This window comes from Micromonospora sp. A200 (assembly GCF_029893845.1).
Taxonomy (GTDB): domain Bacteria; phylum Actinomycetota; class Actinomycetes; order Mycobacteriales; family Micromonosporaceae; genus Micromonospora; species Micromonospora purpureochromogenes.
In genome coordinates, this window is record NZ_JARXXY010000009.1 from 1 (window position 1) to 55,768 (window position 55,768).

Consider the following 55,768-nt stretch of genomic DNA (forward strand, 5'->3'; position numbering starts at 1 on the left):
CCAGTTCTGACCTTCGACAAGCCAGAACCTAGGCAGGACAACGGCATGCGCCATAAACGACGCACCGAACCACCCACACATGCGTCACAAGACCCATAAATATGCCTGACAGGCATGTCGCTCAATCAGGTCCATGCTCCCTGTCGCCGTCCGTCCGCTCGCCGCTCGGCCGCCGCGTTCGCCGCCCGCCCGCTGCCCGCCGCCCGCCGGCCGCCCGCCGTCGGCACGACGGCCGGCAGAGCGCGGAGGTGGGGGCGCGGAGGTGGAGGCGCGACCCTGGGGCCGGGGCCAGCAGGCTGCCGTAGGGTTGCTGCCGTGACGACGCGTGTGGCCGCCATCGACTGTGGCACCAACTCCATCCGCCTGCTGGTCGCCGACCTGCCCGACCCGTCCGCCGGGGCGCAGGCGCCGCTGGTCGACCTGACCCGCCGGATGGAGATCGTCCGGCTCGGCCAGGGCGTCGACCGGACGGGGCGGCTCGCCCCGGAGGCGATCGAGCGGACCCGGGTGGCGCTGGCCGAATACGCCGCCGAGATCGAGAAGCTGGGCGCGGAGCGGGTGCGGATGTGCGCCACCTCCGCCTCCCGGGACGCCGCCAACGCCGGGGACTTCCGGGCCATGGTCGAGCAGACCCTCGGTGTCGCGCCCGAGGTGGTCACCGGCGACGAGGAGGCCCGGCTCTCCTTCACCGGCGCGGTCCGGGGGCTGCCCGCCGACGCGGAGCCGCCGTACCTGGTGGTCGACATCGGCGGCGGCTCGACGGAGTTCGTCGTCGGCACCCGCGAGGGCGGGGTGCAGGCGGCGATCTCGATGGACATCGGCTGCGTCCGGATGACCGAGCGGCACCTGCACGGCGACCCGCCCACGCTGGACGAGATCGCCGCCGCGCAGGCCGACATCGCGGTCGCGGTGGACCGCGCGCTCGAGGCCGTCCCCGGCCGCCAGGCCGCCACCCTGGTCGGCCTCGCCGGGTCGGTCACGACCGTGGTCGCCATCGCCCAGGGCCTCACCGAGTACGACCCGGAGCGCATCCACCACGCCCGGGTGTCGTACGAACGGGTGGCCGACGTGACCGCCGACCTGCTGGCGAAGACTCGCGAGCAGCGGTTGGCCGTCCCGGTCATGCACCCCGGGCGGGCCGACGTGATCGGCGCCGGTGCGCTGGTGCTCCGCGTGATCATGGAGCGGGCCGGCATGCCGTCGGTGGTCGCCTCCGAACACGACATCCTCGACGGCATCGCCTGGAGCCTCGCCCTGCGGGACCAGCGTCAGTAGTTCACCGCGACGGCTGGCGCCTCCAGTCCGACCACTGCCCGCGCCCGTCCCCGGAGCCGCCCGCCAGCGAGCCGGCCCGGTCCGAACGATCGGGTCGGTCCGCACCGCTGGTCCCCACCAGCTCCGGCTCCGGCGTCGTGGGTGGCGTGCCCAGGCCGAGACCGTCCACGCCCAGTGGGCGGTCCCGGCCCGCCGCGGGCGGGATGATCTCGTCCGGTACCAGCGCATCGGGTGCGTCGGCGGCGGGCTCCGGCCAGCGCTGCCAGCGGCGGATGCTCACGACCCCGACGAGCAACAGCGAGCCCACCAGCAGTGTCGTCCCGGTCCGTACCGGGGCCGCCAGGTCGACCTGGTAGCCGCCCAAGGTCAGTTTGTGGTCGAGCAGGCTCATCAGCGCGGCGGGGCGGATCAGTAGGCCCAGGTAACTGGCCGAGTAGACCAACCCGGTCAGCGCCGCGCCCAGCGGGGAGATCCGGAGCGTGGCGATGAGCCCGAGCAGGATCCCGGCAGCCGCCAGCACCAGGGCGGGTCGCACGAAATCACTGCTGTCCAGCGCCCCGCCATCCTGTGCATCGGCGAACGCCTGTGCTGACCGATCCTGGCCGAGGGCGAACAGGATCCAGGCCAGCGGACCCACGACGGCTGCGGTGATCACGGTTCGGATGTGTCGCATCCGGGCAAGGTACCGATCTTGCTCGTGGATCAGCAGGCCAGCTAAGCGAAACTTAATTCGACGGATTGAACTGGGGCGAGGGCGTTGACGGTACTACGCAATCCACACTACTCTCGAATCCGTGGATACCACACAGCTCCTGAAGGGTGTGCTCGACCTCGCCGTGCTCGCCGTGCTCAGGGATGAGGACGGCTACGGTTACGACATCCTGCGCCGGCTCCGCGAGGCCGGTCTCGACGAGGTCGGCGACGCCTCGGTCTACGGCACGCTGCGCCGGCTCTTCGGCGCCGGCCTGCTCACCACGTACGTGGTGCCCAGCGAGTCCGGGCCGCACCGCAAGTACTACGCGCTGAACGCCGCCGGCCGGGACCAGCTCACCCGCTCCGGCAAGACCTGGCGCTCGTTCGCCACCACCATGGACACGCTGCTCGACGATCGGGGGATGGCGGCATGACCGTCACTGGGCAGGAGATCACGGACTATGTGGAACGGGTGCGGGCCGCGCTGGCCGACCTGCCGCCGGCGGTCCGCGAGGAACTGACCGAGGACCTGCCGGAGCATCTCGCCGAGGTCGCCGCCGAGGACGGCGGCTCGCTGGTCGAGCGGCTGGGCGAGCCGGAGGCGTACGCGGCCGAGTTGCGCGCCGCGGCTGGCGCGGGCGAGCGGTCCGCCGGCCGGCTCGGCCTGGAACAGCGATTCGGCGCCGTCGCGGGCCGGGTCCGCAGCCGGCTCTCCGGCCTGGACACCCGGCTGGGCCCCCCGCTCGGGTACGCCTCGGCGAGCGAGTTCCTCCGCCTGCTCCGCCCGGCATGGTGGGTGCTGCGCGGCTACCTGGCGGCGTCGCTGCTGGGCGCGATGACCGGCGCGCCGCTGGCCGTGGTGCCCCGGGTGGGCAGCAGCGCGATGGCCGGGCTGGTGCTGCTGGTCGGCTGCGTGCTGGCCTCGATCTGGCTGGGCCGCCGAGCCGGCGAACTGCGCCGCTGGCCGCGCCTCCTGCTGCGCGCCGGCACCCTGGTGCTCATCGTGTTCGCCCTGGCCGCCCTGGTGCAGGTGGACGAGCGGGCCCGCTGGCACGGCGACTACGGCTACGACCCGATCTCGGTGCGCAACCCGTACGACGAGGTGCAGGACGTCTACGTCTACGACAGCGAGGGGCGGCTGGTGGAGAACGCCCGGCTCTTCGACCAGAACGGCACCCCGATCCGGCTCGGCTGGCCCTCCTGCGCCGACCCGGCCCTGCCCGACGTCAACCCGGTGCAGCGCGGCTACCCGTACTGCCCGGAGCAGGCGCCGTTCCGGCCCCGCCCGCCGGCGCAGGTGCCGGTCCCGCCGGGCACCGCCCCGACGACCGCCGCACCCTCGGCCACCGCGACGCCGACCGGTGCCGCGCCGACGCCGACCGTCAGCGCACCGACGCCGACCGTCAGCGCACCGGCGCCGACCGGGGGCGCACCGGGCCCGACGGTGACCGCGCCGGCCGGGCCGACCGCTCCGGCGCCCGTCCCGACGAGCTGAGGATCGATCCTGGGAAATAGCTGAACGGGTGAGGGGAACGGGACACCGCATCTCGATCTTGGTGGCTACGGTGTCGTCTGCTCGTCCACCCCTCGGAAGGATCCTCAGTGTCAGAGCAGGTAGCACCGCCCCCCGCGCCGCAGGCCGCGCAGCCCGAGCAGCTCGCGCAGCCCGACCCGGCCCCGCAGGCCGACGCGGCTCCGCAGGCGGACGGGGCCGCGCCGGCGGCGTCCCCGGTCGAGGCGGCGGCGACGGGATCCGGCGGCCGCAAGGCGCTGGTCATCATCGGCGCGGTGGTCGTGTTCCTGGTCGTCGCCGGCCTCAAGTTCGGCCTCGGCACGGCCATCGGGAGCTTCCTGAACTCCGACGAGACCGCCGAGGCCAAGGCCGGTGACTGCATCGCCGAACTGCCCACGGTCACCGGTACCGAGGAGCGCTCGGTCAGCAGCGCCGAGGTCGTGAAGTGCACCTCGACCGAGGCCGTCTACACCGTGGTCGGCCGGGTGGAGGACCAGACCGAGGCGCAGGCCAGGAGCGGCCAGGCGTGCGAGCAGTACATCAAGCCCAGCGAGGACGGCTACGTCTTCTACAACATCGCCCCGGGCGGCAAGGGCTACCTGCTCTGCCTGACCAGGAAGGCCTGACCGGCCGGGACCACGAGGGCCGGATCGGCCTCGGCACGACCGTCGGACTGCGGCGCGGGAAGCCCCCGCGCCGCCGTCGTCGTACGCCGGTTCACCATGCGGTGAACGGGAGGTATATGCCACTGTTCTCGCGTCTTCCCGGCGCGCTCACGGCGTGGCAGGCTACCGGCACGTAGGACCACTGGGCGACCAGCCAACGATGACTGACCGCTAGGAGGACGGCCGATGGGCGAGATGGTGAGCTACGCCAGCAACGGTGGGACGAGCGAGGGGTATCTCGCGATACCCTCCAGCGGTGCGGCCAGCCCCGCGGTCATCGTCATCCAGGACTGGTGGGGTCTGGTGCCCCACATCCGGTCGGTTGCGGACCGCTTCGCCGAGGCCGGCTTCGTCGCCCTCGCCCCGGACTTCCGGCACGGTCAGCCGGCCAGCAAGCCGAGTGAGCCCCGCCAGATGCTGAACAGCGTGCAGATGGACGAGGCGGCGGCCGACATCGCCGTCGCGGCGGACTACCTGGCCGGCCGTCCCGAGGTCACCGGCAAGGTCGGCTGCGCCGGGTTCTGCGCCGGCGCCAGCCTGGCCCTCTGGGCGGCCACCCGCTCCGAGCGGATCGTCGCCACCGCCGCCTTCTACCCGCGGCTGCCGTGGGAGGCGATGCGTTCCGAGTGGACCGACTACGCGGGCAAGGCGGCCGTCATCCACTGCTCCGAGGCCGACGGCCTCTCCGCTGCGGACGGCGTACAGACCGTCCGCCGGGCCATCGAGACGGCCGGCGGCACCTGCCAGACCTACGACTACCCGGGCACCGCGCACGCGTTCTTCAACGAGGACCGGCCGGAGAACTTCGACCAGCGGGCCGCCGCCACCGCCTGGGCGCGCACCCTGGAACTCTTCCGGGCCAAGCTTGGCTGAGCCCCGTACCCCCGCCGAGGTGGTCGCCCGCGCCGCGCGGGCGACCGACCTGGCCGACCTCGACGGTGCGGTCAGCAACTGCTTCGCCTGCCCGCGCCTGGTCTCCTGGCGGGAGGAGGTCGCCCGGACGAAGCGGGCGGCCTTCCGCGAGCAGCACTACTGGGGTCGCCCGGTGCCCGGCTTCGGCACGGCGGACGCCCGGATCGGCATCCTCGGGCTGGCCCCGGCCGCGCACGGCGGCAACCGCACCGGTCGGATCTTCACCGGCGACCGGTCGGGCGACGTGCTCTTCGCCGCCCTGCACCGCGCCGGCCTGGCCAACCAGCCGACCAGCGTGGCCGCCGACGACGGGCTCACGCTGCGGGACACCCGGATCTTCGCCGCGGTGCGGTGCGCGCCGCCGGACAACAAGCCCACCCCGGCCGAGCGGGACACCTGCGCGCCGTGGCTGCACCGCGAGGTCGGGCTGATCCGGCCCACCCTGCGCGTCGTGGTCGCGCTGGGCGCCTTCGCCTGGGCAGCGTGGTGGCCGGTGCTGCGCGACGTGTACGGCGTCCGCCCGCCCAGCCCGCGACCGGTCTTCGGTCATGGGGCACACTGGTCCGGGACGGCCGCCCCCGAGCTGCTCGGTTGCTACCACGTCAGCCAGCAGAACACCTTCACGGGACGGCTGACACCATTGATGCTGGACGACGTGTTCGCCCGGGCGAAGCAACTCGCCGGGGTGGACTGAGGCTGCGTGGGGCGGTGGCGATGGACCTCGGCGTGCTGCGCAGGTGGTGGCCCGTCCTCGCGGTGACCCTCCTGCTGGCCGCCGCGGCGCTCGCCGCCGGTCACTCCTCGATCGGCGCGAGCCGCATCCCGCCCGCCGCCAAGCAACTCCCGTACGTCCCGGACTACCCCTCCGCCGCGCCGGCCCCCTCCATCCCGATCGAGCCGCGCGCCGGTGCCGAACGCACCCAGGCCGACATCCCGCAGTGGATCGCGACCGCGGCGATCGTCCTGCTGGGCCTGGCCATCCTGCTCGCCCTCGGCTACCTGGCCTGGACGCTGATCCGGGGCGCCCTGCGCCGCACCACCCGGGCCGTCCCGGCCGCCCGCGCCCGGCGCACCGCCGAGGGCACCGCCCGCGAGGTGGTCGCCGCCCTCGACGCGGGCCTGGTCGAGTTGGACGACGCCGACACCGACCCGCGTACCGCCGTGATCGCCTGCTGGGTACGCCTGGAGGAGGCCGCCACCGAGGCCGGCGTGCCGCGGCGTACCGGGGACACCCCGACCGACCTGGTCACCCGGCTGCTGCGGGGCGACCCGGCCGCCGGGGTGCCCGCCATCGCCAGCGCCGACGTGCTGGACTCATTCGCCCACGTCTACCGCGAGGCCCGGTACGCCACCCACACCGTGGACGCCCGGATGCGCGACCAGGCCCGGGCGGCGCTGCGCCGGCTGCGCGGCGAACTGACCGCCCTCGCCACCGCCGCCGAGGAGGTGCCGGCGTGAACGCGCGACCCGTCGAGCCCCGGGCGGTGCGGTCGTGACCGAGCGCACCGGCCTCGACGACCTGCTCACCTTCGAGGAGGAGCCGCCGCCACGCGCCGGCCGGCAGCGCGGCGGCCGGGGCCGGGCGGTGCTGCGTACCCTCGCGGTCGCCGCCGCCGTCACCGCGGTGGTCCTCGCCGTCCTGCGCGCGGTCGGCCTCCAGGTCTCGATCTGGATCGTGGTGGCCGGCGTGCTGGCGGTGCTCGCCGTCCGCCGGGTCACCGCCGGCCTCGCCCCGCCACCCCCGCCCCGCGCCGGCGGCCGGGCTCCGGCCGGCGAGGAACCCGGCTCGTACGACTGGGGCGCCCGGGACGCCCTGCGGACCGCCATCAACGGGTGGGAACGACCGCTGGACTGGTCCTCGGGCAATCGGAAGCGGTTCACCGAGCGGATCCTGCCGCGGCTGGGCGAGCTGGCCGACGAGCGGCTGCGCCAGCGCCACGGCCTGACCCGCGAGTCCGACCCGGCCCGCGCCCGCACCCTGCTCGGGGAGCCGCTGTGGACGTTCCTCGACACCCCCTCCCGCCGCCCCCCGTCGCCGCGCGACCTCGCGGCGATCGTCGCCGAACTGGAGAAGATCTGATGAACGACGTGGATCGCAAAAGCATCCCCGCATCGGAGGTAGGCCACCTGGCCCGGGCGGTGCTGGACGCGGTCGGTCAGGTCGTGGTCGGCAAGCGGGAGTCCCTGGAGCTGGTCCTCGCCGGCATCCTGGCCGGTGGGCACGTGCTGCTGGAGGACCTGCCGGGGCTGGGCAAGACGCTGACGGCGCGGTCCTTCGCGCAGGCCCTCGGCCTGGACTTCCGCCGCCTCCAGTTCACCCCCGACCTGCTGCCGGCCGACGTCACCGGCTCTTTCCTCTACGACCAGCGCAGCGGTGACTTCTCCTTCCGGGCCGGCCCGCTCTTCACCAACCTGCTGCTGGCCGACGAGATCAACCGGACGCCGCCGAAGACCCAGTCGGCGCTGCTGGAGGCGATGCAGGAGAAGCAGGTCTCCGTCGAGGGCGTCACCTACCGGCTGGACGAGCCGTTCCACGTGCTCGCCACCGCCAACCCGATCGAGTACGAGGGGACGTACCCGCTGCCCGAGGCGCAGCTCGACCGGTTCCTGCTGCGGGTGTCGTTCGGCTACCCGCAGCGCGAGGAGGAGTGGGACGTGCTGCGCCGGCGGATGGCCCGCCGCCGCGAGGAGGCCGAGATCAAGCCGGTGGTGGACGCCGCCACGCTGCGCGCCATGCAGGCCGCGCTGGAGGACGTGGTGGTGGAGGACTCCGTCGGCCGGTACATCGTCGACCTGACCGCGGCCACCCGCGAGCACCCGTCGGTGCTGGTCGGCGCCTCCCCGCGCGGCTCGCTGGCGCTGCTGCTGCTGGCCCGCGTCCGGGCGGTCTTCGCCGGCCGCGACTACGTGGTGCCGGAGGACGTCAAGGAGGTGGCCGCCCCGGCGCTCGCGCACCGGATCACGCTGCGGCCGGAGATGTGGCTGCGGCGGGTCGATCCGTCCTTCGTGGTCGGTGAGGTGCTGGAGCAGACTCCCGCCCCGGCCAGCGGCGCGCTGCCCAGCTACGCGGCCGGCCGGCCGGGGCGCTGACGACCGTGCCCACCGACGAAGCGGCGGAGCCGACGGCGGGCTGGGCGCCCACCTGGGCGCTGGGCCGGGCGGTGCTGCTCACCGGGGTGCTGCTGATCGCCGCCGTGCTGCTCGGCCGGGTCGACCTGGTCGTGCTCGCCGCGCCGTTCGCGCTCGGCACCGCGTACGCGCTGCGCCGCCGGCCCACCGCCGCGCCGCAGCTGGAGATCCTCGCCGACGACGCGCACCTGGTCGAGGGCGGCGCGATGGCCGGCACGGTCAGCGTCGGCAACCCGGACACCGTGGCGTACGACGTCGCGGTGGTACGGGCCCGCGTCTCGCCGTGGCTGCGCGTCGAGCGGGTCGGCTTCGGCGGTGCCGGCGTGGACGTGCGCCGCTCCGGCGGCGCGGACCGCCCCTTTGTCACCTCGATCCCCACCGGCCGGGCGGTCGACCTGGAGCTGTCCGGCACCGCGCTGCGCTGGGGGCGGCACCCGATCGGCCCGGCCGGCGCGCGGGTCGCCGCCGCCGACGGGCTGCTCGTCTCCCGCGCGGTGATCACCGACCCGGTGCGGATGCGGGTCTACCCGGAAACCGAGCAGTTCGAGGCGGTGGAGGCGATGCCCCGGGCGGCCGGGCTGGTCGGCGCGCACCACTCGCGCCGCCCGGGCGAGGGCGGCGAGCTGGCCGGCGTCCGGGTCTTCGGGCCCGGCGACCGGCTGCGCCGCATCGACTGGCGGGTCTCCCTGCGGGCCCGTCAGCTGCACGTGGCGGCCACCCTGTCGGACCGGGACGCCGAGGTGGTGGTCCTGCTCGACGTGCTCGCCGAGGCGGGCCGCTCGGGCGGGGTGAAGGGCGCCGCGTCCGTGTTGGACACCACCGTCCGGGCCGCCGCTGCGATCGCCGAGCACTACCTGCACCGGGGTGACCGGGTGGCGATGCTGGAGTACGGGCCGGCGGCCCGCCGGCTGCGCCCGGCCACCGGCCGCCGGCAGTACCTGACGGTGCTGGAGTGGCTGCTCGACGTGCGGGCCGAGGCCTCCCCGCATGAGCCGTACGACCAGGTCTTCGGGCCGCAGGTGCTCTCCGCCGACGCGCTGGTGGTGGTGCTCACCCCGCTGCTGGACGAGCGGTCCGCGCAGATGCTGGCCCGGCTGGCGCGGGGCGGCCGGTTCGTGGTCGCGGTGGACACGCTGCCCACCGACCTCGCCCCGCCCGGCGAGCGGGGCTGGGCGCCGGTGGCGTTCCGGCTGTGGCGGCTGGACCGGGACACGATGATCGCCCAGCTGCGCGAGCACGGCGTGCCGGTGGTGCGCTGGGCCGGCGCGGGCAGCCTGGACCAGGTGCTGCGCGACGTGGCCCGGCTGGCGACCGCCCCAAGGGTGGGGGCCCGGTGAGCGCGAGGAACGCAGCGCAGCGGAGTCCCGCAGTCGCGAACGAAGGCGAGCACCGGTGAGCGCGAGGAACGCAGCGCAGCGGAGTCCCGCAGTCGCGAACGAAAGCTGGCACAGATGAAGGCGGTCACGGAACGGGTGCGGGCGTTGCGGGCGGCGGCGAACCGGGTGAGCCTGGCGCCGCTGCTGGTGCGCGCCGGCATCTTCCTCACCGTGCTGGTCGGTCTGCTGCTGGCGTACCCGGTCGAGATGTTCTCCGCGCGGGCGCTGCTCGCCCTCACGCTGGTGGCGGTGTTGCCGGGGGTGGCCCCGCGCCGGGGGTGGCCGACCTTCGCCGCCCTGGTCACCGTGGGCGGCTGGGTGCTCGCCTCCGCCGGGTACGACCGGCCGATCGCGCTCTGGCGGCTGCTCGCCGTGGCCGCCGCCGTCTACCTGGCGCACACCCTCTGCGCGCTCGCCGCGGTGCTGCCCTACGACGCCGTGGTCGACCCGGATCTGGTGCTGCGCTGGCTGAGCCGGGCCGGCGTGGTGATCCTCGCCACGGCCGTGGTCGGGGTGATCCTGGCCTGGCTGGGCGAGATCGGCGGGGGTGCCGGGTTTCAGGCGGCGACGGTGGCCGGACTGCTGGTGGCGGTGGGGTTGAGCGGGCTGCTGGGCTGGCTGCTGCGTCGCGGGTAGCGGGACGGCTCCGGGACGTTGCGCAGGTCACAGGGGTTGTGCTCCGTCACAGAAGGGGGTCTCGGACGGGATTACCCGAGCCCCCCGGGGAAAGATAGATGACGTGAATCCGAAGCGGATCCTTGTCGTGGGTGCCGGGCACGTCGGCCTGTACGCCGCTCTGCGCCTGTCCAAGAAGCTGAGCTCCCGTGAGGCCGAGGTCGTCGTCGTCGACCCGCAGCCGCACATGACCTACCAGCCGTTCCTCCCGGAGGCGGCGGCCGGCAACATCTCGCCCCGGCACTCCGTGGTGCCGCTGCGGCGGGAGTTGCGCCGGTGCAAGGTCGTGGCGGGTGCGGTGACCCGGATCGACCACGACCGGAAGACCGCGGTGGTGCAGCCCATCAGCGGCCCGCCCCGGGAGATTCCGTACGACCACATCGTGGTCGCCCCCGGCTCGGTCTCCCGGACCCTGCCGATTCCCGGCCTGCACGAGCACGGCATCGGTTTCAAGACCATCGGCGAGGCCATCTACCTGCGCAACCACGTGCTGGACCGGCTCGACGTGGCGGCCGCCACGCCGGACCCGGCGGTCCGTCGCTCGGCGCTGACCTTCACTTTCGTCGGCGGTGGTTACGCCGGCATCGAGGCGCTCGCCGAGATGGAGGACATGGCCCGGGACGCGCTGCGGTACTACCCGGAGCTCAAGCCCGAGGACATGCGCTGGGTGCTGGTCGAGGCGACCCAGCGGGTGCTGCCCGAGGTCGATCGGGACATGGGCGCCTACACCGTCCAGCAGCTGCTCAAGCGCAACATGGACATCCGCCTGGACACCCGGCTGGAGTCCTGCGTCGACGGCGTGGTGAAGCTCTCCGACGGCGACACCTTCCGTTCCGACACCATCGTGTGGACGGCCGGCGTGAAGCCGTCGCCGATGCTGGACGCGACCGACTTCCCGCGTGACGAGCGCAAGCGGGTCACCTGCCTGCCGACGCTGCAGATCGTCGACGGCGACCGGGTCGTCGAGGGCGCCTGGAGCGCCGGCGACTGCGCCGCCGTGCCGGACCTGACCAAGGAGCCGGGCAACTACTGCTCGCCGAGCGCCCAGCACGCGGTGCGTCAGGCGGCCCGGATGGCCGACAACATCGCGAACGTGATCCGCGGTCGCGAGCCGGTCAACTACAAGCACAAGCACGCGGGCAGCGTGGCCAGCCTCGGCCTGCACAAGGGCGTCGCCCAGGTGTACGGCGTGAAGATGACCGGCTGGCCGGCCTGGTTCATGCACCGGACGTACCACATGAGCCGGATTCCGTCCTTCAACCGCAAGGTCCGGGTCGTGGTCGACTGGTCGCTGGCGTTCTTCCTCAAGCGTGAGGTGGTCGCCCTCGGCCAGCTGCACGACCCGCGCGAGGAGTTCGCCGAGGCGTCCCAGCCGGTCGGCGCCGGCCGCCCGGTCTGATCCCGTTCACGACGAAGGCCCCCTCCCGGCACGGGAGAGGGCCTTCGTCGTATCGGGGGTCAGACCCGCCAGGTCCAGGCGTCGGCGATCCGGGTGCCCGGGCCGTAGAGCTGCACCAGGGTGCGGCGCAGGCTCTCCGCGTGCGGGGCGTCGTCGGTGACCGCGACGCAGGAAGCGCCCCAGAAGTCGGCGTCCGCCCGGGCCTGCCGGCGCTGCTCGTCGCCGATCACCGGCTCGTCGCCCCGCCGGGCCACGTCGGCCAGCAGCGCCGAGGTGGGCTGCTTGTAGGTGCCCATCGCGGCGGTCCCGTCCCGGCCGTACGGGCCGATGAAGAAGCCCTCCGGGATGCCGAACGCCCCGTCGGCCGCCGCCGCCCAGCGCATCGGCCAGGGCTCCTTGGGGGTGGCGGCCGGCACCGGCACCAGCACCCCGCCGGGGCGTACGCACTCGCGCCAGTGGCCGCCGGTGATGAACTCGGGCAGCGCCGGGCGGTCGGTCGTCGGCAGGGGAGCGGGGAAGACGGTGAGCAGGGCCGCCCCCACCGCGGCGGGGACCAGCCGCCGGCCCCGGCCGGGCCGCCGCAGCGCGCGGTCCACCGCGAGCACCAGCAGCGTCGCGGCCAGCGGCAGCAGGGGCAGCCCGAACCGCATCGGCAGCGCGCCGTCGATCACCGGCAGGCCGGCGAGCAGCGCGTACGGCCCGGGCACCGCGGTGCGGGTGCCGTCGTGCACCACCTCGGGGCCGAGCGACAGCGCGCCCATCGCCAGCGCGCCGGCGACGCACGCGACCACCACCGGCCGGCGCCCCAGCCAGAGCGCGCAGCCGGCGGTGACCAGCAGCAACGGCAGGCCGAGGAAGGTGTTGTACTCGGCCGGGCCGGTGGTCAGCCGGGCCGACGAGTCGCTGCCAACCACCGACAGCGGGGAGATGGTCCACCAGCTGCGCAGGTCGGCCGAGAAGTAGTGCGGGCTGAACATGCCGTCGGCCACGCCCTGCGGCCCGGCGAACTGGAACCACAGCGGGTAGCCGAGGACGAGCAGGGACAGCCCGGTGGCGAGCATCAGGCCGCCGGCGAAGCCGGGCAGCGCCCGGCGCAGCAGCTCGCGGTCGGTCATCGCGTACGCCACCGTCATCACCAGCAGGGTGACCGCGGTGAGGAAGAGCACCTCCTCGCCGATGAAGACCTGCGCGGTGACCGCGGCGGCCAGGCCCAGCGCCGAGGTGACCAGCCGCCGGCGGTCCGGCCCGCCCAGCGACGCCGGGCCGGGGTCGGCCGCACGGAGCATCCGCACGACCAGCCAGACGATCACCGGCACCAGCCACTGGGCGGTCATGTGCAGGTGGCTGTTGGACTGGGACACCATGCCCGGGCCGAAGCCGCACAGCCCGGCGCCGAGCGCCGCGGCGAGCCGGTGGGCGCGCAGCGTACGGGTGTAGAGCAGGTACCAGGCGACGGCGGTGCCGGCGAGGTTCACCCCGGCCAGCAGGGCGAAGGTGACCGGTGCGCCGAAGAGCAGGGTGACCGGGGCGAGGAGCACGCCGAGCGCGATGACCGTGGTGTTGGTCATCAGGTTCACCCCGTCGGGGCTGTTGAGCCGGTCGGTGAGCAGGCCGAAGTCGCCGAGCACTGCCCGCGAGTCGACCGCCAGGAACCACTCGTAGAGGGTCTGGTCCTCCGGGTTGAGCGCCAGCACCCGGCCGGTCGGGTCCGGCCACAGGCCCTGGGTGAGCCAGCCGGCGAGCAGCGTGAACGCGAGGCCGACGAGCAGGCCGGTGCGGTGCCGGGCGACGGACGCCCGCCAGCGGGTGGCGCGGGAGCCGGCCGTGGCCGGCTCGGCGAGGCCGACAGCCAGGTCGGGGTCGGCGTCGGACGCCGTACGGGCTGCGCTGGTCACGGGCTCGACCCTAGTGCGGCACCCGTGACGGGGTACGCCGGGTCGCCGGTGAACGGTTACGGTGACACTGCACCGCGCGTGTCGGCGTGCCGGTGCCGCCCGCCCGGGTGGTGGAACGGCAGACACGGCCGCCTTAAAAGCGGCTGCCGAAAGGCGTGCGGGTTCGACCCCCGCCCCGGGCACCCTCAGCTTTCCCTCAGCCCGCGCACGGGCGCGCAGGTCGCTGGATGCGTTTACTCTTGTAGGGCACGTCGTGCGTGCGACGACCCCCTGAGGGAGGCCTGAGAAGTGAAGACCTCGAACCCGGTGCTGGCCCGGCTCGGCCAGGCGGCCGAGCGGGAGCGTTCCGCCGGGTACGCCCCGCCCGGGCAGTACGGCCACGGCCAGCCCGGTATTCCCCAGCAGTACCCGGGCCAGCCCGGTTACCCGGTGGCCCCGGCCGCCGGCACCATGTCCATCGACGACGTGGTCGTCAAGACCGTCGCGCTCCTGGGCATCCTCGGCGTCTCTGCCGCGGCCGCCTGGGTGCTGGTCCCGGACGCGCTCCTCGGCCCGGCGTGGCTCGGCGCCGCGATGGTCGGCCTGGTGCTCGGCCTGATCATCTCGTTCTCCCGGATGGCGAACCCGGCGCTGGTCGTCGCGTACGCCGTCGTCGAGGGTGCCTTCGTCGGCCTGGTCAGCAAGGCGTACGAGACCGCCTTCGAGGGCATCGTGCTCCAGGCCGTGGTGGCCACCTTCGGTGTCTTCTTCGTGATGGCCATGCTGTACAAGGCGAAGGTCATCCGGGCGACCCCGAAGTTCGTCAAGGGCATGATCGCCGTGATGGCCGGCCTCTTCGCCGTCATGCTGATCAACTTCGCGCTGGCGGTCTTCTTCGACGTCAACACCGGCCTGCGCGACGGCAGCCCGCTGGCCATCGGCTTCAGCCTGGTCTGCATCGTGGTCGCGTCGCTGAGCTTCGTGCTCAGCTTCAAGGAGGTCGAGGACGGCGTCCGGATGGGGCTGCCCCAGCGCTACTCCTGGACGGCCGCGTTCGGCATCGTGGTCAGCCTGGTCTGGCTCTACCTGGAGCTGCTCCGCCTGCTCAGCTACTTCCAGGGCGACGACTGACCGTCGGAGCTCCTCGGCGCCCGCCACCGCGACCCGCGGCGGCGGGCGCCGTCGTCTGCGCAGCCGGTCGCGGCCGCATCTCGGCCCGCCCGTTTCCCCGCCGCCGCCGGCCCGTCCGGGGGAGAGTGACACCAGGGGTACTGCCCGGCGAGGAGGTGGAGGGTGCGCAGCGCCAACCCGGTCCTGGACCGGCTGGACGACAGCAGCCGGGAGCACCGGCTGCCCGGTGCGGGCGGCGCGGAGGCGGTGACCGTCGACGACGTGGTGGTCCGTACCGTCGGGCTGCTGCTGCTCACCGGCGCCACCGCGGCGGTGGCCTGGGTGGTCGTGCCGCAGGCGGTGTGGGTCCCGGCGGCGCTGGCCGGCACCGCCCTGGCCGGCATCGCGCTGCTCCTGGTCATCTCGCTGCGCGGCATCACCCACCCGGTCCCGATCATCGGGTACGCCCTGCTCCAGGGGGTGCTGCTCGGGGTGGCCAGCCGGGCGTTCGAGCTGGTCTACCCGGGCATCGTCGCGCAGGCGGTGGTGGGCACCTTCGGGGTGTTCCTCGGGATGGCGGCGCTCTACCGGGCCCGGCTGGTCCGGGCCACGCCCCGGCTGGCCCGCCTGGTGATCGGCACGCTGATCGGGCTGCTCGCCGTCAGCCTGGTCAACCTGGTCTTCCGGGTGTTCACCGGCCGGCAGGGCGTGGAGATCTACAGCATCTCCGGCCAGGTCGGCTGGCTGCCGTACGCCTTCTCGGCGGTGGCGATCATCGCCGGGGCGCTCAGCTTCATCCTCGACTTCGACCAGGTGGAGCGGTCGGTCCGCACCGGCCTGCCCCGCCGGTACGCCTGGCTCTGCGCGTTCGGGCTGCTGGTCGGGCTGATCTTCCTCTACTGGCAGATCCTGCGGCTGCTCAGCTACCTGCGCCGCTGAGCGGGCGCGGGGCGGGGCCGGCCGTAGACTCGGCGGCGATGAGCGCAGCGGAGTTGGACCGGGCGGTGGAGCTGCTGGTCCGTCAGGTGGGGCACTGGCAGCAGCCGCGGTGGGCGGCGATCGCCGCGGGGGGCAACGTGTCCCGTGCCGACCTGGTGCACCGGCTGGTGCAGGAGCTGGCCAACCTCGGCGCGGACGCCGAGGGAGAGCCGCGTCGGGGCGTACCCCGGTTGGACAACGACCTGGCGCTCGTCGACCAGCTCCGGGTGGTGGCGGCCGACCTGGTCGCGGCCGGGGCGCCGGACGCGACGCTGGCCCGGGCCGCCGCCGAGGTGGCGGCGACCCGCTCGGCGCTCTGATTCCTCACTTCCTCAGCCAGCGGCGTACCTTCCGCCGGCGGGCCCGGTCCCGGGCGGCGGGGATCGCCCGCAGGTCCCGATCGGCCGCCGTGGCCTGCCGGGCGTGCAGCAGCCCGTAGGTGAAGGTGTTCTCCCGGTCGGCGTACGCGCGCAGCGCCTGGCGTCGCAGCACCTCCCGGGTGACCACCGAGTCGTGCTGCGTGCCGAGCAGGTCCTGGAGGTCCTTGAGCCGTTCCACCAGGGCGGCGGCGCGCTGCCCGGCGTCCGGCTCGCGCACCTCGACGGCGTACCGGGCGGCCTTGTACGCCTTGCGCGCCTCGTGCAGCGCGACGTCCGCCTCCTGCGTCCGTTGCCCGTCGAGAGCCCGGTCCAGCCGGTCGTCGGCGCGGGTGACCGCCCGGCGGACCCGGCGGGCGACCCAGCGCGCGTCGACGGCACGGGCGGGCGGAGCCTCCAGCAGCCGGTCCAGTCCGGCCAGCAGCTCGGTGTAGCGGTCGGAGTCCAGCGTCCGGACCAGCTCGTCGAGGGCGGTGGCGAGGTCGGCGGCGAACCGCTCCGAGATGCGCGCCGCGACGGGACCGAGGACCAGGTCGGCGGGTTCGGCGCGGACGGCGTCGGTGAGCCGGGCGGGCCATCACCTGCGCGTCGCGGACCGGCCCGAGCTGGCCGCCCAGCCAGCGGAGCTCGGCGCGCAGGGCCTCGCTGCGCGGACGGTCCCAGCGGCCGCGGAAGGTGCGCAGCGTGGCCCGCAGCCGGCGGACGGCGACCCGCGTGTCGTGCACCGCGTCCTCGTCACCGTGCCGGGCCCCGGGATGGTTCGCGATCAGCACGTCGCGCTGGGTGAGGGCGTAGCGGGCGACCGGGTCCGTCGGAGCCGCGTCGGTGGCGGCGGCGAGCCGGCCGGCGAGGGCCCGATGGGACTTGGAGACGGGAACCGGGCGGGCGCCCGCCTCGCGCAGCCGCGACTGCACCGCGTCGAGCAGCCGGTCGTCGCCGTTGACCAGCTCGACCTCGATCTCCCGCCACGCCTGCCGCTCGCCGGTGACCAGGTCCCGCCCGTCGACGGTGTCCTCGGCGACCTCGGCCAGCACCCGGCCCGCAGCGTCCAGCAGCCGTCGTTCCACCCGGTGGGTGGTGATCCGGGCCGCCGGTTGGACCGCCTGCCCGCGGGAGGCGGCCCGGAACAGCCCGACCAGCTCCGCCGGCGGGTCGAGGTCGTCCGCGCCGGCCGGGAACTGGTACTCGGTCCGGGCGCCCCCGGCCGCGCCGACCTTCAGGTGCCAGCCGGCGTCGTGACCGCCGGTCCGCCGGCGCAACGCGAAGCCGCTGCGCCCCAGCCGCAGGTCCGGGGTGTCCACGTAGACCGCGTCCAGGTCGAAGGCGGTGGCGTCCGACATCGTCGCGACGCCACCGCACCCCGTCAGGTCCGGCAGCCGGAAGCCCTCGTCGGCGGAGTACTTGCGTTCCCGCTCCACCACCGTCGCCATGCGGATCCGATACCCGCGCGGACGACCGGCGAACCGGGGATCAGCTGAGCCGCTCCAGCACCATCGCCATGCCCTGGCCGCCACCGACGCACATGGTCTCCAGGCCGATGGTCTTGTCGTGCCACTCCAGGGAGTTGAGCAGCGTGCCGGTGATCCGGGCGCCGGTCATGCCGAACGGGTGGCCGACGGCGATCGCGCCGCCCATCACGTTGACCTTCTCCTCAGGGATGCCGAGCTGCCGGTAGGAGGGGATCACCTGCGCGGCGAACGCCTCGTTGATCTCGACCAGGTCGACGTCGTCGACGGTCATGCCGGCCCGCTTGAGGGCCTGGCGGGACGCCTCGACCGGGCCGAGGCCCATGATCTCCGGCGACAGGGCGGTCACGCCGGTGGAGACGATCCGGGCCAGCGGGGTGAGCCCGAGGTCCTTCGCGCGCTGGGCGCTCATCACCACCACCGCGGCGGCGCCGTCGTTGAGCGGGCAGCAGTTGCCGGCGGTGATCCGGCCGTCGGGGCGGAAGACCGGCTTGAGCCCGGCGACGGCCTCCAGGGTGACCCCGGCGCGCGGGCCGTCGTCGGTGCTGACCACGGTGCCGTCCGGCGTAGTGACCGGGGTGATCTCGCGGGCCCAGAAGCCGTCGGCGATCGCCTTGTCGGCGAGGTTCTGGCTGCGGACACCGAAGGCGTCCATGTCCTCGCGGGTGACGTCGTACACCTGGGCGAGGTTCTCGGCGGTCTGCCCCATCGTCAGGTAGATGTCGGGAAGCTGGCCGGCCTCGCGCGGGTCGGCCCACACCTCGGCGCCACCGGCCGCGCGGGCCTTGGAGCGCTCCTGCGCCTCGGCGAAGCGGGGGTTCTCCCAGCCGCCGCCGACCAGCGCCTGCGCCTCCGGCGGGAGGGTGTCGGAGTTGCCCCGGGCGTACCGGGAGACCGTCTCCACGCCGGCGGAGATGAAGACGTCGCCCTCACCGGCGCGGATCGCGTGCATCGCCATCCGGGTGGTCTGCAGGGACGAGGCGCAGTAGCGGGTGAGGGTGGCGCCGGGCAGGCCGTCCAGGCCCATCAGCGTGGCGACCACCCGGGCCATGTTGAAGCCCTGCTCGCCGCCGGGCAGGCCGCACCCGAGGTAGAGGTCCTCGACCTCGGTCGGGTCGAGCCCGGGGATCTTGTCCAGCGCGGCCTGGACGATGGTCGCGGCGAGGTCGTCGGGGCGGACCTCGCGCAGCGAGCCCTTGAAGGCGCGACCGATGGGGGAGCGGGCGGTGGCGACGATGACGGCGTCGCGGGACGACTCAATCGGCATGAGCCCACGTTAACTCGCCGGTAACTTGGCGCGGAAGCTGCCGGGGCGACGGGAAATGTCACCCTGGGCTCCCGCCCGCCCGCCGCCCGATCAGTGGCGGGAGGCGCTGGTGGCCGCGGCGGCCACCGCCGGCAGCAGGGCGTGCGCCCAGACCCGGTAACCGTCGGCGGAGGGGTGGAAGCCGTCGGGGCAGAAGGTCCCGGCGTCGGCGCGGAACACCGGCCCGGTCTCGGCGCCCAGGTCGACCACACTGCCGCCGGCGTCGAGCACGGCCGTCGTCTGCGCCCGGGCGGTCCGCCGCCCCGACCAGCCGAGCACCTGCCGCAGCGGCTGCGCGACGGCGCGGACCGCGCCCAGGTCCGGACAGGTGCCGACCACCACCTCCACCCGCGCGTCGCGCAGCCGGCGCACCGCCGCGCCGAGGTACGCCGCGGCCTCGCCCGGCCGGCGCATCGCGGTGGCGTCGTTGGCGCCGATCAGGATCACCGCAACGTCGGGGCGCTCGCCGAGCAGCGCCCGGGCCACCTGGGTGGCCAGGTCGGTGGAGCGGGAGCCGGAGACCCCCACGCTGGACAGGTGCACCTGCCGCCCGGTCGGCCCCTCGGCCAGCAGGTGGGCCAGTTGCCCGCCCACGGTCTCGTCGAAGCGTTCGACCCCCACGCCGAGCGCCGAGGAGTCGCCCAGCAGCACCAGTCGCAGCGGCGGGGCGCCGGCCCGGCCGACCGTGGCGCGCAGCGCCAGGCCCAGCTCCGGCTGGGCGTAGCTGCGGTTGCGGGCGGCGACGGCCTGCCCGGCGAGCACCGCCGCGCCGCCGATGGTGCCCGCGACCAGGGAGAAGGCCGCCGCCTTGCCGAGCCGGAGCGCCAGCTCCGCACCGATGCCGCGTTCGGTCATGACGACACCTCCCCGTGCGGGACGTCGCGCCGGCAGGCGCGCTCCTGGCGGCGGTCGGCACGGGGCTCCGCCGCGCGGGGCCCGGTGGTTCGCTCGCTCATGCCGATCCCTCCAGTGTGGGTGAGTCGGTGGCGGGACCGGGTTGCGGCACCGCGCCGACGCCGAAGAAGGCCCGCCGGCGCAGGTGGGCCCAGCGGCCGGCCGGCCCGCGGTCGCGACCCCGGACCTGGGCGCCGCTGACCTCCGTCCCGGCGTGCCGGGCCGCCTCCTGGGCGGCCTCCGGCAGCGACCGTACCCCCTCGGCCCGGACCGGCACCGGCCTGCGTTCCGCGCCGGCGCCCAGCGCCGAGATGACGGTGGGCAGCAGCGCGGCGGCGGCCACCGCGTACCCCTCCGCGGACGGGTGGAACCGGTCCCAGGCGAACATCCGGGTGGGTTCGGCGACGAACCGGGGACCGAGCATGTCGCCGAGGGAGACCGTCCAGCCGCCCGCCTCGACCACCGCCACCGTCTGGGCGGCGGCCAGCTGCCGGCTCCACCGCCGGGCCAGCCAGCGCAGCGGCGGCTGGATCGGCTGGATCGCGCCGAGGTCGGGGCAGGTGCCGACGACCACCTCGCAACCGGCGGCCCGCAGCGCGCGGACCGCCTCGACCAGATAGCGCACCGCCAGCCCGAGCGGGGTGCGGTTGGTGACGTCGTTGCCGCCGATCAGGATCACCGCGACGTCCGGGTCGCACTCCAGCGCCGACTCGACCTGCGGCCTGAGCCCGGCGGAGAGCGATCCCACCACGGCGAAGCGGTGCACCCGGACCGGCCGGTGCAGCCGTCGGGACAGCCCGGTGGCGAGCAGCGCCCCCAGGGTCTCCCGGCGCCGGTGCACGCCGTAGCTGGCCGCCGACGAGTCGCCGAGCACCACCATGGTCAGCGGGCGGCCGGGGCACTTCGCGCCGTAGACGCCGTCGCAGCGGGGTGGGGGCGCCTCGGCCATCGGGATGGTGCGCCGGGCCTGGCGGGCCTGACCGAGCAGCACGCCGCCGGTCGCGACGAACGCCGCCGCGGTGGCGCCCGTGCCGATCGCCGCCATCCGGGCGATCTGGCGGGCGCGGTGCCAGCGCGGACCCGGTACGACGGAACCAGCCACCCCCATACCGCCACGTTATCGCGCCAGCCCGACACGCCGCTCTCCTCGGGCTGGCCGGTTCGTGCCTGGGAAGCGCCGCTTCTGGGTACCTGTCCGGTGACGGCGACGGGCGACGGGCGCCGGCGGAGCAGGTCGCGGCGGGCTTGCGCACCCGCGTCACGCTGGTCGGGCGGAAAGGGGTCGGACGAGATGAGCAAAACGTTGAAGCGGAGCGCGGCGTTCACCGCGCTGTTCCGGGCACTGGCGGCGGGCGCCCGGGGCGGGCCCTCGCTGGGCGCCCGGCTGGCCGCGCTGCCCCGGATGATCAGGGCGACCGCCCGGGGCGAGTACGACGGCGGCCTCCGGCTGGCCATGATGACGGCGGCGACGGCGTACGTGCTCTCGCCGGTGGACGTGGTGCCGGAGCTGTTCCTGACCATCTTCGGCCTGGTGGACGACGCGGTCATGGTCACCTGGCTGGCCGGCAGCGTGCTGGCGGAGACCGAGCGCTTCCTGGAGTGGGAGGCGCGTCGCAGCTCCGTCATCCCCGGGCAGATGATCCCCTGACGGCACGTACCCTGGGCGACGAACGAAACGTCTGCCCGGCCGCCGACGCCGGCGCCGCAACGAAGGGCACAACGAGGTGCAGTACTACGACAACGTCGTCGAGTTGATCGGCAACACCCCGCTGGTACGGCTGCGCAACGTCACCGAGGGCATTCAGGCCACCGTGCTGGCGAAGGTGGAGTACCTCAACCCGGGCGGATCGGTGAAGGACCGGATCGCGCTGCGGATGGTGGAGGACGCCGAGGCCGCGGGGATCCTCAAGCCGGGCGGCACCATCGTCGAGCCGACCAGCGGCAACACCGGCGTCGGGCTGGCCCTGGTGGCGCAGCTCAAGGGCTACAAGTGCGTCTTCGTCTGCCCGGACAAGGTCAGCCAGGACAAGCAGGACGTGCTGCGCGCGTACGGCGCCGAGGTGGTGGTCTGCCCGACCGCCGTCGCGCCGGAGGACCCGCGCTCCTACTACAACGTCTCCGACCGGCTGGCCCGGGAGATCCCCGGCGCCTGGAAGCCCAACCAGTACAGCAACCCGGCCAACCCGCGCTCGCACTACGAGACGACCGGCCCGGAGCTGTGGAAGCAGACCGAGGGCGGGCTCACCCACTTCGTGGCCGGCGTCGGCACCGGCGGCACCATCTCCGGCATCGGGCGCTACCTGAAGGAGGCCTCCGAGGGTCGGGTCAAGGTCATCGGGGCGGACCCGGAGGGTTCGGTCTACTCCGGCGGCACCGGCCGGCCGTACCTGGTCGAGGGCGTCGGTGAGGACTTCTGGCCGGAGACGTACGACCGGGGCGTCGCCGACGAGATCATCGAGGTGTCGGACAAGGCCTCGTTCGAGATGACCCGGCGGCTGGCCCGCGAGGAGGGGATGCTGGTCGGCGGCTCCTGCGGGATGGCCGTGGTGGCCGCCCTGGAGGTGGCCCGCAAGGCCGGTCCGGACGACGTCATCGTCGTGCTGCTGCCGGACAGCGGCAGGGGCTACCTGTCGAAGATCTTCAACGACAACTGGATGGCCCGGTACGGCTTCCTGGACAACTCGGGCACCGAGCCGACCGTCGCCGACGCGCTCGCCAGCAAGCCGGGCGGCCTGCCCGAGCTGGTGCACGTGCACCCCACCGAGACGGTCCGCGACGCGATCGACTACATGCGCGAGTACGGCGTCTCGCAGCTGCCGGTCCTCAAGGCCGAGCCGCCGGTGGTGACCGGCGAGGTGGCCGGCTCGATCGCCGAGAAGGACCTGCTCGACGCGCTCTTCACCGGGCAGGCGCACCTGCACGACACCATCGAGCGGCACATGGCCGAGCCGCTGCCGATGATCGGCGGCGGGCAGCCGGTGAGCGAGGCGGTCGGCCTGCTGGAGAAGTCCGACGCGGCGCTGGTGCTGGTCGACGGCAAGCCCAAGGGCGTGCTCACCCGGCAGGACCTGCTCGCCCACCTCGGCGCGCGCTGACCCGACGACGTACCGCGGGGCCTCCTCCTGTCGGGGGGAGGCCCCGCGTCGTCGTACCGGGCGTCGGCCACCTCGGCGTGATCGTCTGCTCGGCGGACTCCGACCGGGGCGGGACGGCTCAGCGGTCCAGCTCGGTCGGCACGGCGACCACGTCGACGAGGGCGCCCCGGCGCAGCACGGTCACCGGCAGCCGGGTGCCGATCGCCGGGCCGAGCATGAGCCGTTGCAGGCCCTGGCCGTCCCGGACCGGTCGCCCGCCGGCGGAGAGGATCACGTCACCGAGGTAGATCCCGGCCTGTCCGGCCGGGCTGCCCGGCACCACCTCGACCACCCGCAGGCCACGGCGCTGGCCGGTGCGCTCGGCCACCTCCGGCGGCAGCGGCACCGGGACGCCGGCCACCCCCAGCCAGGCCCGGCGCACCCGCCCGTCGGCGATGAGGTCGTCGACGATCTGCCGGGTGGTGGCGTTGATCGGCACGGCCAGCCCGAGGCCGTAGCCGGCGACGGCGGTGTTCACCCCGATCACCCGGCCGGCCGAGTCGGCCAGCGCGCCGCCGGAGTTGCCGGGGTTGAGCGCGGCGTCGGTCTGGATGACGTCCTCGATGAGTCGGGTGACCCGGCCGTCCCGGGCCGGCAGCGACCGGCCCAGGCCGGACACCACCCCGGCGGTGACCGAGCCGGCCAGCCCCATCGGGTTGCCGACCGCGACCACCAGCTGGCCGATCCGCAGGGTGTCCGCGTCGCCAGCTCCACCGGCGGCACGGTCGCCTCGTCCACCCGCAGCACCGCCAGGTCGGAGAGCGGATCCGCCCCGACCACCCGGAAGCGCGCCTCGGTGCCGTCGCCGAAGGCGGCCGAGCCGTCCCGGGCGCCCTGCACCACGTGGGCGCTGGTCAGCAGCAGGCCGTCGGTGCCCACGGTGATCGCGGAACCGGCGCCGGCCCCGCGCGCGGTCCGCACCGACAGGGCGGCCACGCTGGGCAGCACCCGGGCCGCCACGCCGGTGACCACCCGGGAGTACGCGTCGAGCGCGGCGTCCTCCGCCCGCTCGGTGTGATCGGTGTCCATGAACCCGGCAACGCCCTCGCATCGACGGGCATGCCCCGATCAGCTCAGAGCGAACGGGGCGGGTCAGAGCGGTCGGGCGTACCGGACCTGCGGGACGACGATCGGGCCGAAGTGCTCGTCGCGCCGGGTGCCCTCCGGCGTCCAGCCGCCGCGCTCGTAGAAGCGACGCGCGTCGAGGTTCTGCGCCAGCACCCAGAGCACCGCCCGGGACCAGCCGCGCGACCGCATGGCGTCCAGCGCGTCGACCATCAGTTCGCGGCCGGTGCCCCGGCCCCGCTCGTCGGGGTCGAGGTGGATGGCGTTGAGCAGGCCGGTGGCCGGATCGCCCTCGTCGTCCGGGCCCAGGTAGCTGAAGCCGACCAGCCGGCCGTCCCGCTCGGCCAGGGTCATCCGGTGGTCGTCACGCTCCCAGCCGAACCGCTCGACCCAGTACCGGCCCATCGCCTCGGCCGACGGGTCGGCCAGCGCCTCCGCCGGCAGGAACGAGGAGTACGCGGCCACCCGCGACCGCCGGTGCAGGGCCCCGACCGCCATCAGGTCGTCGACGGTGGCGGGGCGCAGCGTGAGGGTCATCCGGCCGAGGCTACCCGGCGGGGCGGGACCGGCACGGTGGTCAGGTCCTCGGCGATGACAAGGTCACCGGCGAAGTGCCTGCGGGCCTCGTCGGTGAAGCGGCGCAGGTCGCTGTACCGCTGGGAGAAGTGGGTGAGCACGAGCGTGCGTACCCCCGACTCGGTCGCCACCCGCGCGGCCTGAGCCGCGGTCAGGTGGCCGGCCTCGGCGGCCAGGGCGGTCTCCGACTCCAGGAAGGTCGACTCGATGACCAACAGGTCGGCGTCTTCGGCGAGGGCGTACACCGCGTCGCAGAGCGCGGTGTCCATCACGAAGGCGAACCGCTGGCCCGGTCGGGTCACGCTCACCTCGTCCCGGGTGACGCGCCGCCCGTCCAGGTCGAGGTGGCCGACGCGGAGCAGCTCCCCGACCGCCGGCCCGGCGATCCCGTACGCGGACAGCCGCTCCGGCAGCATCCGGCAGCCGTCCGGCTCCACCAGCCGGTAGCCGTACGTCTCGATGGAGTGCCGCAGCCGGCGGGCCTCCAGCGTGCCCCCGCGCACGCTTATCCGCTGCCCGTCCGCCTCGATCGGCTCGACGACCAGCTCGGCGGTCTCGTGGAAGGAGGTGGCGTGCCGCAGCCGGGCGAAGTACTCGGCGCCGCCGGCCGGGAAGTGCACCGCCACCGGGTGCGGCACCCGGTCCAGGGAGAGCCGCTGGACGATGCCGGGCAGACCGAGGCAGTGGTCGCCGTGGAAGTGGGTGACGCAGATCCGGGTCAGGTCGGTGGCGGTGACCCCGGTGTGCAGCAGCTGCCGCTGGGTGCCCTCGCCCGGGTCGAAGAGGATCACCTCGTCGTCCCAGCGCAGCACGTACCCGTTGTGGTTGCGCTGCCGGGTGGGGGCCTGGCTGGCCGTCCCGAGCACCACCAGCTCGCGCATGGACAAGGCGGCCTCCTCGCTGAGCTGACCGGTCCGGCCGGGCCGGACATGAAGCGACCCCCGGGGCTTCCGCGCTCGCGCGCGGGCCGGCTGGACTGGGCCGGCACCCCGGGGGTCGGGTGGCTGTCGTGGTTTCGCCGCACCGCTGCCACACGGTCTCGACGATGGTGCAGATGCCCGCCTCGCGGCGGACGGGGTTTTCACTGTCGAGGACAGCGGCTAGCGGACAGCCACCTCACGAGTCCGATTGCTATACAAGTCTGGACCACCTCCTTTCCCGTGTACGGCCACGCTATCCAGTCCCGCGGGGCACCGGCAACGGATTTCGATCACAGCCCGGACGGAAATACGTCGGCCCGCCCCACCCGCCGGCGGGCAACGGTCGCCGGCGGGATCAGGAGGCGTCGGCGATGCCGATCGGGCCCTCCCGGGGGCCCTCCTCGCTGGCCGGCTGCACCGCCAGCGACGGGAAGTCGGCCAGGTCGCCCTCGGGCTCGGCGTCCCACTCCGGGAAGACCAGGTCGCTCTGCAGGTAGAGGCAGAGCAGCTGGGTGAGGTGGCGCAGCCCGTCCAGGTGGGTGCGCTCGTGGCCGTGGGTGGCGTCCACGCCGAAGCCGAGCAGGGCCACCCGGGCGTGCGCGCCGGCCTCGACCGCCGCCGCCACGTCCGAGCGGTAGTAGTCGAAGACGTCCCGGACCAGGTCGACGCCGTGCTCGCGGGCGATCGAGGCGAGGTTGCGGGTCAGGTGGTAGTCGAACGGGCCCACCCCGTCGCCCATCGCCAGGGTGGCCGCATCCTCCCGGGACTGCTGGCCGGGGGCGACCACCGCCGCGTCCACCGAGACGATCTCGGCGACGTCCGGGTCGAGGCCGTGGCTGGCGCCGTGGCCGATCTCCTCGGTGACGGTGACCAGCAGGTGCGCGGTGACCGCCGGGGTGATCCCGGCGTCGACCATCGCCTTGAACGCGGTGAGCACGGCGGCCACGCCGGCCTTGTCGTCCAGGTGCCGCGACTTGACGTACCCGCTCGGGGTGATCGTCGGGTTGGGCAGGAACGCCACGAAGTCGCCCGCGTCGATGCCGAGCGCGCGCAGGCCGGTGATGTCGTCGACCCGCTCGTCGAGCCGTACCTCGACGTGCTCCCAGCCGACGCCCTGCACGTCGACGTCGTCGTTGTAGCGGTGCCCACTGGCCTTCAGCGGCAGCACCTGACCGGTGATCACCCGGTCCAGGTCGTCGGTGAAGACCCGGACGTGCGCGCCCTCGGCGAACCGGGCGCTGTGCGTACCGATGGTCTTCAGCTCCAGCCGGCCGTTCTCCTTGAGCCGCTTCACCATGCCGCCGATGGTGTCGGTGTGCACCACGATCGCCCGGTCGGCACCGGTCTGGCGGGGGCCGGGCAGGCAGGCGCTCAGCGCCCCGCGCCGGGTCAGCGTGGAGGAGATGCCCAGCGCGGAGAGCCGCTCGCCGACGTACTGCTGCACGTGGTCGGTACGCCCCGACGGGCTGGGGATCTCCAACAGCTCCAGCAGCACCTGGCGCAGGTAGTCCAGGTCGATTTCCAGTGGCTTCGGACTCACGCGGCGGCTCCCGGGCCGGCCGGGCTCCAGAGCCGCTGCGGGGCGCGGGTGCCGGGGAAGAGCAGGTCGACGAAGCGCTCAGCGGTCGGCTGCGGCTCATGGTTGGCCAGCCCGGGCCGCTCGTTGGCCTCGATGAAGACGTGTTCCGGCCGGTCCGGCGCCGGCACCAGCAGGTCCAGCCCGGTCACCGGGATGTCCAGCGCCCGGCTCGCCGCCACGCAGGCCTCGGCGATCGCCGGATGCAGCTCGGCGGTCACGTCGTGGATGGTGCCGCCGGTGTGCAGGTTGGCGGTCCGGCGTACGGCCAGCACCTCACCCTCGGGCAGCACGTCGTCCATCCGGTACCCGGCCTCCGCGACCACCTCGCGGGTCATCTCGTCGACCGGGATGCGGGACTCGCCCCCGGTGGCGGCGGCCCGGCGGCGGCTCTGCCGGTCGATCAGCGCGGCGATGTCGTGCACCCCGTCGCCGGTCACCTGCGCCGGCCGGCGGACGGCCGCGGCCACCACCTCGTGGTCGATCACGATCACCCGCAGGTCCTCGCCGTCGCGCAGCTCCTCGATCAGCACGTCCGGGCAGAACCGCCGGGCCAGCTCGACCGCCGCGGTCAGCGCCTCGGCGGTGCGCACGCCGACGGTGATGCCGTTGCCCTGCTCGCCCCGCGCCGGCTTGACCACCACCGGCCCGACGTCGGCGAGGAAGGCGAGGTCGTCCGGCCCGCCGGTGGCGGTCCGGCCGCGCGGCACGGACAGCCCCGCCTCGCTGAGGATCCGGCGGGTGACCCGCTTGTCGTCGCAGCGGCTCATCGCCACCGCCGAGGTCAGCTCGGACAGCGACTCGCGGGTGTGGATGGTCCGGCCGCCGTTGGTCAGCCGCAGTTCCCCCCAGCGCGGGTCGGTGACCTCCACCCGGATGCCGCGCCGCATCGCCTCGTCGGCGACGATCTTCGCGTACGGGTTGAGGTCGTCGTACCCGGCCGGGGTGGCGGGCAGGAAGAGCCGCTCGTTGATCGGGTTCTTCCGCTTCACGCAGAGCGTGGCGGTGCGATGGAAGCCGAGCCGCTCGTAGAGCCGGATCGCGCCGGAGTTCTCGGCGAGCACGGAGAGGTCGACGAAGGCCCGCCCCCGCTCGTCCAGCCGGTCGGCCAGCCCGGTCAGCAGCGCCTGGCCGGTGCCGGGCGGCGCGGTGTTGAAGTCGACGGTCAGGCACCAGAGACTGGCGCCGTTCTCCGGGTCGGCGAAGACCGCCACGTGGTCCACGCCGGTGATGGTGCCGACGATCTCGCCGGTGGCGGCCTCGGCGACCAGGTGCAGGAAGCGGTCGGTGCCGGCGTTGTCGACCAGCACGTCGACCGGCGCGGTGACCATGCCGTTGCGGGCGTAGATCCGGTTGACCGCGTCCGCGTCGTCGGCGTCGCGCAGCGGCCGGATCACCAGGCCGGGGATCTCTCCGTCGCCGTAGATGGCGGCCGGACGCCGCTGGCCCAGCGGCAGCCGGTAGGTCAGCGACGGGTCGATGAACAGCTCGTCCGGGAGCCGGGACACCAGCACGTGCGGGTCGCGCAGGTAGATGCAGATGTCCCGGGCGCCGGCCGCCTCGGAGCGCAGTACGTCCGCCACGGCCGCCTGGTCGGTGAAGGTCTGGCCGAAGACCAGCCGCCCCCAGCCGCAGTCCAGTACCACGCCGGCCCCGTGGGTGCTGTGCGGGCGGGGTGCCGGCGCGCCGGGCGCGACCGGGTCGCCGCCGGGGCCGATCCGCTCCCGGTGTCGGCCCGGCACCCGTTCCCGGTCGGTGGTCGTCACCGTGTCGGTCATGGTCAGTCGATCCCGTGGCTCTGGAGCCACATTTCCAGGAGTCCCAGCTGCCACAGCTTGTTTCCGTTCAACGGGGTCAGTTCGGCGTTCGGGTCGGCGAGCAGCGCGTCGACGTAGTCGGCGCGGAACAGGTCGCGGCGGCGGGCGGCGGGCGCGGAGAGCGCGTCGCGTACCCGGTCGAGCAGCTTGCCCTCCAGGTGGGTGAGGCCCGGCACCGGGAAGTAGCCCTTGGGCCGGTCGATCACCTCGTGCGGCAGGACCCGGCGGCCGATCTCCTTGAGCACGCCCTTGCCGCCCTGCGCCAGCTTCAGCTCGGGCGGGCAGCTCGCGGCCAGCTCCACGAACTCGTGGTCCAGGAACGGCACCCGGGCCTCCAGCCCGTGCGCCATGGTCATGTTGTCCACCCGCTTCACCGGGTCGTCGGTGAGCATGATCTGGGTGTCGATCCGCAGGCCGGCGTCGACCGCGGTCTGCGCGCCCGGCCGGGCCAGGTGCGCCGCCACGAACTCCCGCGCCGGGTCGCCGTCGGCCAGCCGGTCCGGGTTGAGCACCCGCGCCAGGCCGGCCGCGTCCCGGTCGAAGAACGCCTTGGCATACGTCTGCAGCGCCTGCTCCCGGTCGATGCCGGCCAGCGGCGGGTACCAGTGGTAGCCGCCCAGGATCTCGTCGGCGCCCTGCCCGGACTGGACCACCTTGACGTGCCGCGACACCTCCTGGCTGAGCAGGTAGAAGGCGACGCAGTCGTGGCTGACCATCGGCTCGCTCATCGCCGCGACGGCCGCCTCCAGCGGCGGCACCAGGTCGCCGGCGGCCACCTTGAGCTGGTGGTGGTCGGTGTCGAAGGTCTTCGCGATCAGATCGGAGTAGACGAACTCGTCGCCCTCCCGGCCGCCGACGGAGTCGAAGCCGATGGAGAAGGTGGACAGCCCGGACTGCCCCTCGCCGGCCAGCAGCGCGACCACCAGGCTGGAGTCCAGCCCGCCGGAGAGCAGGACGCCGACCGGGACGTCGGCGACCATCCGGCGGCGTACGGCGGTGGTCAGCGACTCCAGCAGGGCGTCCTGCCAGTCCTGCTCGGACCAGTCGGCCCGCTCGGCGGCCCGGGTGAAGGACGGGTCCCAGTAGACCCGCTCGTGGGTGCGGCCGTCGGGCTCGTAGACCCGGACGGTGGCCGGGGGCAGCTTCGTGACGCCGCGCAGGATGGTCCGCGGCGGCGGCACGATGCTGTGGAAGCTCAGGTAGTGGGCGAGCGCCACCGGGTCGATGGCGGTGTCCACGCCGCCGCCGGCCAGCAGCGCCGGCAGGGTGCTGGCGAAGCGCACCACGCCCGGCGTCTCGGCCAGGTAGAGCGGCTTGATGCCGAGCCGGTCGCGGGCCAGCACCAGCCGGCCGGTGTCCCGCTCGGTGATCGCCACGGCGAACATGCCGATCAGGTGGTCGACGAAGTCGAGCCCCCACTCGGCGTACGCCTTGACGACGACCTCGCTGTCGCCGGAGGAGAAGAAGCGGTGCCCCTTGGCCTGCAACTCCTCGCGCAGCTCGCGGTAGTTGTAGACGCATCCGTTGAAGACGCCGGTCAGGCCGGCGGCGGCGTCCACGATCGGTTGGCCGCTGGCCGCGGAGAGGTCGATGATCTTCAGGCGTCGATGTCCGAGCGCTGTCGGTCCCTGGGACCAGACCCCACTGTCGTCCGGGCCTCGGTCACTCATCGTGGCCGCCATGCGCTCCACGGCCGACACGTCGGCCCGTGAACCGTCACGGCGAAACTCTCCCGCAAGTCCGCACATGCGAGCCCATGCTGCCAGAGGTTGTTGCAGTTCGCCTGTTGAGACGATGACAGTCGGGTGACGCTTCGCTATCATGCGCCGCTACCCTCGGTAGCCACCGCCCCGGGCCGGCGGTTCCTGTGCTGCCAGCGACCTATGCCGGAAATGTGCCGGGCCTGCGGTGTGAGGAACACCGCAGGCCCGGTATCGGACATTCCGGTCGGTCAGCCGGTCGTACGGGCCACGCCGACCGGGCAGCTCAGCCCGTTGGGGCCGTGGTTGCAGTACCCGTTCGGGTTCTTCGTCGGAGCGAGGTACTGCTGGTGGTAGTCCTCGGCGAAGTAGTAGTTACCCAGCGGCGCGATCTCCGTGGTGATCTCGCCCTTGCCGGCCCGCGCCACGATCGGCGCGAACGCGTCCCGCGACGCCTCCGCGGTCGCCCGCTGCTCGTCGGTCGTCGTGTAGATCGCGGAGCGGTACTGGGTGCCCACGTCGTTGCCCTGGCGCATGCCCTGGGTCGGGTCGTGGTTCTCCCAGAAGACCTTGAGCAGGTCCTCGTAGCTGATCTTCGCCGGGTCGTAGACCACCTGAACCACCTCGGCGTGCCCGGTCATCCCCGAGCAGACCTCCTCGTACGTCGGGTTCGGCGTGGTGCCGCCCGCGTAGCCGGCGGAGGTGGTGATCACCCCGGGCAGGGTCCAGAACAGCCGCTCGGCACCCCAGAAACAGCCCATGCCGAAGACGGCGACCTGGGAACCCTCCGGGAACGGACCCTTCAGGGTCGACGGCAGCACCTCGTGCCGGTCACCGATCGGCATCGCGATCGGGCGACCCGGCAGGGCCTGGTCGGGGGTGGGCAGTTCGGCCTTCATGCGGCGCAGGAACACGGTGGATCTCCTCTCGTACCTCTCCCCGCCTGCAACACCGCCGGGCCCTGGTTCCTTACCCGGGCCTGGCGGAATCAGGCGGCGGCGGGCGGGAGGGCAGCGGCGACCCGGTCGGCGTACCCCTGCGCCTCGGCGTCGTCGGCGTAGCGGGTGCGCGGCCAGAAGAAGCCGCGCAGGCCGTCGCCCTTCGTCCGGGGCACCACGTGGGTGTGCAGGTGCGGGACCGACTGGGACACCCTGTTGTTCATCGCCACGAACGTCCCACCCGCCCCCAGACCGGACTCCACCGCCACCGCGAGCCGCTGGACCAGGCCGAAGTAGCCGGGCAGCGCCGGGGCCGGCAGGTCGGTGAGGGTGATCAGGTGGGTCCGGGGCACCACCAGCACGTGGCCCTTGAACACCGGCCGGGTGTCCAGGAAGGCAACCCCGTCCGGCTCGTCGGCCACCCGGAACGCCGGCACCTCGCCCGCCACGATCCCGCAGAACCCACACCCGCTCACCGACCCAGGCTAGGCCCTGGGTCAGCAGCCTGCCGGCCGCCAGAGCCTGCCTTCCCGGTCATGGCGATTCGAGGTAGCCGTCCCACTCGCTCTCGGTTACGCCCGTCGGCCCGGTCTCTCCGCCGGCCAGGCGGTACCTGATATCGGTCTCCCAGCGCGACGCCCAGGCGCGCAACTCGTGGATGTGCTCACCGGTGAGCCCGTACGACCCAAAGGTCTCGTCGTCCAGTTCATCAATGGCGCCCAGCCGGTCGGCCAACTCCTCCAGAGAGAAGCCGACCGTGTGCCGTGCGCCCAGCGCCTCCAACTCGGGCCAGCTCAGCCGGTCGTTGGCGGCGTGGATGTCGATGTAGTCGCGGTGGGCGGCCCGGTCGTGCAGCGCCCTGACCTTGAGGCCGATCGCGTCGTCGAAGGCGAGGACCGGCCCGATGCTCAGGGCCGCCGGTGGCCCGATCGCCTCCTTCAACAGATCCACCTCGCACGCCGTCGTCTCGCCCGACACCAGCAGCCGAGCCATCCGGTTGCCGGCCTCGATGACGCGGCAGCGGAATCCGGCGGCGACGTAGGCCTCCGCGAGCCGAGCCGCCACCGCCTGTAGCGGTAGGGCCGTCGCGGTCGCGAAGTCGATGTCCCTGGATGGTCGGCTGAGCAGGTTGTGCGCCGACAACGCGTAGCCGCCCGCGAGCACCAGCCCGAGATCGTCGCCGGCTGCAAAGCCGACACGCAGCAGACGCTGGTGCGCCTGATCCATGATCAGACGGCCAGCTCTGGTAGGCGGCGCTCCCAGAGCGCGATGAGACGACGGGCGGTGAGCCGTCGGATGCGTGGCCAGTCTCGGCGTAACAGTGCCGCGTTGACGTATCGGATGATGTCCTCGCGCTGGCCGCAGTCCATCAGCGTCCGGTAGAGCGTCAGCCGCTGTCGAGGATCGGCCACGTCGAATTCGCTCAGGCCCGACCAGGAGAGCCGCAATGGAAGGGTGACCCTGCCCTGGTCCGGGCCGGCCAGCAGCCCGAGGGACTCTGGAATCCGGTCAGCGACGCCGTTCATGCGGGACGGCAGCGGAGCGGTGTGCGTCACCGAGCAAGTATGTCCCACCCGTCCGACAGGCCGCCGCCGCGACCCGCGGCGGGTTCCGCCCACCCCGGTGGACCGGCGGACTAACGTCTCGGGAATGAGTCACGGCTTCGAGACGCTCGCCATCCACGCCGGCCAGGACCCCGAGGCCCGCACCGGCGCGGTGATCCCACCGATCTACCAGACCAGCACCTACGCCCAGGACGCCGTCGGCGCGCCTCGGCACGGCTACGAGTACAGCCGCTCCGGCAACCCCACCCGGGACGCGCTCCAGGAGTGCCTCGCCGCCCTGGAGGGCGGCCCCGTGGCGCTCGCCTTCGCCAGCGGCCTGGCCGCCGAGGACACCCTGCTGCGCACCGTCTGCAAGCCGGGCGACCACGTGGTGATCCCGGACGACGCGTACGGCGGCACCTACCGGCTCTTCGCCCGGGTCGCCGAGCGCTGGGGGCTGGACTACACCCCGGCCAAGGTCTCCGACACCGACGCCGTGCGGGCCGCCATGCGCGCCACCACGAAGATCGTCTGGGTGGAGACGCCGACCAACCCGCTGCTCGGCATCGCCGACATCGCCACGCTGGCCGCCGTCGCGCACGACGCCGGGGCGCTGCTGGCGGTCGACAACACCTTCGCCTCGCCGTACCTGCAGCAGCCGATCGCGCACGGCGCGGACGTGGTGGTCCACTCGACCACCAAGTACATCGGCGGACACTCCGACGTGGTGGGTGGCGCGCTGATCGCCGCCGACGCCGGCCTCGGCGACGAGCTGCGCTACCACCAGAACGCGATGGGCGCGATCAACGGGCCGTTCGACGCCTGGCTGACCCTGCGCGGCATCAAGACCCTCGGGGTACGCATGGACCGGCACTGCGACAACGCCGAGCGGATCGCCGCGTACCTGGACGGCCACGCCAAGGTCGCTGAGGTGATCTACCCGGGCCTGCCCTCGCACGCCGGTCACGAGGTGGCCGCGAAGCAGATGCGCCGGTTCGGCGGCATGATCTCCTTCCGCGCCACCGGTGGCGAGGAGCACGCCGTGGAGATCTGCAACCGGGCCAAGCTCTTCGTGCTCGCCGAGTCGCTCGGCGGCGTCGAGTCCCTGATCGAGCACCCGGGCCGGATGACACACGCAAGTGCTGCCGGCTCGCCGCTTGAAGTTCCCGGCGATCTCGTGCGACTGTCTGTCGGCATCGAGACGGTCGACGACCTGCTCGCCGATCTGGAGCAGGCGCTGGGCTGACCGCTGGCTGGGAGGGGTGGCCGTGCAGGACATCATGCCGACCTGGATCGGAGCGACCGCCAAGCAGATCGCCCGGGGCGTACGCCGGGGCGACGTCTCGGCCACCCAGGTCGTCGCCGACCACCTGGACCACATCGCCCGGGTCGACGCCGACCTCGCCGCGTTCCGCACGGTACGCGGCGGGGAGGCGATCACCGAGGCGGAGAAGGTCGACGAGCAGGAGGACCTGGCCAACCTGCCGCTGGCCGGGGTCCCGGTGGCGGTCAAGGAGAACACCGCCGTCGCCGGCGTACCCACCTGGAACGGCTCGGCCGCCTGCCGTACCCCGGTCGCCGAGGCCGACCACGAGGTGGTCCGGCGGCTGCGCGGCGCCGGCGCGGTGATCCTCGGGCTGACCCGGATGCCGGAGCTGGGCCTCTGGGCCCTCACCGACGACGAGTCCGGGATCACCCGCAACCCGTGGGACACCCGCCGCACCCCCGGCGGCTCCTCCGGCGGCGCCGCCGCCGCGGTGGCCGCCGGGCTGGTGCCGATCGCGCACGCCAACGACGGGCTCGGCTCGATCCGGATCCCGGCGGCCTGCTGCGGCCTGGTCGGCCTGAAGCCGGGCCGGGGCGTGATCCCCGCCCAGCTCGGCGCGGAGGACTGGTTCGGCCTCACCGAGCACGGGATGCTCACCACCACCGTGGCGGACGCCGCGGTCGGCTTCCAGGTGCTCGCCGGGCGCCGGGCCGACAAGCTGGTCCCGCCGCCGCGGCTGCGGGTCGGCGTCTCGCTGCGCTCCCCGGTGCGCGGCGTCTCGCCGGACGCGCCCAACCGGGACGCGGTGGCCGCCGCCGGCCGGCTGCTCGCCGCCGCCGGCCACGACACCGTCCCCGCCGACCCGGTCTACCCGACCGCGCTCGGCCTCCAGGGCATCGCGACCTGGTTCGCCGCGGCCGCCACCGAGGTGCGCGCCGCCGGGATCGCCCGGCGTGACCTCCAGCGGCGCAGCCGCCGGCACGTCGCGCTCGGCGAGTGGGCGCAGCGGCGGGGGTACGTCCGGGAGGCCGACCGGGCCGCCTGGCGCGAACGCTCGATCAACTTCTTCACCGACCACTCGGTCGACCTGCTGCTCACCCCGGCGCTGGCCGGCCCGCCGCCGGAGGCCGCCGCCTGGTCCAGCCGGTCGTGGGTGGCCAACATGAAGGCCAACATCCGGTACGCCCCGTACGCGGCGCCCTGGAACATCGCCGGCCTGCCGGCCATCGTGGTGCCGGTCGGCCGGCGCCCGGACGGCCTGCCCGTCGGCGCGCAGCTGATCGGCCCGCCCGGCTCGGAGCTGCTGCTGCTCTCCGTCGCCGGGCAGTTCGAGATGCAGGCGCCGTGGACCCGGCACGCCCCCGGCTATCCGCGGGTCGAAACGGGGTCACCGGCCGCCGCATGATCGTCTAGCGTGTGCGCGCACCCCCTCGCCGCACCCCCTGGACGGTCCCCATGCTCTGCCAGACCTGCGGGGATGCCACGTCCCCGAGCTTCGACGAGTGCCAGAACTGCTACACGCCGCTCGGACAGCCGGCCGTCACGCCGGGGCTGGCGACCCACGCCGTGCGCGGCATCGGCCTGGCCGCCTCGATCGCGGTCGGCGTGACCGCCGCGTTCTACCTGCTGTCCGCGCTCGCCCCGGTGGCCGGGATCGTGCTGGCGAGGCAGGCCGAGCGCGACGGCGACAGCGACGTGCTCTTCGGGGCCATGCTGTTCGAGGTCGCGGTGAGCCTGCCGTTCGTGGTGGCCTACCTGACCGCCGCTGTCCTGGTCATCATCTGGACCTGGCGGGCGCGCAAGAACATCGACGCCTTCCCCGGCGCGCTGCCCGTCCTCGGTCAGGGTTGGGCGATCGCCGGCTGGCTGGTGCCGTTCGCGAACTTCGTGGTGCCCGTCCGGGTGGTGGCCAACATCGCCCGGGACAGCCTCTGGCGCCGGAGCACCCCGTGGCTGGTCGTCGGCTGGTGGGCGGCGTGGCTGGTCTTCAGCGTCGGCGAGCGGCTGTTCAGCCGCAAGAACGACCTCGAGTACACCCAGCTCCCCGAGACGGCCGTCGACCCCGCTGACTTCCAGGCGTACGTGGACTACTACCAGGGCGCCCTCGGCCGCAACGCGATCCCGGCGATCGCCTGCGTGGTGGCCGCCGCGTCGTTCATCGTGCTGATCCGGAAGATCTCCGCCGCCCAGCAGGACCGGATCGCCCGCGCCACCCCGGCCTGGCCGTACGCTACGGGGACCCCGGTGCCCGGCGGGTTCGCCCCCGGCACGCCGGCACCGGCCGGCGCGCCCGGCACGTTCGCCCCGCCGCAGCTGCAGCCGCAGCCGGTGGCCGCGCCCGCGCCCGCGCCGCAGGCCTCGGCCGACACGCCCCCGGCGTCGCCGCAGGTTCCCCCGGTGCCGGATGGCACGATCGGGGCATGACGGAACTGGTCGGTCTCGCCGACGTACGGGCCGCGCGGGAACTGCTCGCCGGCGTCACCCGCACCACCCCGCTGGAGCCCTCCCGGCCGCTGAGCGCCAAGCTGGGCGGCCCGGCGTGGCTGAAGTGCGAGAACGTGCAGCGCGCCGGGTCGTACAAGGTGCGCGGCGCGTACGTGCGGATCTCCCGGCTGAGCGAGGAGGAGCGCGCCCGGGGCGTGGTCGCGGCCAGCGCCGGCAACCACGCCCAGGGCGTCGCCCTCGCCGCCGGCCTGGTGGGCGCCCACGCCACCGTGTTCATGCCGGTGAACGCGCCGCTGCCGAAGGTGGCCGCCACCAAGGGGTACGGCGCGCAGATCGAACTGGTCGGCAACACCGTCGACGAGTCCCTGGTGGCGGCGCAGACCTACGCCGAGCGGACCGGCGCGGTGCTGATCCACCCGTTCGACCACCCCGACGTGATCGCCGGTCAGGGCACCGTGGCGCTGGAGATCCTCGAACAGTGCCCCGACGTGAAGACGATCATCACCGGGGTCGGCGGCGGTGGCCTGATCTCGGGCATGGCGGTGGCGGCCAAGGCGCTGCGCCCCGACGTACGGGTGGTCGGGGTGCAGGCGGCCAGCGCGGCGGCCTTCCCGCCCTCGCTGATCGCCGGCGAGCCGGTACGCCTGCCGTCCTTCGCCACCATCGCCGACGGGATCGCGGTCGGCCGGCCGGGGGAGATCACCTTCACCCACGTCCGCAAGCTGGTCGACGAGATCGTCACGGTCTCCGAGGAGGACATCTCCCGGGCGCTGCTGATGCTGCTCGAGCGCGGCAAGCAGGTGGTCGAGCCGGCCGGCGCGGTGGGCGTGGCCGCGCTGCTGGCCGGGGTCGTCGAGGTGGAGGCGCCGGTGGTCGCGGTGCTCTCCGGCGGCAACATCGACCCGCTGCTGATGCTGCGGGTGATCGAGCACGGCCTGGCCGCGGCCGGGCGCTACCTGCGGGTGACGGTGCGCTGTTCGGACCGGCCCGGTCAGCTCGCCTCGCTGCTCACCGAGATCGCCGAGCACCGGGCGAACGTGGTCGACGTGGAGCACCAGCGGGCCAACCCGCACCTGCGCCTCGGCGAGGTCGAGGTGGCGCTGTCGGTGGAGACCCGGGGCGTCGAGCACTCCGACACGCTGATCAGCGCCCTGCGGGCCAGCGGCTACCAGGTGGTCTTCGCGGCCGAGGCGTGACACCGGCGACGGTGCCACGCCTCGGGGCGTACGCGATGGGGAACCGCCGGGTCCGCGGACCCGGCGGGGCCGGACTCAGCCGGAGAACGGCTCGAAGCTGACCACGGTCACCTTGATGTCGGCGCCGCTCGGCGCCGTGTAGGTGCAGGTCTGGCCGGGGCGACCGCCCAGGATCGCCTTGCCGAGCGCCGACTCCGGGCTGTAGACCGTCAGGTCGGTGGTGGAGGCGATCTCCCGCGAGCCGAGCAGGAACGTCTCGGTGTCGTCCTGGTCGTCGTCGAAGTAGATCGTCACGACCATGCCGGGCGACACCGAGTCGGCGGTCGGCGCCTCGCCGACCTTGGCGGTGCGCAGCAGCTCCTTGAGGTAGAGGATGCGCCCCTCGGCCTTGCCCTGCTCCTCGCGGGCGGCGTGGTAGCCACCGTTCTCCCGCAGGTCGCCTTCCTCGCGCCGGGCGTTGATCTCGGCGGCGATGACCGGCCGGTTGGCGATGTGCTGGTCGAGCTCGGCCTTCAGGCGGTCGTACGCGTCCTGGGACAGCCAGGTGGCGGGCGCCTCGTTGTCATTGGTGGACACAGGCGTACTCCTCGATCGTGCGGAACTGGCTGACAGGTGAATTACCAAGTTACCAGTGCGGCACACCCGCGGGTGTCGTCGATCACCCCCGGCACCGGTACCCGACCCTGGTCCGGGACGTCCGCGTCGGCGGGTCAGCCGGCGGGTCGGCAGCGGAGGACCTCGCCGATGAAGGGCCGCGCGGTGGTGGCGATCCGGTGCTGGGCGGTGAGCTGCCGTGCGCCGGGCCGCGCGCTCACCGCGACCTCGTCCCGACCCACCTCGGCGCCGTCGTGGGAGCGGGCCCGCAGCACGCACACCGCGGAGCCGCCCTCGGGCAGGGTGACCCGGAAGTCGACCCGCACCCCGGTGTCGGTGACGTCGGTGTAGGTGATCACCTCGGCGTCGTACGCCGGGTCGCCGTACCGGGCGTAGAGCTGCGTCGCGACCAGGGCCAGCCCGGCGACCAGGGCGGCCGCCAGCAGCCAGACCAGCAGCGGCCGGCGGCGGCCCGGCTCGCGGCGGCGGCCGTACCGTCCGGGCGGGAACGCGGGCGCGCCCGGGGTGATTGTGGCGTGCGTCTCGGTCACCGGCGGGTATCTCCTGGCGTTGTTGTCGGAAGCATCGGCAAGAATGGGAGAGTTCCACGCTCCCAAGCCCGTCCTGTCGTCAAGGATGACAGGTCGGCGCCGGCAGGGTCCGGCACGGGGGAGGATTCCGGCAGGTCAGCCGGGCGGCCCGGGGTGGGCCGTCGGCCGGCACAGACGAGGAGCGCCCACAGTGGCAGAGCAACTGCGTCTCATGGCGGTGCACGCGCACCCCGACGACGAGTCGAGCAAGGGCGCCGCGACCATGGCGAAGTACGTCGCGGAGGGTGTCGACGTCCTGGTCGTGACGTGCACCGGCGGCGAGCGCGGCAGCGTGCTCAACCCGAAGATGGACCGGCCCGACGTCTGGGCCAACATCGGCGAGATCCGCCGCGCCGAGATGGACGCCGCCCGGGCGATCCTCGGCGTCGAGCAGGCCTGGCTCGGCTTCGTCGACTCGGGGCTGCCCGAGGGCGACCCGCTGCCGCCGCTGCCCGAGGGCTGCTTCGCCCTGGAGGACGTCGAGGTCGCCGCGGGTCCGCTGGTGCGGCTGATGCGCGAGTTCCGTCCGCACGTCGTCACCACGTACGACGAGGAGGGCGGCTACCCGCACCCCGACCACATCATGACCCACAAGGTGAGCGTGGCCGCCTTCGAGGCGGCCGGCGACCCGGAGCGCTACCCGGAGCTCGGCGAGCCCTGGCAGCCGCTCAAGCTCTACTACGACATCGGCTTCTCCAAGGGCAAGATCATGGCGCTGCACGAGGGCATGCTCGCCGCCGGCCTGGCCTCCCCCTACGAGGAGTGGCTCAAGCGCTGGGACGATCGTCCCGACAAGGGCCCGCGGATCACCACCCGGGTGGAGTGCGCCGACTACTTCCCGGTCCGCGACGACGCGCTGCGCGCCCACGCCACCCAGATCGACCCGGACGGCTTCTGGTTCCACGTCCCGATGGAGCTGCAGCGGCACGCCTGGCCCACGGAGGACTTCCAGCTGGTCCGCTCGCTGGTCGACAGCCCGCTGCCCGAGTCGGACCTCTTCGCCGGGGTGCGCGAGACGGCCCATGCCCGCTGACCGGGCGGGGAGCTACGCTGAAACCCCACCGCACATCGGAGAAACACCATGCTGACCGCCGCTGCACAGGTGCTCGCGGAGAACAACTTCGGTGACACCCGCACGGGTGGTCTGGCCGGGCCGATGGGCCTCTTCCTCATCCTGCTCCTGGCCGCCGCCACCATCCTGCTGATCCGCAACATGAACGCCCGGCTGCGCCGGCTGCCCGACCGGTTCCCCACCCAGGGGCAGGCCGACACGTCGGCCACCGATCCGGCGGGCGGGACCTCGACGCAGGAATCACGCACGGACACCCCCAACGGCCACCAGCAGCACCGAAACGGCTAGTCGGAGCGTGATTCACGCCGATCCGGGTCGTCAGCCCCTGTTGCGACCACCCGGATTGGCTTAGCCTTCCGCCGGGGGGACCGAAAAGTCCCTGAGCCGTGCGCGGGAGGGGGCGCCATGACCGTCGCAGCAGCGTCCGTCCCGGGCATCCCCCGTGTGCCGGCGGACGGAGTGGGCCGGTGACGTCCGGCCGGGCCGGCGACCACGTCGACCGGCCCGATCCGGGCGGCACGCCGCCACGGGTGCTCCTGCTGATCACCGCCGTCACGCTGACCGCCTTCACGGCGGTCCTGATCGGCCTGACCGTCCCCGTGACGCTGCCGCCGGACGATTCTCTTCCCGCCGCCGCGCGGTTCGGCATCGCCCTCGCCGCGTTCGCGGTCGCCCAACTGGCCCGGCTGAGGTTCCGCACCGCCACCGGCATGGTCAGCATCACCTGGGGCGAGGCCGCGCTGATCGTCTGCCTCTACCTCGTACCGGCCGGGTGGCTGCCGGCCGCGGCGCTGCTCGGCACCGGGCTGGCCTGGACCGGGATGTCCCTGGCCGTCGACCGCCGGCCCCCGCTCGAGGTGCTGCGGATCGCCGCCTCGCTGACCGCCGCCACCGCGCTCGCCGTCGCGGTCGCCACCGCGCTCGGCGCGCCGCTGCTGGCCGCGCCCACCCCCGGGCTCGCCCTCGCCCTGATCGCCGGCTCGGTGACCTACCTGCTCGCCACCGCCTGTCTCGGCGGCGCCACCCTGGCGCTGCGGCACGGCGTCGCCATCGGCCCGCCGGTGCTCGCCGCGCTCCGGGGCAAGCTGCTGATGTTCGTCGGCAACGTCGCGGTCGGCCTGGTCGTGGTCGCCCTGGTGGAGATCGACGCCCGCTGGCTGCTGCTGCTCCCGCCGCTGCTCTGGCTGCTCCAGCAGACCTACCGGCACCGGCTCCGGGCCGACCAGGAACGACGGGACTGGCGGACCTTCGCGGAGGCGACCGCCGCGCTCAACCAGCTCGACGAGCGCGGGGTGGCCACCGCCGCGGTGACCGGTGCGCTGACCCTTTTCGGCGCGGAGCTGGTCGACGTCGACGTGGCCCGGGGCGACGGCCGCTGGCGCCGGTACCGGGGGGACGCCTCCGGCCAGGTGCGCGACCGCGAGGTCGGGCCGCCCGCCCGGCCGTCCACCGCGGAGCACGAGCTGGTCCGCCCGCTGACCGTCGGCGACGTCGAGGTCGGCGAGCTACGGGTCCGCTTCCCCGCCACCGCGCCACCGAGTGCCCGCGAGCGGGACGCCGTGGCCGCCTTCTCCGACGCCCTCGCCGCCGCGCTGCACGACGCGGCCACCCATCGGGAGCTGCGGCTGGTCAGCGCGCGGTCGTCGTACGAGGCGGTGCACGACGCGCTGACCGGGCTGGTGAACCGGGCGGCCATGCTCAGCAAGGGCGACCAGGCGCTGCGGCAGCTCGGCCACGACCACCCGGTGGCGCTGCTGCTGCTCGACATCAACCAGTTCAAAGAGGTCAACGACACCCTCGGGCACGCGGCCGGCGACCAGCTGCTGCGGCTCACCGCCAACCGGCTCGGCACCCTCGCCCGCCCGGGCGACCTGCTGGGGCGCCTCGGCGGGGACGAGTTCGCCCTGCTGCTGACGTCGGTCCCGGTGATCGGCGACCGGTCCGCGCCGATGGCGTACGCGCTGCGCCAGGCCCGGGAGATCGCCGAGCGGCTGGCCGCGCCGACCGAGGTGGCCGGGGTGCGGATGTCCGTGGAGGTGTCGGTGGGGGTGGTGGTGGCCGGGGCGGGCACCGCCGACCTGACCGAGCTGCTGCGCCGGGCCGATATCGCCATGTACCAGGCCAAGGAGGGCGGCGGCAGCGTCGCCACGTACGACAGCGCCCGGGACGCCGCGAGCACCGACCAGCTGGCGCTGCTGGCGGAGCTGCGGGAGGCGCTGCAGACCGACGACCAGTTGGTGCTGGCCCTGCAACCGGCGGTCGACCTGGCCACCGGCGCCCCGACCGGGGTGGAGGCGCTGATCCGCTGGCGGCACCCCCGCCGCGGCTGGCTTTGCCCGGTCGACTTCATCCGCCCGGTGGAGAACAGCGAGCAGCTCGGCGCCTTCACCCGGTACGTGCTGGACAAGGCGCTCGCGGTGGCGGCCGACTGGGCCCGGGAGGGCCTGGACGTGCCGATCTCGGTGAACCTGTCGGCCCGTAGCCTGCTCGACCCCAGGCTGCCGGCCGAGATCGCCGACGCGCTGCGCCGCCACCAGGTGCCGCCGCACCGGTTGGTCCTGGAGATCACCGAGACGGTGGTGATGAGCGAGCTGGAGGTGATCGACGAGGTGCTGGCCACGGTCCGCGCGATGGGCGTGCAGCTCGCCGTCGACGACTTCGGCACCGGCTTCTCGTCGCTGACCTTCCTGACCCGGATCGCGGTCGACGAGCTCAAGGTGGACCGCTCGTTCGTGATCCGGATGGCCGAGTCGCCGGAGGCCGCGGCGATCGTCCGGACCACCGTCGGGCTCGCTCACGAGCTGGGGCTGCGGGTGGTGGCGGAGGGGGTGGAGACCGCCGAGCAGCGGCTCGCCCTGGCCGAGTTGGGCTGCACCGCCGCCCAGGGCTACCACTTCTTCAAGCCGATGCCGGCCGACAAGATCGGCGCGGTGCTCGGCACGCTGCGCGAGTCGGCCGAGTCGAACGTCTTCCCGCTGCGCGCCGACGGCGCCTCCTGACCCACCGTCCGCTCACGGGATGCGGCGTGTCGCGGTGTCCGGGCGGCGGGACACCCCGACACGCCGCAAACCGGGGCCAGGGCCGCGGGCAGCGGCCCGGCGGCGGGTCAGGCGCGGGGGAGGACCTCGCCGACGACGGTCGGCAGCCCCGCCCAGTCGGCGGAGACGATGCTGGCGTGCGCCGCGGCCAGTTGGGCGACCCGGGCCCGGGCGGCGTCCGGGTCGGTGTTCCCCACCTTCGGCGGCACGTTCTGCGCGTCGGTCATCACCAGCAGGTAGTGGTTGGTGGCGTACCAGGAGGTGTCGATGCCGCCGCCGGCGTACGCGCTCGCATCGCCGTCGAAGACGACGAACCACGGCCGCAGGCCCACCTCGGTGTAGCGGGTGCGCGGATCGCCGGCCTGGGCGTTGTGCACGGCGGGGAACGCCTGGGCCCGGGCGAGGGTGCCGGCCGATGCCAGGCCGGCGAGGTGACGGGCGTACTCGACGTCGGTGCGGAGCGTGTCGGTGGGATTGCCCTCCTCCACGGTGCCCGGGATCAGCTCCACGAGCACCTTGCCGGCGAGCTGCTGGCGGGTCGGCCAGGCGTCGGCCCGGGCGGCGGCGTCCAGCGAGGCGTACCCGCCGCGCAGGTCGACCGGGCGGAAGACCCGGTCCCCGAGCCGGGCGGCGAGCAGTGCGTCGAGCTGGACCGGCCCCTGCCCGGTACGGGCGCTGAAGCCGGTCTTCAGCTCCAGCTTGAGCTGCACCGGCCCGGCGTCGGGGTGGGCGCCCAGCCAGAGCTGGATGTCGTCCAGGCAGTGTTCGAGGTTCTTGTTGCGGGTGCCGGTGTAGAGCTGCGCGGCGCTGGTGGCGGCGACGCAGTTGTTGTCGTTGCCGAGCGGGTTGGAGTGGCTGACCCGCCACTGGCGCGTGATCACGTCCGGCCAGACGTCCAGCTCGATCATCCCGGGCCGGGCGTCGAGCGCCTGCGCCAGGTAGGTGTAGGTGCCGCGCTCGTACGCGTTGTGGGTGCCGACGGCCGTGGTCCCGGAGATCCGGGTGGCGGGGTCCACGGCGGCGGCCGCGGGTTGTCCGGTGAGGACGACCGCGAGCACCGCGACCGAGGTGAGTACGGACAGACGACGGGATCCGCGCATGCGTGCCTCCTCGCGAGGCCGGCGACGATCGCCAGCATGCACAGATATAAATAGATGAAAGTGAACTACGGAAGGCCCCGTGATTGCCGCCGGTCCGACCGGCGCGGGCCCGCCCGGCTGGATATGGTCGTCGGGTGAACCGACTCGCCGACGCGACCTCGCCGTACCTGCTCCAGCACGCCGACAACCCGGTCGACTGGTGGCCCTGGAGCGCCGAGGCGTTCGCGGAGGCGAAGCGGCGGGACGTGCCGGTGCTGATCTCGGTCGGCTACGCCGCCTGCCACTGGTGTCAGTGAACATGTAAACCCAGTAGCTCGCTTGCTGGGAAGACGCCAGGGAGTGACCGCTTGTGCACGCGCGACGAGGAACTTGAGGCCGAGATTGACCGCTGGGTGAAGGCCCAGCTCGCCGAGTCCCCCGAGCTGGGGGAGGGGATCATCGAGGCCCTGAGACAGGCGGGCGACGACTCGGCCCCGGAGTAAGCAGAAGGGCGGTCCCCCGGCATGGGGACCGCCCCTCCTGGACAACTAAAAAATCGGCCCCGGCAGGTGCGCTAACACCTGTGCTCCGGGGCCTTGATCGGGAAGGAACCCCGACCCATGCAGAACCCTACCCTGCCGCGCCTTGTCGTGGCATACGCCGGGCCCGCGTCCGGCCTCGCCGCCTACCTCCGCTCGCTCATCGCTCAGGCCGGTGGTGCCCGATGAGCATCGCCGTCAAGGAAGCCCTCCTCCAGTCGCACGACCTCGGCAAGAACGAGCGCCTGGTCCTGCTGACCCTGGCCGCCCACGCCAACGAGAACGGCGATGCCTGGCCGAGCGTGGCCACCATCGCCCGCTACGTGGGCTGCTCCGAGCGGACCGTCCAGCGGGCCCTGGCCAAGCTGGTCGAGCTGGGCCGCCTCGCCGTCCGCCAGGTCGCTCGCATCGCCACCCGCGTCTACCGATTCGTCACCCAGGGGGTGACAGATCAGGCCGAGGGGGTGACATCTCGAGCCCCTGGGGGTGACACCCAGACTGTCACCCGAAGTGAAGACCACGGGAAGACCAAGAAGAAGAGCTGGCGCAACTTCCTCCCGAAGAACCACCCCGAACGGCGAGGAGCTGCGCTCCCGCCGCCGCCTGGTGGTGATCGCTGCCAGAAGCCGGGGCACGTCGGCCAGGTGGTAGGCCGGTGCATCCCCTGCCGCAGCGAGGCGCTGGGGGGTGCGGCGTGAAGGCCCAGACCGAGGCCAAGGGCGGCGGCCTGGAGACCGCCCTGCTCGTCCTCATCCTGCTCGCCGTCGGGGGCATGGCCCTCGGTGCCAGCTTCACCCACGTCCACGACTTCACCATGAAGCACTCGCCGGAGGGGACGCCCCACTGGTTCGGCTGGGCCAACGCTGTCATCAGTGAGCTGACCCCGACCGCCTCTCTGCTGGAGGTGCGGCGGCGTGGCCGGCGAGGGCAGTCGATCCGGTACCCGATGTGGGTACTGATCGGGTCGACCGCGGTGTCGCTCACGGCGAATCTGGCCCTGGCGGTACCCACCTTCTTCGGGTGGCTGGTCGCCGGCCTGCCGGCGGTCGCCTTCGGGGTACTGACCAAGATGGTGCTGAGCGGGCTGCAGCCGGCCGAGGTACCGGAGACCGTGCCGGTACCCGCCCCGCAGGTACTGCCTCAGCCGGTACCCCTGGCTCGGCCGGTACCCATGCCGGAGGTACCGAGGGTGGAGGTACCGCCCCGACCTGCGCCGGTACCCAGCGAGCCGACTCAGCTCGCGCTGGTGGTACCGGGACCGGAGCGCCGTAGCCGGCAGGTCGGTACCCCCGGCGACGAGGAGCTGAAGAAGGTACTGCTCGATGCCGAGGCGGTACCCCGCAACGCGGACGGGACGGTGCCCGTGAAGCGGGCGGCGAAGGTACTGGGTACCGGAGTCGACCGGGCGCGACGTCTGCTGGATGAGCTGGGCCTGCGGGAGCCGGTGGCTGCGTAACGGAGAAAGCCCCCCAGCCAACAGGCCGGGGGGCTTCTTCGTATCTGGACTACCGGACCGGGCAGGCCCCGGTGGCGCAGTCCTCGTCGATCCCGTCGGAGACCAGCACCGCCTGCTCGGCGTCGTACCGGGCAGCCGAGATCCGCTCGTACGGGGCCTGCGGTCGGGTGCCGTCGACCATGACGGTCGTGCCCTTCAGGGTCGGCAGCCACTTGGCGATGACCTTGGCCGTCTCGGCGACGTCCAGGCCGGGCCGCACGTTCGCCGTGAAGGACACGGCGTTGTCGGCGTACGCCTGCTGGTACAGCGACTGCACGGAGAGCAGGTCGTCGAGGGCGATCTCGTCGACCGACTGCACCAGCTCGGCCGCCTCGTACTGGTCGTACCCAAGGGCCTCGACCTCGGCGAGCAGGTTGTCCTTCGTCGGGAAGGCCACGACCATCGTGTTGCCGCTCTGGTCGTAGATGCACGGCTCCACCTCGAAGCCCTGCTGCCGGAACTCCTCGACCTTGGCCCGCTCCTCCGGGTTGGTCATGCTGAACCGGACCCGGCGGATGAAGTACTTGGCGTAGATCGGGTGGATGCCCTCGGTGACGCCCGGCATCTTGGCCACGGTCCCGGTCGGGGCGACGGTGGTCACCTTGACCGGCTCGGGGATGCGCAGCTCGAAGGCGTAGTCCCGGGCGGCCTGCCGTACCTCGGAGTACAGCTCGGTGAGCAGCTTGCGGGCACCGCGGTCCCGGCCCAGCTTGGCGTAGGCCACGCCGCGCTTGGCGAAGAACGCCTGCACGCCGAAGTGGCCGACTCCGACCCGGCGCTCGCTGTCCATCACCGCCTTCTGGCCGGCGTCGTTCATGTCGCCGTAGGTGGCGCGGATCAGGAAGCGGGCCATGAGGCGGTGCGCCTCCAGCAGGCCGAGGATCTCCATCGGTCCGCCCCGCCGGGTCGGCGAGAAGGCGTCGAGGTTGACGTGGCCGAGCACACAGGCACCCCATTCAGGGAGGCCGATCTCCCCGCACGGGTTGGTCGCCACGATCTCGTTGACCTCGCCCTCGTTGGTGAGGGTCGAGTGCCAGTAGCCCGGCTCGCCGTTGGTCAGCATGCCGGTGACCGCCTGGCGGTGGACCTCGGCGGCGAGGACGTGGTTGATGTGGCGCTGGTCGGCGAGGGCGGTCAGGAACTCCTCGTCCACCTCGACCGAGATGTTCGTCGTCCAGTGCAGGCCAGTGTCCTGCTTGCACTCCAGGAAGTCGGCGATGAACGGGTCCTTCCAGTGCACGATGGACATGCGGGCCGACCGCCGGTTGCCGCCGGAGACGACGCACTCGGCGATGGCGTGGTCGATCTCCATCGCCTGCACCGGGGTGACGTGGTTGACGCTCCAGTCGGTGTCGAAGTAGGCGTCGTTGAGCACCCGCTCGACCTCGTGCAGCAGCTTGGCGAACGGGGCCGGGCCCGAGGCGTAGCCGCCGAAGGTCTTCAGCCGGCTGCCCTTGCAGCGCACCCGGCTCACGTCGTAGACGCGGTTCTCGTGCAGCACCTCGTCGTCGGTCATGTAGGTGTCGATGAGGTCGACCAGGGCGGCAGCCCAGCCTTCGCGGGAGTCCTCGACCTCGAACGCGCCGGCCCAGTCCGAGGCGTACTGCTCGGAGAGCAGGCCGGCGGCCTTCATGTCCTCGTAGTCCCGGTGCATCGGGTCACAGACGACGTGCACCTTGAGTCGCCGCCGCGGAGCGCCGAACGGCTCCAGGAAGCGGGTGCTGTAGTTGGCCCCGACCCCGCCGCCCTCCATCAGGCGCATGAAGGTGAACTCGAAGTGCTTGCTCAGGCCGCCCGTCCAGCCGGCGACGTGGCAGTTGAACAGGTACTGCCGGCCCTTCACGCCCGAGGCCCACAGGTGCCGGCCGGCGGGGATGATCGCGAACTTGAGCATGTACCGCTTCAGCCGGCGGTACTCCTCCTGCACGTCCTCGGACCAGGTCTCCTTCGCGCCGTAGACCAGGCCGAGGTTGCCTTCCACCACCCGCTCGACCGTCTCCGGCCAGGTCTCCTTGGTGCCGTCCGGCTTCGTCCGCGAGTAGGTCCGGTTGTAGACGACCTCGCCGGTCGGGCCGAACTGGTAGCCGGGGTCAGTGTCGATGGTGATCACTGGGTGGTGTCCTCACTCTCAATTTCACACTCGTCTCCGTTGAGGTGGGCGACGATGCGCCCGACCCCACGGATCAGTCGGTCGGAGATGGTCTGCCTGGGGGTGGCGAGCTGGGCGGCGATGTCTCGCTCCAGCCAGTCCATGCCGTACCGCAGGAACAGGGCCTGGCGCTCCTCCAGCGGGAGGTACGTGCTGCGCCAGGCCCCCTTGATGTCCGCCAGGTGGGCGTACAGGGTGTTGCCGGTCTTCGGGTTGGGCTTGGTCCTCGGCATGTCGGGGTCGGGAGCCCGGGGGTCCTCCATGCCGTAGGCGAAGGACGAGTCCCACACCGCCGGCAGTAGCCGCTCCACCAGCTCCCGGTCGTAGCTGCTCACTCGTCAGCACCCGACCGCAGCGCCTCGTAAGAGTACTGCCGGTTGGACCGGGCACCCTCCTTCCGCGCAAGGTCGGTCAGGTCGCACCACAGCCAGTGGTGCAGGCCGCCCAGCCCGTCCGGCCCGTCCGCGTACCCCCGGACGATGTCGGGCTTGCTGGCCAGGCGGATCAGCCCCTCCTGCAGCAGGTCGTCGTACTCGACCATCGTCACGGTGGAGTACTCCGCCGCCACCTTGGCCGCTGCCTTGCGGGCCACGTCTTGCACGCCGGGGATCTCCAGCACGCTCCAGTCGGCGCTCACCGCACCACCTCCTTGATGTTGGTCTGTCCGTCCTTGGTCACCGCGACGATCAGTCCCGGCGCACCCGTGGTGCCCTTGGCGTGCCGCCACCAGGTCGACTCGCTCTCCATCGCGGGCGGCTGCAGGAAGGTCCGCGGCCCGTCGGAGTCGACGTGTTCGTGGTGCAGGTGGCCGGCGAGGAGCAGGTCGGCCTGGTGCATGGCGCTGGACCGGTTGAACGCCTGCCCGCGCCACCACTCGAAGTGCTTGCCGGCCCGCCACTGGTGGCCGTGAGCGTGGGCCACGACCGTGCCGGCTACGTCGAGCACGACCGTCAGCTCGTCGGTCTGCGGGACGAAGAAGCCGACGTGGCCGAACGCCTCAGGGTTGAGGGCAGCGGCGTCGGCGACGGCGATCAGCGACTCGGTGTCGTGGCTGTCGTCGTACCGAGTCACGCCCTTGCCGACGAACCGGACCGCCTCGCCGTGGTTGCCGGGGACGGCGGCCATGCTGACCTTGCCGGTCATCGGAGCGAACGTGGTCAGCGCGTGCAGCATCACCCGCCGGGTCAGCCGGATCTGCTCGTTGAGCGTCAGCGGCGTGCGCCACACGTTGGCCCCGCCCTGCGACTGGAAGCCCTCGATGTGGTCGCCCAGCCAGGCGATGTGCACATGGCCGATGTCGAACCGGGACTGGTACTCGCACAGCAGGTCGGCCGCCTTGTTGAGGCAGTCGATCGTGCGGTTCAGCGTGCCCTCCACGCCGTCGCCGTCGATCTTCCCGAACTGCATGTCGCCGAGGGCCACGATGAAGCCGTGGTCGCCGGTCGGGCGGTTCTCGTGCAGCAGGCCCTCGTACGGCTTGATCGCGGAGAACAGCTCGTCGAGGTTCGGCCGGTCGGCCTCCGCGGAGCCGGCGCGGGCGAAGGTGAACCGGGTGCTGACGCCGGTCTCCCCGCTGGCCATCGTCCACTCCGAGGAGCGGAAGCCAGTGGCTACCCAGGCCGAGGGGTCCAGGCCCTGGGCCCGCAGGTGGGCGACCGCAGCGTCCTCGGTCACCTCGCCCTGCGGGCCCCTCACCGTCACCGCAGCGACGTCGCCCGTGACCTCGACCTGCCGGGTGAAGTCCCGCTCGGGGTCGGTCGTCCGCGCCGGGATGGCCGGGCCGACCGGCTTGGCGAGCAGCTCCTCCAGCAAGTGTTCAGTCACAATGTCACACCCCGCTCTGGCGAATCGATCGCCGGTACGTACGGATGGTCGACGCAGAGACGGCGTGCCCCTTGCGGGCCAGCCAGTCGGAGAGGAACTCGGCGCTGGTCTCGCCGATCAGGTGCGGGTAGAACGCCGCCCGGTAGTCGGCGTCGAGGGACTCCCACGCCTCGACCAGCTTCTTGCCGGGCTTGCCGGGCAGCTCCACCATCAGCCAGGGGTTCTTCACTGGCCCACCTCGCGGGCCTTCTTCGCCGCCCGCCTGCGCCGGCTGTCCTGCACGGCGGCCACGGCCACCGCGGCGACCTGCACCAGCTCGGCCTCCCGCTTGACCGGGTCCTCCTCGGCCAGGGCCTCGAAGACCTCCTCCAGAAGCACGCCGTCCCAGGCGAGCTGGTTGTTGTCCTGCCGGTAGGCGTTGGTGGTCTTCCACTGGTTGGCGTCGTGCAGGTAGTTGCCCTGGTAGATCCAGTCCATGCCGTTGTCCGGCAAGGCCGGCAGGGTCTGCTCGCCCCACAGGTCGATCTGCTGGTACCGCTCGGTGCGGACCTCGCGCAGCACGTCGTTGATGTCGTTGAACCGCTTGATCGCGGCCTCGGTCGCGAGGGGGTTGGTCACTGGTTCGTCTCTCCATTCAGTGCAGCGAGCAGCACGTCGGCGTTCTGGCCGGCGGCCATGTAGGTCTCGGTGACGTCGCCCTCGGTCAGGCGCACGCCCTTGGCCTGCCGCAGCGAGCGGCAGATCCGGTTGGTGAACTCGGCACCCGCGTCGTCCGGGTCGCCCCAGACCCAGATCCGCGAGAAGCCGGCGAGCATCCGGCGATGCCGGGGCTTGAAGTTGTTCGCCCCGGGGAAGGCGACCGCCGGCAGGCCGATCTTGTTGAGCACGATGGCGTCGAACTCGCCCTCGGTCACATGGATCTCGTCGCCGGCCCGGTGGATCGCGCCGATGTTGTAGCAGCGCGCCGGCTCGTCCTTCACGGTGTTGTACTTGCCGTGGAAGAAGTCCCGGTGGTTGTGCTCCTCCAGGCACCGGAACCGGATCGACAGCGGCCTGCCGTCCCGGTCCAGGTAGGGGATCGCGACCATCCCGCGGTACTTGCTGTGCCCGGGGTAGGGGTCAACGACGACGCCAAGCCGGAACGTATCCGCCTCCGCCTTGCCGAGGCCCCTTCCTTGCAGGTGCTGCACGGCGGCCACCGTGAGCTGATCCTGATACGCCCGGGTCGCTTCCTCCAGCGTCTCCCGCTGCGAGGCCGAGAGAGGCCGCAAGGCTTCTGGCTCGGACAAAGTCGCACCCCTCCTTCTCCATGATCAGTGCGTAGGAGTCACCTCCCTTGCCACACGAGTGGCACTTCCACAGGTCCTTGTCGGTGTTGACCGAGCAGGACGGCGTCCGGTCCTCGTGGAGCGGACACCGGACCATCTGCGACACCTTGTGCGGGCTGTACGGCACGTCGTAGTGGTCGAGCACTGCCTCCAGCGAGGGCCGTTCGTCGCTCACTCGAAGGTCACCCCGAGCAGCTCCTCGACGGCCTCGATCTCCGCGACGCCGAAGTACTCCTCGTCCCGCGCACCGGCCTCGGCGAACGAGTCGATGACGAAGTACGCCTTGGCCTTCGCGTCGGCCCAGGCGATCACCAGGTGTCCCACAGTCCGAAGAAGTGCTCGACGGTGGTCAGCACGTACGCCTTGCGCCAGTTCGCGCCGCGCCGCTTGACGACGGCGATCGGCAGGATCTCGGTTGGGCTGATGCCCCTGTGCTTGGCGTAGTTCAGCCACTCGGCCTCGGCCTCCTTGACGAAGGTCGCCGGCTCGAACCGGGCCGCGTTCTTCTGCTCGACCACCACGATCTGGGGGATGAGCAGGCCGGCGCGGTGCTTGACGACGGTGTCGCCCTCGTCTTCCTTGCCAGCGAGAGCCAGGGTCTCGACGTCGAAGCCCTCGCCCCGCATGCCCTCGCGGAAGTCGGCCTGCCACTGCGCGCCCTTGCGCCGGTTGGCCTTGTTGCGCTTGGCGACATCAGTCACAATGTCACACCTCCTGAAGGGTTCGGGCCCGGTGGGTGGGCGGGGTGCTGTGGAACCGGGTGAACTCCGGCTCACACCACATGACGGCGTACTTGCGGGCGGTCGGGTCGGAGGGGCCCATGCGCTGCTTGATCGTGGCGACCCGGTACTCCATCGTGTTCGGGTCCAGCGCCACGCTCAGGCTCAGCTCGGGCTTCTCGGACAGGCCGCCCTTGACCTGGTCCCGGCTCGGCGGGTTCCAGGGGTCGGTCTTCGCCTCCCACGCCTTGTCGCTGGCGTGGTGCAGGATGATCACCGTGGCCCCGGTGTTGCGGGCCAGCTCGGTGACCAGCGACATGACCGCCATCTGGGCGGTGTAGTCGCTCTCCGCGGCATCGAAGTCCATGAGGTTGTCGAAGACGATCACCTCGGGGTAGGCGTCCCACAGCTCGACGTACCCATCCAGCTCCTCGTCGACCTGCTGCCAGGTGATCGGCGAGCCGAAGCTGAAGGTGATGCGATTGTTGGCCAGGGCCGCCAGGTACTTGTCTCGGTACTTCCCGCCCATTGCCATGCCCTTCTCCACCACCTCGGTGGTGTCGCCGGTCGCCATGCTGGCGAGCCGGGACGAGGCGGTGAAGGCGGACATGTCGGCGGAGAAGTAGAGGGTGGGCAGGTTCATCTGCGCCACCCAGAACAGGGCGAAGCCGCTCTTCTGCGTGCCGGACCGACCGGCCACCATGATGACCTCCCCGTGCCGGGGCCGGCATCCACGCGCATACAGCGCCTCGAATGCCGGCACCCGGGGAAGTTCACGACCGGACTCGGCGTGCAGTGCGAGGGACCTACCAGCGGTCAGCAACTGCTACAGCCTCCTCAGGTTGGTGGTTCAGTCGAAGCTCGGGACGTCGGCCAGCGCGGCGTTGATGGCCGCCTCGCGGTTGGTGTAGTAGTTGCCGACCTGGCCCTCGGTGGTGGCGTCCACGTCACGGAAGGCGTAGCCGGAGCCGGCCTGGGTCGGCACCTTGCGGACCACGCCGACGAACGCGCCGCCGATGGCCTTCTCTGCGGTGTCGGCCAGCATGAAGTGGACGAGCCGCACGCCCTTGAGGACCTTGGTCGGCTCGCCCTTCTCCAGGGCTTCCGAGTTGCCGAACACGGTGACGTCCGCGGTCACCTCGTCGCGGGTCTTCGTCACGCCGTTGTAGGTGTGAGGCACAGCCTTCTGCACCTTCTTCGGCTCGACCAGCAGGGCCAGGTCGTTCATGTGCTCGCCCGGCTTGAAGATCGAACCACCGGCGAAGTCAGACGGCTTGGAGAAGACAGACACTGTAGGGGTAGCTCCTTCGCTCAGTAACAATTACACACGTAGGGATGGGGTAGGGCAGGGGTTGGTCAGGCGACCAGGGCGCGGATCTTCGCGGCGGCCTCGGCGTTGCGGATGCACTCGTCGTCGGCAGCCAGGGCCAGGTCGTTGAGCCGCTCGGCTTCCGCCAGCGCGGCGTCGCGGATCAGCGCCTGCTCGTAGGCGGCGGTCTCCAGGTCGGTGGCGGCAACCTCGAACAGGGTTCGGGCGGACTCGGCGACCGCGGCGGCGGAGTTGACCCGCTGCTCCAGGGTCAGCTCGGCAGGGGTCTCGGTGCTCTTCAGGCCGAAGGCCACGGTGGGGGTTCCTCTCACGTTGGTTGTCAGGCGGACTGCAGGGCCTTACCCCTGGCCTTCCAGGCGTCCATCACGGCGCTGTCGGCGAAGGCGGCCTGGTTCTCAGCCCAGATCCGCTGGAGGGTCGGCACGTCGGTCGCGCCCTCGATCAGCTTCAGGACCGGGTTCTCCTCGGGCTCAGCCGGCGGAGCGGTCGAAGCCGCAGCCTCGGCCCACACGTCACCGGTCGTCCTGGTGGCGTTCGCTCGGGCCTGCTGGGGGGAGGGGATGACCGTGCCGCCCAGGATGCCGGCGACGTTGCCCTTGCCGTGCGCCAGGTTGGTGGCGTTGACGACCACCTCCGACAGCGTCAGGCCGGCGACCTCGTCCTCGTCCAGGCCGAAGTACTCCATGAGGTCGTGGCGCACCTCGGCCGGCAGGCCGTTGAAGACCGCCCAGGTCTCCTCGTAGCCCTTGCCGTACTTGATGGTCACGGTGATTCCGCGACCCTTGGGCTCACTCGCGATGCTCACTGCGGGGCTCGCTCCTCTCTCTTGCCTGCACTACATTACACACCGGGCTCGGCCAGATCCGGCGTCCGCGCACCCGGCTGGAAGGGGACGAGGATCTTCTTCTTGCGCCGGGCCTCCCGCACCTCACGGGCGACCTGGACGGCCTTCCAGCCCTCGGACAGGTTGATCCAGTGGATCTCGCACTTGGCGGAGCCGGCGGGCAGGTTGATGATCAGGCCCCACTCCTGGTTGACGTCCGGCAGCGGGGTGCGCGTCTGCGTCTTCCAGTCGTAGAACATGCCCCGCGAGTAGACGGAGAGCTGCATGGCCATCTTCAGCTCGCCGTACTCCATCGACCCGGTCTTGAGGTCGGTGATCAGGTTGCCGCAGATCCACTCCGGCCAGCCCATGCCAGGGCAGACCGCCCCGGGGCCGGGCCCGTCGTAGAAGGACACCCGGTCCGGGGTGCCGGCCACCTTGATCTCGTCGACCACCACCAGGCGCTCGGCGTCCACGACGGTCAGGTCCACGGTGGCCGCCTTGTAGGCAGCCATGTCGGCCAGGTCAGCCTCGGTGCACGGCGGCAAGGGCTCGCCCCTGTCCACGTACTCCGAGAGATCGTGGAGGTGCGAGCCCTTCTCGCGCTTGACGTGAGCGCCGGCCACGGTGACCAGCTCCTCGGCCAGCTTGTCGAGCTTCTTCTTGTCGTCCACCGGGTCGAGGACCGCGGCCTCGTTCACCAGGCGGGGAGCCTTCGTCGCTCCAACCAGGACCATGCGCTTGTTCCACTTGGTCAGGTTGGTCTTGTCCTCGATGACGTCGATGAAGGTCGTGCAGCGGGTGTACGGCACCAGCTTGGGCTTGTCGGGCACGTAGATCAGTGGGCGGTCCCACCGGTCGCGGGGTTGCTTGTCCTCAACGGGACGGTCGGTGCTGCCGAGCTGGCTCGGCTTCATCAGGCCGGCGGTCACTCGGCCTCCGGGTCGGTCAACCAGATACGGATGGTTCCGTCCTCCAGGTAGTTGGGCTCGCACTCTTCCGGGTCCAGGAACTCCAGCCCCCAGGACTCCACGAGGTCGACGACCTCGGCGTACTGCAGGCGGGTGAACCCGGGGCGAAGGTCGATGTGGAAGTCGAAGGAGTCGCGGTCGTAGCAGACGTGGATCAGTCCGTCAGCGGTGGTGAAGGACTGCGGGGTCTCGGGGTTGTGCATTGGTGCGTTCCTTCGTTCGTGCAATTGTGCGCGGAGGATGAGGGTACAACGTAATCCCGGGGTGCGACATGAGCCGCGCATCCACCAGGGGAAACGTCCCGCCGGGGAGCAGAACGCTACGACACCGCTACCGCTCCTGTCCACGCCCGTGGACGCCCATCCGCAGGATTGGACGAACGGATGATGAAGCGGGA

At 72.8% G+C, this 55,768-nt stretch carries 62 protein-coding genes, 1 tRNA gene and 2 pseudogenes; 29 read left to right on the forward strand and 36 right to left on the reverse strand.

Translation table 11 applies throughout. The features are described 5' to 3' along the window. Positions 1-327: 327 nt before the first annotated feature. On the forward strand, positions 328-1,275 hold the full coding sequence (locus M2302_RS10640) for a Ppx/GppA phosphatase family protein (protein ID WP_280837948.1): 948 nt from the start codon (positions 328-330) through the stop codon (positions 1,273-1,275). 1 nt (position 1,276) lies between these two features. On the opposite strand, the gene M2302_RS10645 is transcribed toward M2302_RS10640, so the two are convergent. Next, complete coding sequence (locus M2302_RS10645; RefSeq protein WP_280837750.1) at positions 1,277-1,948, reverse strand: hypothetical protein; 672 nt, start codon at positions 1,946-1,948, stop codon at positions 1,277-1,279. A 121-nt stretch (positions 1,949-2,069) separates the two neighbouring features. Between M2302_RS10645 and M2302_RS10650 the strand changes: the two genes are divergently transcribed. The 11 genes from M2302_RS10650 (at position 2,070) to M2302_RS10700 (ending at position 11,637) form a co-directional block, all read left to right on the forward strand. Next, positions 2,070-2,402 carry a PadR family transcriptional regulator gene (locus M2302_RS10650; RefSeq protein WP_280837751.1) on the forward strand — a complete coding sequence of 111 codons (333 nt, stop codon included), beginning with the start codon at positions 2,070-2,072 and terminating at the stop codon, positions 2,400-2,402. Continuing rightward, on the forward strand, positions 2,399-3,463 hold the full coding sequence (locus M2302_RS10655; RefSeq protein WP_280837752.1) for a hypothetical protein: 1,065 nt from the start codon (positions 2,399-2,401) through the stop codon (positions 3,461-3,463). Before M2302_RS10650 ends, M2302_RS10655 begins: the two co-directional genes overlap by 4 nt. Before the next feature lie 107 nt (positions 3,464-3,570). Beyond that, positions 3,571-4,107 carry a hypothetical protein gene (locus tag M2302_RS10660; protein ID WP_280837753.1) on the forward strand — a complete coding sequence of 179 codons (537 nt, stop codon included), beginning with the start codon at positions 3,571-3,573 and terminating at the stop codon, positions 4,105-4,107. 225 nt (positions 4,108-4,332) lie between these two features. Next, positions 4,333-5,019, forward strand: coding sequence for a dienelactone hydrolase family protein (locus M2302_RS10665; RefSeq protein ID WP_280837754.1), 687 nt, complete (start codon positions 4,333-4,335; stop codon positions 5,017-5,019). Continuing rightward, positions 5,012-5,752 carry a uracil-DNA glycosylase gene (locus M2302_RS10670; protein ID WP_348529414.1) on the forward strand — a complete coding sequence of 247 codons (741 nt, stop codon included), beginning with the start codon at positions 5,012-5,014 and terminating at the stop codon, positions 5,750-5,752. Before M2302_RS10665 ends, M2302_RS10670 begins: the two co-directional genes overlap by 8 nt. A gap of 20 nt (positions 5,753-5,772) precedes the next feature. Further along, positions 5,773-6,516 carry a DUF4129 domain-containing protein gene (locus M2302_RS10675; RefSeq protein WP_280837950.1) on the forward strand — a complete coding sequence of 248 codons (744 nt, stop codon included), beginning with the start codon at positions 5,773-5,775 and terminating at the stop codon, positions 6,514-6,516. A 61-nt stretch (positions 6,517-6,577) separates the two neighbouring features. Then, entirely contained in the window at positions 6,578-7,138 is a 561-nt protein-coding gene (locus M2302_RS10680; RefSeq protein ID WP_280837951.1) for a hypothetical protein, read from the forward strand. Then, positions 7,138-8,148 carry a MoxR family ATPase gene (locus tag M2302_RS10685; RefSeq protein WP_280837755.1) on the forward strand — a complete coding sequence of 337 codons (1,011 nt, stop codon included), beginning with the start codon at positions 7,138-7,140 and terminating at the stop codon, positions 8,146-8,148. Before M2302_RS10680 ends, M2302_RS10685 begins: the two co-directional genes overlap by 1 nt. Further along, on the forward strand, positions 8,145-9,524 hold the full coding sequence (locus M2302_RS10690; protein WP_280837952.1) for a DUF58 domain-containing protein: 1,380 nt from the start codon (positions 8,145-8,147) through the stop codon (positions 9,522-9,524). Before M2302_RS10685 ends, M2302_RS10690 begins: the two co-directional genes overlap by 4 nt. Before the next feature lie 114 nt (positions 9,525-9,638). Then, entirely contained in the window at positions 9,639-10,199 is a 561-nt protein-coding gene (locus M2302_RS10695) for a hypothetical protein (RefSeq protein ID WP_280837756.1), read from the forward strand. Between the two features lie 103 nt (positions 10,200-10,302). Continuing rightward, on the forward strand, positions 10,303-11,637 hold the full coding sequence (locus M2302_RS10700) for an NAD(P)/FAD-dependent oxidoreductase (protein WP_280837757.1): 1,335 nt from the start codon (positions 10,303-10,305) through the stop codon (positions 11,635-11,637). Between the two features lie 59 nt (positions 11,638-11,696). Here the strand turns inward: M2302_RS10700 and M2302_RS10705 are convergent, their stop codons facing one another. Next, the gene (locus tag M2302_RS10705) at positions 11,697-13,532 is read right to left on the reverse strand and encodes a hypothetical protein (RefSeq protein WP_280837758.1); all 1,836 of its coding nucleotides are present in this window, start codon (positions 13,530-13,532) and stop codon (positions 11,697-11,699) included. A 101-nt stretch (positions 13,533-13,633) separates the two neighbouring features. On the opposite strand from M2302_RS10705, the gene M2302_RS10710 reads away from it, so the two are divergent. From M2302_RS10710 to M2302_RS10725, 4 genes are all read left to right on the forward strand, one after another. After that, positions 13,634-13,714 (forward strand) — tRNA-Leu (locus M2302_RS10710). A gap of 106 nt (positions 13,715-13,820) precedes the next feature. After that, the gene (locus M2302_RS10715) at positions 13,821-14,642 is read left to right on the forward strand and encodes a Bax inhibitor-1/YccA family protein (RefSeq protein WP_280837759.1); all 822 of its coding nucleotides are present in this window, start codon (positions 13,821-13,823) and stop codon (positions 14,640-14,642) included. Between the two features lie 162 nt (positions 14,643-14,804). Next, the gene (locus tag M2302_RS10720; protein ID WP_280837760.1) at positions 14,805-15,560 is read left to right on the forward strand and encodes a Bax inhibitor-1/YccA family protein; all 756 of its coding nucleotides are present in this window, start codon (positions 14,805-14,807) and stop codon (positions 15,558-15,560) included. Between the two features lie 38 nt (positions 15,561-15,598). Beyond that, positions 15,599-15,919, forward strand: a complete 321-nt coding sequence (locus M2302_RS10725; protein ID WP_280837761.1) for a hypothetical protein — start codon at positions 15,599-15,601, stop codon at positions 15,917-15,919. Positions 15,920-15,923: 4 nt separating this feature from the next. On the opposite strand, the gene M2302_RS10730 is transcribed toward M2302_RS10725, so the two are convergent. The 5 genes and pseudogenes from M2302_RS10730 to M2302_RS10750 form a co-directional block, all read right to left on the reverse strand. Further along, a complete protein-coding gene (locus tag M2302_RS10730; protein ID WP_348529415.1) occupies positions 15,924-16,508 on the reverse strand; it encodes a CHAD domain-containing protein in 585 nt (194 codons plus the stop codon). A gap of 430 nt (positions 16,509-16,938) precedes the next feature. Next, positions 16,939-17,406 (reverse strand): annotated as a pseudogene (locus M2302_RS10735) (CYTH domain-containing protein); the annotation flags it as partial. Positions 17,407-17,446: 40 nt separating this feature from the next. Continuing rightward, a complete protein-coding gene (locus M2302_RS10740; protein WP_280837762.1) occupies positions 17,447-18,709 on the reverse strand; it encodes an acetyl-CoA C-acetyltransferase in 1,263 nt (420 codons plus the stop codon). A 90-nt stretch (positions 18,710-18,799) separates the two neighbouring features. Next, entirely contained in the window at positions 18,800-19,603 is an 804-nt protein-coding gene (locus tag M2302_RS10745) for an SGNH/GDSL hydrolase family protein (protein ID WP_280837763.1), read from the reverse strand. A 97-nt stretch (positions 19,604-19,700) separates the two neighbouring features. Continuing rightward, positions 19,701-20,750 (reverse strand): SGNH/GDSL hydrolase family protein, encoded by a 1,050-nt coding sequence (locus M2302_RS10750; protein ID WP_280837764.1) that lies wholly within the window; start codon positions 20,748-20,750, stop codon positions 19,701-19,703. A gap of 183 nt (positions 20,751-20,933) precedes the next feature. Here M2302_RS10750 and M2302_RS10755 point away from each other — a divergent pair, with 183 nt between their 5' ends. Together M2302_RS10755 and M2302_RS10760 are read left to right on the forward strand one after the other, a co-directional pair. Next, the gene (locus tag M2302_RS10755; protein WP_280837765.1) at positions 20,934-21,290 is read left to right on the forward strand and encodes a YkvA family protein; all 357 of its coding nucleotides are present in this window, start codon (positions 20,934-20,936) and stop codon (positions 21,288-21,290) included. A gap of 76 nt (positions 21,291-21,366) precedes the next feature. Continuing rightward, a complete protein-coding gene (locus M2302_RS10760; protein ID WP_280837766.1) occupies positions 21,367-22,737 on the forward strand; it encodes a cystathionine beta-synthase in 1,371 nt (456 codons plus the stop codon). Positions 22,738-22,855: 118 nt separating this feature from the next. Here M2302_RS10760 and M2302_RS10765 read toward each other — a convergent pair whose 3' ends face one another. The 11 genes and pseudogenes from M2302_RS10765 to M2302_RS10815 all read right to left on the reverse strand — a co-directional run bounded on the left by M2302_RS10765 (position 22,856) and on the right by M2302_RS10815 (position 32,924). Next, positions 22,856-23,449, reverse strand: coding sequence for a PDZ domain-containing protein (locus M2302_RS10765; protein ID WP_280837767.1), 594 nt, complete (start codon positions 23,447-23,449; stop codon positions 22,856-22,858). An 80-nt stretch (positions 23,450-23,529) separates the two neighbouring features. Further along, a pseudogene (locus tag M2302_RS33095) lies at positions 23,530-23,805 on the reverse strand (trypsin-like peptidase domain-containing protein); the annotation flags it as partial. A 63-nt stretch (positions 23,806-23,868) separates the two neighbouring features. Next, complete coding sequence (locus tag M2302_RS10775) at positions 23,869-24,378, reverse strand: GNAT family N-acetyltransferase (RefSeq protein ID WP_154939446.1); 510 nt, start codon at positions 24,376-24,378, stop codon at positions 23,869-23,871. Then, positions 24,375-25,304, reverse strand: a complete 930-nt coding sequence (locus M2302_RS10780) for a ribonuclease Z (RefSeq protein ID WP_280837769.1) — start codon at positions 25,302-25,304, stop codon at positions 24,375-24,377. The genes M2302_RS10775 and M2302_RS10780 overlap by 4 nt, the downstream gene beginning before the upstream one ends. Before the next feature lie 388 nt (positions 25,305-25,692). Then, positions 25,693-26,877 (reverse strand): osmoprotectant NAGGN system M42 family peptidase, encoded by a 1,185-nt coding sequence (locus M2302_RS10785; RefSeq protein ID WP_280837770.1) that lies wholly within the window; start codon positions 26,875-26,877, stop codon positions 25,693-25,695. Continuing rightward, positions 26,874-28,691 carry an N-acetylglutaminylglutamine synthetase gene (gene ngg, locus M2302_RS10790; protein ID WP_280837771.1) on the reverse strand — a complete coding sequence of 606 codons (1,818 nt, stop codon included), beginning with the start codon at positions 28,689-28,691 and terminating at the stop codon, positions 26,874-26,876. The genes M2302_RS10785 and ngg overlap by 4 nt, the downstream gene beginning before the upstream one ends. A 2-nt stretch (positions 28,692-28,693) precedes the next feature. Next, the gene (locus tag M2302_RS10795) at positions 28,694-30,478 is read right to left on the reverse strand and encodes an N-acetylglutaminylglutamine amidotransferase (RefSeq protein ID WP_280837772.1); all 1,785 of its coding nucleotides are present in this window, start codon (positions 30,476-30,478) and stop codon (positions 28,694-28,696) included. A gap of 203 nt (positions 30,479-30,681) precedes the next feature. After that, positions 30,682-31,344, reverse strand: a complete 663-nt coding sequence (gene msrA, locus M2302_RS10800; protein ID WP_280837773.1) for a peptide-methionine (S)-S-oxide reductase MsrA — start codon at positions 31,342-31,344, stop codon at positions 30,682-30,684. A gap of 74 nt (positions 31,345-31,418) precedes the next feature. After that, complete coding sequence (locus M2302_RS10805; RefSeq protein ID WP_280837774.1) at positions 31,419-31,844, reverse strand: HIT family protein; 426 nt, start codon at positions 31,842-31,844, stop codon at positions 31,419-31,421. Between the two features lie 58 nt (positions 31,845-31,902). Beyond that, on the reverse strand, positions 31,903-32,595 hold the full coding sequence (locus M2302_RS10810) for a nucleotidyl transferase AbiEii/AbiGii toxin family protein (RefSeq protein WP_280837775.1): 693 nt from the start codon (positions 32,593-32,595) through the stop codon (positions 31,903-31,905). A 2-nt stretch (positions 32,596-32,597) separates the two neighbouring features. Next, positions 32,598-32,924: a hypothetical protein gene (locus M2302_RS10815; protein ID WP_280837776.1), complete on the reverse strand. Its 327-nt coding sequence runs from the start codon at positions 32,922-32,924 to the stop codon at positions 32,598-32,600. A gap of 94 nt (positions 32,925-33,018) precedes the next feature. Here M2302_RS10815 and M2302_RS10820 point away from each other — a divergent pair, with 94 nt between their 5' ends. Genes M2302_RS10820 through ilvA form a run of 4 tightly spaced genes read left to right on the forward strand, consistent with a single transcriptional unit; the run spans position 33,019 to position 37,820 of the window. Then, positions 33,019-34,158, forward strand: a complete 1,140-nt coding sequence (locus M2302_RS10820) for a cystathionine gamma-synthase (protein WP_280837777.1) — start codon at positions 33,019-33,021, stop codon at positions 34,156-34,158. Between the two features lie 16 nt (positions 34,159-34,174). Next, entirely contained in the window at positions 34,175-35,584 is a 1,410-nt protein-coding gene (locus M2302_RS10825) for an amidase family protein (RefSeq protein ID WP_280837778.1), read from the forward strand. Between the two features lie 11 nt (positions 35,585-35,595). Then, positions 35,596-36,603 carry a DUF4328 domain-containing protein gene (locus M2302_RS10830; RefSeq protein WP_280837779.1) on the forward strand — a complete coding sequence of 336 codons (1,008 nt, stop codon included), beginning with the start codon at positions 35,596-35,598 and terminating at the stop codon, positions 36,601-36,603. Next, complete coding sequence (gene ilvA, locus M2302_RS10835) at positions 36,600-37,820, forward strand: threonine ammonia-lyase (protein ID WP_280837780.1); 1,221 nt, start codon at positions 36,600-36,602, stop codon at positions 37,818-37,820. Before M2302_RS10830 ends, ilvA begins: the two co-directional genes overlap by 4 nt. Before the next feature lie 75 nt (positions 37,821-37,895). Here ilvA and greA read toward each other — a convergent pair whose 3' ends face one another. Both greA and M2302_RS10845 read right to left on the reverse strand, forming a co-directional pair. Then, entirely contained in the window at positions 37,896-38,396 is a 501-nt protein-coding gene (gene greA, locus M2302_RS10840) for a transcription elongation factor GreA (RefSeq protein WP_154939421.1), read from the reverse strand. Between the two features lie 134 nt (positions 38,397-38,530). Beyond that, positions 38,531-38,965, reverse strand: coding sequence for a DUF4307 domain-containing protein (locus tag M2302_RS10845; protein ID WP_280837781.1), 435 nt, complete (start codon positions 38,963-38,965; stop codon positions 38,531-38,533). Between the two features lie 190 nt (positions 38,966-39,155). Here M2302_RS10845 and mca point away from each other — a divergent pair, with 190 nt between their 5' ends. From mca to M2302_RS10860, 3 genes are all read left to right on the forward strand, one after another. Next, on the forward strand, positions 39,156-40,037 hold the full coding sequence (gene mca, locus M2302_RS10850) for a mycothiol conjugate amidase Mca (protein ID WP_154939417.1): 882 nt from the start codon (positions 39,156-39,158) through the stop codon (positions 40,035-40,037). A 48-nt stretch (positions 40,038-40,085) separates the two neighbouring features. Next, the gene (locus M2302_RS10855; protein ID WP_280837782.1) at positions 40,086-40,364 is read left to right on the forward strand and encodes a hypothetical protein; all 279 of its coding nucleotides are present in this window, start codon (positions 40,086-40,088) and stop codon (positions 40,362-40,364) included. 179 nt (positions 40,365-40,543) lie between these two features. Continuing rightward, positions 40,544-43,075, forward strand: coding sequence for a bifunctional diguanylate cyclase/phosphodiesterase (locus M2302_RS10860; protein WP_280837783.1), 2,532 nt, complete (start codon positions 40,544-40,546; stop codon positions 43,073-43,075). Between the two features lie 107 nt (positions 43,076-43,182). Here the strand turns inward: M2302_RS10860 and M2302_RS10865 are convergent, their stop codons facing one another. Beyond that, positions 43,183-44,214 carry a phosphatidylinositol-specific phospholipase C domain-containing protein gene (locus tag M2302_RS10865; RefSeq protein WP_280837784.1) on the reverse strand — a complete coding sequence of 344 codons (1,032 nt, stop codon included), beginning with the start codon at positions 44,212-44,214 and terminating at the stop codon, positions 43,183-43,185. A 134-nt stretch (positions 44,215-44,348) separates the two neighbouring features. On the opposite strand from M2302_RS10865, the gene M2302_RS10870 reads away from it, so the two are divergent. From M2302_RS10870 to M2302_RS10885, 4 genes are all read left to right on the forward strand, one after another. Then, positions 44,349-44,510 carry a DUF255 domain-containing protein gene (locus tag M2302_RS10870; RefSeq protein ID WP_280837785.1) on the forward strand — a complete coding sequence of 54 codons (162 nt, stop codon included), beginning with the start codon at positions 44,349-44,351 and terminating at the stop codon, positions 44,508-44,510. 51 nt (positions 44,511-44,561) lie between these two features. Further along, positions 44,562-44,696 carry a hypothetical protein gene (locus M2302_RS10875; RefSeq protein ID WP_280837786.1) on the forward strand — a complete coding sequence of 45 codons (135 nt, stop codon included), beginning with the start codon at positions 44,562-44,564 and terminating at the stop codon, positions 44,694-44,696. A 221-nt stretch (positions 44,697-44,917) separates the two neighbouring features. Then, the gene (locus M2302_RS10880; RefSeq protein WP_280837787.1) at positions 44,918-45,430 is read left to right on the forward strand and encodes a helix-turn-helix domain-containing protein; all 513 of its coding nucleotides are present in this window, start codon (positions 44,918-44,920) and stop codon (positions 45,428-45,430) included. Continuing rightward, the gene (locus M2302_RS10885; RefSeq protein ID WP_280837788.1) at positions 45,427-46,188 is read left to right on the forward strand and encodes a DUF2637 domain-containing protein; all 762 of its coding nucleotides are present in this window, start codon (positions 45,427-45,429) and stop codon (positions 46,186-46,188) included. The genes M2302_RS10880 and M2302_RS10885 overlap by 4 nt, the downstream gene beginning before the upstream one ends. Positions 46,189-46,237: 49 nt before the next feature. On the opposite strand, the gene nrdJ is transcribed toward M2302_RS10885, so the two are convergent. The 15 genes from nrdJ to M2302_RS10960 all read right to left on the reverse strand — a co-directional run bounded on the left by nrdJ (position 46,238) and on the right by M2302_RS10960 (position 55,574). Continuing rightward, positions 46,238-48,337 carry a ribonucleoside-triphosphate reductase, adenosylcobalamin-dependent gene (gene nrdJ, locus M2302_RS10890; RefSeq protein WP_280837789.1) on the reverse strand — a complete coding sequence of 700 codons (2,100 nt, stop codon included), beginning with the start codon at positions 48,335-48,337 and terminating at the stop codon, positions 46,238-46,240. Next, positions 48,334-48,711 carry a hypothetical protein gene (locus M2302_RS10895; RefSeq protein WP_280837790.1) on the reverse strand — a complete coding sequence of 126 codons (378 nt, stop codon included), beginning with the start codon at positions 48,709-48,711 and terminating at the stop codon, positions 48,334-48,336. Before M2302_RS10895 ends, nrdJ begins: the two co-directional genes overlap by 4 nt. Continuing rightward, positions 48,708-49,013, reverse strand: coding sequence for a hypothetical protein (locus M2302_RS10900; RefSeq protein WP_280837791.1), 306 nt, complete (start codon positions 49,011-49,013; stop codon positions 48,708-48,710). The genes M2302_RS10895 and M2302_RS10900 overlap by 4 nt, the downstream gene beginning before the upstream one ends. Continuing rightward, entirely contained in the window at positions 49,010-50,200 is a 1,191-nt protein-coding gene (locus M2302_RS10905) for a hypothetical protein (RefSeq protein WP_280837792.1), read from the reverse strand. The genes M2302_RS10900 and M2302_RS10905 overlap by 4 nt, the downstream gene beginning before the upstream one ends. Before the next feature lie 4 nt (positions 50,201-50,204). Beyond that, positions 50,205-50,429: a hypothetical protein gene (locus tag M2302_RS10910; RefSeq protein WP_280837793.1), complete on the reverse strand. Its 225-nt coding sequence runs from the start codon at positions 50,427-50,429 to the stop codon at positions 50,205-50,207. Beyond that, on the reverse strand, positions 50,426-50,818 hold the full coding sequence (locus tag M2302_RS10915; RefSeq protein ID WP_280837794.1) for a hypothetical protein: 393 nt from the start codon (positions 50,816-50,818) through the stop codon (positions 50,426-50,428). The genes M2302_RS10910 and M2302_RS10915 overlap by 4 nt, the downstream gene beginning before the upstream one ends. Then, positions 50,815-51,471 carry a toprim domain-containing protein gene (locus M2302_RS10920; protein WP_280837795.1) on the reverse strand — a complete coding sequence of 219 codons (657 nt, stop codon included), beginning with the start codon at positions 51,469-51,471 and terminating at the stop codon, positions 50,815-50,817. The genes M2302_RS10915 and M2302_RS10920 overlap by 4 nt, the downstream gene beginning before the upstream one ends. A gap of 228 nt (positions 51,472-51,699) precedes the next feature. Then, a complete protein-coding gene (locus M2302_RS10925; RefSeq protein ID WP_280837796.1) occupies positions 51,700-51,840 on the reverse strand; it encodes a hypothetical protein in 141 nt (46 codons plus the stop codon). Next, positions 51,837-52,229: a hypothetical protein gene (locus tag M2302_RS10930; RefSeq protein ID WP_280837797.1), complete on the reverse strand. Its 393-nt coding sequence runs from the start codon at positions 52,227-52,229 to the stop codon at positions 51,837-51,839. Before M2302_RS10930 ends, M2302_RS10925 begins: the two co-directional genes overlap by 4 nt. Before the next feature lie 4 nt (positions 52,230-52,233). Further along, positions 52,234-53,010 carry an AAA family ATPase gene (locus tag M2302_RS10935; protein WP_280837798.1) on the reverse strand — a complete coding sequence of 259 codons (777 nt, stop codon included), beginning with the start codon at positions 53,008-53,010 and terminating at the stop codon, positions 52,234-52,236. 87 nt (positions 53,011-53,097) lie between these two features. Then, the gene (locus M2302_RS10940; RefSeq protein ID WP_280837799.1) at positions 53,098-53,538 is read right to left on the reverse strand and encodes a hypothetical protein; all 441 of its coding nucleotides are present in this window, start codon (positions 53,536-53,538) and stop codon (positions 53,098-53,100) included. A 65-nt stretch (positions 53,539-53,603) separates the two neighbouring features. After that, positions 53,604-53,870, reverse strand: coding sequence for a hypothetical protein (locus tag M2302_RS10945; RefSeq protein WP_280837800.1), 267 nt, complete (start codon positions 53,868-53,870; stop codon positions 53,604-53,606). A gap of 26 nt (positions 53,871-53,896) precedes the next feature. Next, positions 53,897-54,382: a hypothetical protein gene (locus M2302_RS10950; protein WP_280837801.1), complete on the reverse strand. Its 486-nt coding sequence runs from the start codon at positions 54,380-54,382 to the stop codon at positions 53,897-53,899. 35 nt (positions 54,383-54,417) lie between these two features. Next, positions 54,418-55,332, reverse strand: coding sequence for a hypothetical protein (locus M2302_RS10955; protein ID WP_280837802.1), 915 nt, complete (start codon positions 55,330-55,332; stop codon positions 54,418-54,420). After that, a complete protein-coding gene (locus tag M2302_RS10960) occupies positions 55,329-55,574 on the reverse strand; it encodes a hypothetical protein (protein WP_280837803.1) in 246 nt (81 codons plus the stop codon). Before M2302_RS10960 ends, M2302_RS10955 begins: the two co-directional genes overlap by 4 nt. Between the last annotated feature and the right edge of the window lie 194 nt (positions 55,575-55,768).

Bases quoted from the DNA above. Each gene is read 5' to 3' on its own strand.
- M2302_RS10880 (WP_280837787.1), top strand. From the start codon at position 44,918: ATGAGCATCGCCGTCAAGGAAGCCCTCCTCCAGTCGCACGACCTCGGC.
- M2302_RS10960 (WP_280837803.1), bottom strand. From the start codon at position 55,574: ATGCACAACCCCGAGACCCCGCAGTCCTTCACCACCGCTGACGGACTG.
- M2302_RS10645 (WP_280837750.1), bottom strand. From the start codon at position 1,948: ATGCGACACATCCGAACCGTGATCACCGCAGCCGTCGTGGGTCCGCTG.
- M2302_RS10725 (WP_280837761.1), top strand. From the start codon at position 15,599: ATGAGCGCAGCGGAGTTGGACCGGGCGGTGGAGCTGCTGGTCCGTCAG.
- M2302_RS10795 (WP_280837772.1), bottom strand. From the start codon at position 30,478: ATGTGCGGACTTGCGGGAGAGTTTCGCCGTGACGGTTCACGGGCCGAC.
- M2302_RS10865 (WP_280837784.1), bottom strand. From the start codon at position 44,214: ATGCGCGGATCCCGTCGTCTGTCCGTACTCACCTCGGTCGCGGTGCTC.
- M2302_RS10740 (WP_280837762.1), bottom strand. From the start codon at position 18,709: ATGCCGATTGAGTCGTCCCGCGACGCCGTCATCGTCGCCACCGCCCGC.
- M2302_RS10810 (WP_280837775.1), bottom strand. From the start codon at position 32,595: ATGGATCAGGCGCACCAGCGTCTGCTGCGTGTCGGCTTTGCAGCCGGC.
- M2302_RS10855 (WP_280837782.1), top strand. From the start codon at position 40,086: ATGCTGACCGCCGCTGCACAGGTGCTCGCGGAGAACAACTTCGGTGAC.
- M2302_RS10755 (WP_280837765.1), top strand. From the start codon at position 20,934: ATGAGCAAAACGTTGAAGCGGAGCGCGGCGTTCACCGCGCTGTTCCGG.
- M2302_RS10665 (WP_280837754.1), top strand. From the start codon at position 4,333: ATGGGCGAGATGGTGAGCTACGCCAGCAACGGTGGGACGAGCGAGGGG.
- ngg (WP_280837771.1), bottom strand. From the start codon at position 28,691: ATGACCGACACGGTGACGACCACCGACCGGGAACGGGTGCCGGGCCGA.
- M2302_RS10685 (WP_280837755.1), top strand. From the start codon at position 7,138: ATGAACGACGTGGATCGCAAAAGCATCCCCGCATCGGAGGTAGGCCAC.
- M2302_RS10775 (WP_154939446.1), bottom strand. From the start codon at position 24,378: ATGACCCTCACGCTGCGCCCCGCCACCGTCGACGACCTGATGGCGGTC.
- M2302_RS10675 (WP_280837950.1), top strand. From the start codon at position 5,773: ATGGACCTCGGCGTGCTGCGCAGGTGGTGGCCCGTCCTCGCGGTGACC.
- M2302_RS10695 (WP_280837756.1), top strand. From the start codon at position 9,639: ATGAAGGCGGTCACGGAACGGGTGCGGGCGTTGCGGGCGGCGGCGAAC.
- M2302_RS10820 (WP_280837777.1), top strand. From the start codon at position 33,019: ATGAGTCACGGCTTCGAGACGCTCGCCATCCACGCCGGCCAGGACCCC.
- M2302_RS10655 (WP_280837752.1), top strand. From the start codon at position 2,399: ATGACCGTCACTGGGCAGGAGATCACGGACTATGTGGAACGGGTGCGG.
- M2302_RS10750 (WP_280837764.1), bottom strand. From the start codon at position 20,750: ATGGGGGTGGCTGGTTCCGTCGTACCGGGTCCGCGCTGGCACCGCGCC.
- ilvA (WP_280837780.1), top strand. From the start codon at position 36,600: ATGACGGAACTGGTCGGTCTCGCCGACGTACGGGCCGCGCGGGAACTG.
- M2302_RS10745 (WP_280837763.1), bottom strand. From the start codon at position 19,603: ATGACCGAACGCGGCATCGGTGCGGAGCTGGCGCTCCGGCTCGGCAAG.